Annotated in this window: 55 protein-coding genes, 1 tRNA gene and 1 pseudogene (2 of these 57 running past the window's edge); 24 read left to right on the top strand and 33 right to left on the bottom strand. The window is 70.8% G+C overall.

Annotated features, from left to right (window positions below; genetic code table 11):
* From CP976_RS14000 to CP976_RS13990, 3 genes are all read right to left on the bottom strand, one after another.
* A protein-coding gene (locus tag CP976_RS14000; protein WP_150480658.1) for a glycosyltransferase family protein crosses the window boundary here: on the bottom strand, positions 1–788 show its 5' portion. The gene continues 181 nt to the left of window position 1, outside the view; 788 of the gene's 969 nt are visible here — the first part of the coding sequence; the start codon lies at positions 786–788; its stop codon lies off the left edge, out of view.
* A 129-nt stretch (positions 789–917) separates the two neighbouring features.
* Complete coding sequence (locus tag CP976_RS13995; protein ID WP_150480657.1) at positions 918–1,922, bottom strand: zinc-dependent alcohol dehydrogenase; 1,005 nt, start codon at positions 1,920–1,922, stop codon at positions 918–920.
* A 61-nt stretch (positions 1,923–1,983) separates the two neighbouring features.
* Entirely contained in the window at positions 1,984–3,147 is a 1,164-nt protein-coding gene (locus CP976_RS13990) for a mandelate racemase/muconate lactonizing enzyme family protein (RefSeq protein ID WP_150480656.1), read from the bottom strand.
* Positions 3,148–3,391: 244 nt separating this feature from the next.
* Here CP976_RS13990 and CP976_RS42895 point away from each other — a divergent pair, with 244 nt between their 5' ends.
* The gene (locus CP976_RS42895) at positions 3,392–4,174 is read left to right on the top strand and encodes an SCO2400 family protein (protein WP_167537227.1); all 783 of its coding nucleotides are present in this window, start codon (positions 3,392–3,394) and stop codon (positions 4,172–4,174) included.
* 139 nt (positions 4,175–4,313) lie between these two features.
* Here the strand turns inward: CP976_RS42895 and CP976_RS13980 are convergent, their stop codons facing one another.
* On the bottom strand, positions 4,314–4,760 hold the full coding sequence (locus CP976_RS13980) for a MarR family winged helix-turn-helix transcriptional regulator (protein WP_150480654.1): 447 nt from the start codon (positions 4,758–4,760) through the stop codon (positions 4,314–4,316).
* Positions 4,761–4,875: 115 nt separating this feature from the next.
* Here CP976_RS13980 and CP976_RS13975 point away from each other — a divergent pair, with 115 nt between their 5' ends.
* Both CP976_RS13975 and CP976_RS13970 read left to right on the top strand, forming a co-directional pair.
* Positions 4,876–5,898, top strand: a complete 1,023-nt coding sequence (locus CP976_RS13975; RefSeq protein ID WP_150480653.1) for an NADP-dependent oxidoreductase — start codon at positions 4,876–4,878, stop codon at positions 5,896–5,898.
* Positions 5,899–5,992: 94 nt separating this feature from the next.
* Positions 5,993–6,412 (top strand): organic hydroperoxide resistance protein, encoded by a 420-nt coding sequence (locus tag CP976_RS13970; RefSeq protein ID WP_150480652.1) that lies wholly within the window; start codon positions 5,993–5,995, stop codon positions 6,410–6,412.
* Between the two features lie 85 nt (positions 6,413–6,497).
* Here the strand turns inward: CP976_RS13970 and CP976_RS13965 are convergent, their stop codons facing one another.
* Positions 6,498–7,643, bottom strand: coding sequence for a serine hydrolase domain-containing protein (locus CP976_RS13965; RefSeq protein WP_150480651.1), 1,146 nt, complete (start codon positions 7,641–7,643; stop codon positions 6,498–6,500).
* Positions 7,640–7,873: pseudogene (locus CP976_RS43690) on the bottom strand (hypothetical protein); the annotation flags it as partial. The pseudogene CP976_RS43690 and the gene CP976_RS13965, both read right to left, overlap by 4 nt.
* Before the next feature lie 253 nt (positions 7,874–8,126).
* Between CP976_RS43690 and CP976_RS13955 the strand changes: the two are divergent.
* Positions 8,127–8,951, top strand: coding sequence for an EI24 domain-containing protein (locus CP976_RS13955; protein ID WP_150480650.1), 825 nt, complete (start codon positions 8,127–8,129; stop codon positions 8,949–8,951).
* Here the strand turns inward: CP976_RS13955 and CP976_RS13950 are convergent.
* On the bottom strand, positions 8,905–10,137 hold the full coding sequence (locus tag CP976_RS13950; protein ID WP_150480649.1) for a pyroglutamyl-peptidase I: 1,233 nt from the start codon (positions 10,135–10,137) through the stop codon (positions 8,905–8,907). The genes CP976_RS13955 and CP976_RS13950 overlap by 47 nt on opposite strands.
* Before the next feature lie 152 nt (positions 10,138–10,289).
* Between CP976_RS13950 and CP976_RS13945 the strand changes: the two genes are divergently transcribed.
* Positions 10,290–10,955 (top strand): LysE family translocator, encoded by a 666-nt coding sequence (locus CP976_RS13945; RefSeq protein WP_150480648.1) that lies wholly within the window; start codon positions 10,290–10,292, stop codon positions 10,953–10,955.
* A gap of 89 nt (positions 10,956–11,044) precedes the next feature.
* On the opposite strand, the gene CP976_RS13940 is transcribed toward CP976_RS13945, so the two are convergent.
* Positions 11,045–11,629 (bottom strand): TetR/AcrR family transcriptional regulator, encoded by a 585-nt coding sequence (locus tag CP976_RS13940; RefSeq protein ID WP_150480647.1) that lies wholly within the window; start codon positions 11,627–11,629, stop codon positions 11,045–11,047.
* Between the two features lie 64 nt (positions 11,630–11,693).
* Here CP976_RS13940 and CP976_RS13935 point away from each other — a divergent pair, with 64 nt between their 5' ends.
* Positions 11,694–14,174 (top strand): beta-glucosidase H, encoded by a 2,481-nt coding sequence (locus CP976_RS13935; protein WP_150480646.1) that lies wholly within the window; start codon positions 11,694–11,696, stop codon positions 14,172–14,174.
* 85 nt (positions 14,175–14,259) lie between these two features.
* Here the strand turns inward: CP976_RS13935 and CP976_RS13930 are convergent, their stop codons facing one another.
* On the bottom strand, positions 14,260–15,147 hold the full coding sequence (locus CP976_RS13930; protein ID WP_150480645.1) for an SGNH/GDSL hydrolase family protein: 888 nt from the start codon (positions 15,145–15,147) through the stop codon (positions 14,260–14,262).
* 259 nt (positions 15,148–15,406) lie between these two features.
* Between CP976_RS13930 and CP976_RS13925 the strand changes: the two genes are divergently transcribed.
* A complete protein-coding gene (locus CP976_RS13925) occupies positions 15,407–15,901 on the top strand; it encodes a DUF3145 domain-containing protein (RefSeq protein ID WP_059420918.1) in 495 nt (164 codons plus the stop codon).
* Positions 15,902–16,042: 141 nt separating this feature from the next.
* Here the strand turns inward: CP976_RS13925 and fabF are convergent, their stop codons facing one another.
* The 5 genes from fabF to fasR all read right to left on the bottom strand — a co-directional run bounded on the left by fabF (position 16,043) and on the right by fasR (position 20,976).
* Complete coding sequence (fabF, locus tag CP976_RS13920; protein ID WP_150480644.1) at positions 16,043–17,314, bottom strand: beta-ketoacyl-ACP synthase II; 1,272 nt, start codon at positions 17,312–17,314, stop codon at positions 16,043–16,045.
* A gap of 86 nt (positions 17,315–17,400) precedes the next feature.
* Positions 17,401–17,649 (bottom strand): acyl carrier protein, encoded by a 249-nt coding sequence (locus tag CP976_RS13915; RefSeq protein WP_003989952.1) that lies wholly within the window; start codon positions 17,647–17,649, stop codon positions 17,401–17,403.
* 81 nt (positions 17,650–17,730) lie between these two features.
* A complete protein-coding gene (locus CP976_RS13910; RefSeq protein WP_086839224.1) occupies positions 17,731–18,732 on the bottom strand; it encodes a ketoacyl-ACP synthase III in 1,002 nt (333 codons plus the stop codon).
* A gap of 16 nt (positions 18,733–18,748) precedes the next feature.
* Positions 18,749–19,681, bottom strand: a complete 933-nt coding sequence (locus tag CP976_RS13905) for an ACP S-malonyltransferase (RefSeq protein ID WP_086839222.1) — start codon at positions 19,679–19,681, stop codon at positions 18,749–18,751.
* A gap of 89 nt (positions 19,682–19,770) precedes the next feature.
* Positions 19,771–20,976, bottom strand: coding sequence for a fatty acid biosynthesis transcriptional regulator FasR (gene fasR / locus CP976_RS13900; protein WP_150480643.1), 1,206 nt, complete (start codon positions 20,974–20,976; stop codon positions 19,771–19,773).
* Positions 20,977–21,038: 62 nt separating this feature from the next.
* Between fasR and CP976_RS13895 the strand changes: the two genes are divergently transcribed.
* The gene (locus CP976_RS13895; protein ID WP_150485341.1) at positions 21,039–21,695 is read left to right on the top strand and encodes a pirin family protein; all 657 of its coding nucleotides are present in this window, start codon (positions 21,039–21,041) and stop codon (positions 21,693–21,695) included.
* Between the two features lie 173 nt (positions 21,696–21,868).
* Here the strand turns inward: CP976_RS13895 and CP976_RS13885 are convergent, their stop codons facing one another.
* Together CP976_RS13885 and CP976_RS13880 are read right to left on the bottom strand one after the other, a co-directional pair.
* Positions 21,869–22,684 (bottom strand): serine hydrolase domain-containing protein, encoded by an 816-nt coding sequence (locus CP976_RS13885; protein WP_150480642.1) that lies wholly within the window; start codon positions 22,682–22,684, stop codon positions 21,869–21,871.
* Positions 22,685–22,702: 18 nt separating this feature from the next.
* A complete protein-coding gene (locus CP976_RS13880) occupies positions 22,703–23,170 on the bottom strand; it encodes a GNAT family N-acetyltransferase (RefSeq protein WP_150480641.1) in 468 nt (155 codons plus the stop codon).
* A gap of 98 nt (positions 23,171–23,268) precedes the next feature.
* Between CP976_RS13880 and CP976_RS13875 the strand changes: the two genes are divergently transcribed.
* Both CP976_RS13875 and CP976_RS13870 read left to right on the top strand, forming a co-directional pair.
* Positions 23,269–23,733 carry a MerR family transcriptional regulator gene (locus tag CP976_RS13875; protein WP_150480640.1) on the top strand — a complete coding sequence of 155 codons (465 nt, stop codon included), beginning with the start codon at positions 23,269–23,271 and terminating at the stop codon, positions 23,731–23,733.
* The gene (locus CP976_RS13870; RefSeq protein WP_150480639.1) at positions 23,730–24,743 is read left to right on the top strand and encodes an aldo/keto reductase; all 1,014 of its coding nucleotides are present in this window, start codon (positions 23,730–23,732) and stop codon (positions 24,741–24,743) included. The genes CP976_RS13875 and CP976_RS13870 overlap by 4 nt, the downstream gene beginning before the upstream one ends.
* 82 nt (positions 24,744–24,825) lie before the next feature.
* On the opposite strand, the gene CP976_RS13865 is transcribed toward CP976_RS13870, so the two are convergent.
* The 3 genes from CP976_RS13865 to CP976_RS13855 all read right to left on the bottom strand — a co-directional run bounded on the left by CP976_RS13865 (position 24,826) and on the right by CP976_RS13855 (position 27,670).
* Complete coding sequence (locus CP976_RS13865; protein ID WP_150485340.1) at positions 24,826–25,689, bottom strand: DUF4429 domain-containing protein; 864 nt, start codon at positions 25,687–25,689, stop codon at positions 24,826–24,828.
* A gap of 66 nt (positions 25,690–25,755) precedes the next feature.
* Positions 25,756–26,964 carry an alpha/beta hydrolase gene (locus CP976_RS13860; RefSeq protein ID WP_150480638.1) on the bottom strand — a complete coding sequence of 403 codons (1,209 nt, stop codon included), beginning with the start codon at positions 26,962–26,964 and terminating at the stop codon, positions 25,756–25,758.
* 73 nt (positions 26,965–27,037) lie between these two features.
* Positions 27,038–27,670 carry a TetR family transcriptional regulator gene (locus CP976_RS13855; protein WP_229875226.1) on the bottom strand — a complete coding sequence of 211 codons (633 nt, stop codon included), beginning with the start codon at positions 27,668–27,670 and terminating at the stop codon, positions 27,038–27,040.
* A gap of 113 nt (positions 27,671–27,783) precedes the next feature.
* Here CP976_RS13855 and CP976_RS13850 point away from each other — a divergent pair, with 113 nt between their 5' ends.
* Complete coding sequence (locus CP976_RS13850; protein ID WP_150480636.1) at positions 27,784–29,403, top strand: MFS transporter; 1,620 nt, start codon at positions 27,784–27,786, stop codon at positions 29,401–29,403.
* Positions 29,404–29,638: 235 nt separating this feature from the next.
* Entirely contained in the window at positions 29,639–29,950 is a 312-nt protein-coding gene (locus tag CP976_RS13845) for a hypothetical protein (RefSeq protein WP_059415361.1), read from the top strand.
* A gap of 80 nt (positions 29,951–30,030) precedes the next feature.
* On the opposite strand, the gene CP976_RS13840 is transcribed toward CP976_RS13845, so the two are convergent.
* Positions 30,031–30,765, bottom strand: coding sequence for a potassium channel family protein (locus CP976_RS13840; RefSeq protein ID WP_150480635.1), 735 nt, complete (start codon positions 30,763–30,765; stop codon positions 30,031–30,033).
* Between the two features lie 83 nt (positions 30,766–30,848).
* Positions 30,849–33,596 (bottom strand): pyruvate dehydrogenase (acetyl-transferring), homodimeric type, encoded by a 2,748-nt coding sequence (gene aceE / locus CP976_RS13835; RefSeq protein WP_150480634.1) that lies wholly within the window; start codon positions 33,594–33,596, stop codon positions 30,849–30,851.
* A gap of 416 nt (positions 33,597–34,012) precedes the next feature.
* On the opposite strand from aceE, the gene CP976_RS13830 reads away from it, so the two are divergent.
* From CP976_RS13830 to CP976_RS13805, 6 genes are all read left to right on the top strand, one after another.
* On the top strand, positions 34,013–34,450 hold the full coding sequence (locus CP976_RS13830) for a DUF3052 domain-containing protein (RefSeq protein ID WP_010048512.1): 438 nt from the start codon (positions 34,013–34,015) through the stop codon (positions 34,448–34,450).
* A 132-nt stretch (positions 34,451–34,582) separates the two neighbouring features.
* Positions 34,583–35,041: a peroxiredoxin gene (locus CP976_RS13825; RefSeq protein WP_010048511.1), complete on the top strand. Its 459-nt coding sequence runs from the start codon at positions 34,583–34,585 to the stop codon at positions 35,039–35,041.
* A 147-nt stretch (positions 35,042–35,188) separates the two neighbouring features.
* Positions 35,189–35,764 carry a calcium homeostasis/redox stress adaptation protein gene (locus CP976_RS13820; RefSeq protein WP_150480633.1) on the top strand — a complete coding sequence of 192 codons (576 nt, stop codon included), beginning with the start codon at positions 35,189–35,191 and terminating at the stop codon, positions 35,762–35,764.
* A gap of 94 nt (positions 35,765–35,858) precedes the next feature.
* The gene (locus tag CP976_RS13815; RefSeq protein ID WP_150480632.1) at positions 35,859–36,434 is read left to right on the top strand and encodes a TerD family protein; all 576 of its coding nucleotides are present in this window, start codon (positions 35,859–35,861) and stop codon (positions 36,432–36,434) included.
* 125 nt (positions 36,435–36,559) lie between these two features.
* The gene (locus tag CP976_RS13810; RefSeq protein WP_150480631.1) at positions 36,560–37,708 is read left to right on the top strand and encodes a DUF475 domain-containing protein; all 1,149 of its coding nucleotides are present in this window, start codon (positions 36,560–36,562) and stop codon (positions 37,706–37,708) included.
* Between the two features lie 130 nt (positions 37,709–37,838).
* The gene (locus tag CP976_RS13805) at positions 37,839–38,576 is read left to right on the top strand and encodes a TerD family protein (protein WP_150480630.1); all 738 of its coding nucleotides are present in this window, start codon (positions 37,839–37,841) and stop codon (positions 38,574–38,576) included.
* Positions 38,577–38,649: 73 nt separating this feature from the next.
* Here CP976_RS13805 and CP976_RS13800 read toward each other — a convergent pair whose 3' ends face one another.
* Positions 38,650–39,573 carry a TerD family protein gene (locus CP976_RS13800; RefSeq protein ID WP_150480629.1) on the bottom strand — a complete coding sequence of 308 codons (924 nt, stop codon included), beginning with the start codon at positions 39,571–39,573 and terminating at the stop codon, positions 38,650–38,652.
* A 230-nt stretch (positions 39,574–39,803) separates the two neighbouring features.
* On the opposite strand from CP976_RS13800, the gene CP976_RS13795 reads away from it, so the two are divergent.
* From CP976_RS13795 to CP976_RS13785, 3 genes are all read left to right on the top strand, one after another.
* On the top strand, positions 39,804–40,970 hold the full coding sequence (locus CP976_RS13795; RefSeq protein WP_150480628.1) for an HpcH/HpaI aldolase/citrate lyase family protein: 1,167 nt from the start codon (positions 39,804–39,806) through the stop codon (positions 40,968–40,970).
* Positions 40,971–41,032: 62 nt separating this feature from the next.
* Positions 41,033–43,690 (top strand): phosphoribosyltransferase, encoded by a 2,658-nt coding sequence (locus tag CP976_RS13790; RefSeq protein ID WP_229875227.1) that lies wholly within the window; start codon positions 41,033–41,035, stop codon positions 43,688–43,690.
* Complete coding sequence (locus CP976_RS13785; protein ID WP_150480627.1) at positions 43,690–44,499, top strand: HAD family hydrolase; 810 nt, start codon at positions 43,690–43,692, stop codon at positions 44,497–44,499. The genes CP976_RS13790 and CP976_RS13785 overlap by 1 nt, the downstream gene beginning before the upstream one ends.
* Here CP976_RS13785 and CP976_RS13780 read toward each other — a convergent pair.
* The 4 genes from CP976_RS13780 to CP976_RS13765 all read right to left on the bottom strand — a co-directional run bounded on the left by CP976_RS13780 (position 44,420) and on the right by CP976_RS13765 (position 47,883).
* Positions 44,420–45,211 (bottom strand): DedA family protein, encoded by a 792-nt coding sequence (locus CP976_RS13780; protein WP_150480626.1) that lies wholly within the window; start codon positions 45,209–45,211, stop codon positions 44,420–44,422. The two genes, CP976_RS13785 and CP976_RS13780, sit on opposite strands and share 80 nt — an antisense overlap.
* A 68-nt stretch (positions 45,212–45,279) precedes the next feature.
* Positions 45,280–45,501, bottom strand: a complete 222-nt coding sequence (locus tag CP976_RS13775) for an FmdB family zinc ribbon protein (protein ID WP_150480625.1) — start codon at positions 45,499–45,501, stop codon at positions 45,280–45,282.
* Positions 45,502–45,523: 22 nt separating this feature from the next.
* Positions 45,524–46,924, bottom strand: coding sequence for a hypothetical protein (locus tag CP976_RS13770; protein WP_150480624.1), 1,401 nt, complete (start codon positions 46,922–46,924; stop codon positions 45,524–45,526).
* 74 nt (positions 46,925–46,998) lie between these two features.
* Positions 46,999–47,883, bottom strand: a complete 885-nt coding sequence (locus tag CP976_RS13765) for a DUF4097 family beta strand repeat-containing protein (protein WP_150480623.1) — start codon at positions 47,881–47,883, stop codon at positions 46,999–47,001.
* A gap of 200 nt (positions 47,884–48,083) precedes the next feature.
* On the opposite strand from CP976_RS13765, the gene CP976_RS13760 reads away from it, so the two are divergent.
* Positions 48,084–48,155, top strand: a tRNA-Val gene (locus CP976_RS13760).
* A gap of 73 nt (positions 48,156–48,228) precedes the next feature.
* Here CP976_RS13760 and CP976_RS13755 read toward each other — a convergent pair.
* Positions 48,229–48,579: a hypothetical protein gene (locus tag CP976_RS13755; protein ID WP_150480622.1), complete on the bottom strand. Its 351-nt coding sequence runs from the start codon at positions 48,577–48,579 to the stop codon at positions 48,229–48,231.
* A 107-nt stretch (positions 48,580–48,686) separates the two neighbouring features.
* Positions 48,687–49,274, bottom strand: coding sequence for a TetR/AcrR family transcriptional regulator (locus tag CP976_RS13750; RefSeq protein WP_150480621.1), 588 nt, complete (start codon positions 49,272–49,274; stop codon positions 48,687–48,689).
* A gap of 95 nt (positions 49,275–49,369) precedes the next feature.
* Here CP976_RS13750 and CP976_RS13745 point away from each other — a divergent pair, with 95 nt between their 5' ends.
* Positions 49,370–50,413, top strand: a complete 1,044-nt coding sequence (locus tag CP976_RS13745; protein WP_150480620.1) for an NAD(P)-dependent alcohol dehydrogenase — start codon at positions 49,370–49,372, stop codon at positions 50,411–50,413.
* A 254-nt stretch (positions 50,414–50,667) separates the two neighbouring features.
* Here CP976_RS13745 and CP976_RS13740 read toward each other — a convergent pair whose 3' ends face one another.
* On the bottom strand, positions 50,668–51,588 hold the full coding sequence (locus tag CP976_RS13740; RefSeq protein ID WP_150480619.1) for a ketopantoate reductase family protein: 921 nt from the start codon (positions 51,586–51,588) through the stop codon (positions 50,668–50,670).
* A gap of 102 nt (positions 51,589–51,690) precedes the next feature.
* On the opposite strand from CP976_RS13740, the gene CP976_RS13735 reads away from it, so the two are divergent.
* The gene (locus CP976_RS13735; RefSeq protein WP_150480618.1) at positions 51,691–51,921 is read left to right on the top strand and encodes a DUF2277 domain-containing protein; all 231 of its coding nucleotides are present in this window, start codon (positions 51,691–51,693) and stop codon (positions 51,919–51,921) included.
* 29 nt (positions 51,922–51,950) lie between these two features.
* Here the strand turns inward: CP976_RS13735 and CP976_RS13730 are convergent, their stop codons facing one another.
* From CP976_RS13730 to CP976_RS13715, 4 genes are all read right to left on the bottom strand, one after another.
* Positions 51,951–52,538 carry a DedA family protein gene (locus CP976_RS13730; protein ID WP_150480617.1) on the bottom strand — a complete coding sequence of 196 codons (588 nt, stop codon included), beginning with the start codon at positions 52,536–52,538 and terminating at the stop codon, positions 51,951–51,953.
* Between the two features lie 257 nt (positions 52,539–52,795).
* A complete protein-coding gene (locus tag CP976_RS13725) occupies positions 52,796–53,248 on the bottom strand; it encodes a DoxX family protein (RefSeq protein ID WP_150480616.1) in 453 nt (150 codons plus the stop codon).
* Between the two features lie 80 nt (positions 53,249–53,328).
* A complete protein-coding gene (locus CP976_RS13720) occupies positions 53,329–55,212 on the bottom strand; it encodes an FAD/NAD(P)-binding protein (RefSeq protein WP_150480615.1) in 1,884 nt (627 codons plus the stop codon).
* A gap of 315 nt (positions 55,213–55,527) precedes the next feature.
* On the bottom strand, positions 55,528–55,658 hold the 3' portion of the coding sequence (locus CP976_RS13715) for an alkaline phosphatase D family protein (protein WP_150480614.1). It continues 1,507 nt past the right edge of the window; 131 of the gene's 1,638 nt are visible here — the last part of the coding sequence; its start codon lies beyond the right edge, outside the window; its stop codon occupies positions 55,528–55,530.

Raw genomic sequence — 55,658 nt, 5'->3', positions numbered from 1 at the left:
GCCTTGGACAGGCCGAACTTCAGGTAGAGCGGTGCGCCGCGCCGGATGAGTTCGGCGACCTCGTACATCCGGACGTAGCCGCCGAGGTCGTCGGGTGCCTCGATGTACATGTCCATCGGAGCGCCGGAAACCCGGCGGATCTCGGTGAGGTGATCGAGCGTCAGGTCGCTGGGCACGTTGACCGAGTCGGCGCCGAGCCGCTCGTACACCGCGTACGCCGCCGGGTTGACCGGCCCGATGAGCGCGCTCACCTTGAGGGTCGTGTCGGCCGGGATGATGCCGGCGGCTCTCGCCCGGTGCAGCGTCCACAGCACGCCCTCGTCGGCGACGAGCAGGCACTTGACGCCCAACTCGGTTGCCCGGACGGCGTCTTCGACACATCCGGCGACGGCGTCGTGGCCGCGGGCGCGCAGCCCGGCCCCCCGTGAGTCGGTGCGCGTCGAGCCGCCGATGTCCCAGGTGCCGCGCGGGCCGGTGAACAGGCAGAGCTCGATGTCGCGCTCGCCGGTCGCCTCGACCATCTCGGTGATCTCGGCGTCGGTCAGCATCCACACGCCGCTGCCCTGGCTGATCCGGTGGATCGGCACGTCCAGCCGCGAGGCCTCCTTCAGGACCACCGCCAGCGCCTCGGGACCCTCGCACGAGGGGATCTCGGTGCGCCAGCGGCCGCCGCCGGGGAAGGAGTGCGGCGAGGCGTCGGCGGGGTCGAGGGCGGGCGCATTCAGGCCCAGTGCGGTGAGCACCTGCTCACCGGGCCTGCGGGCTGCCGTGGCGGAAGCGTCGGTCACAGGAATGTCCTTCGGTTCGATATTTCGGACGAGGTTCGCGGCTCTGGGTATGGCACGGCTCTGGGTACGGCAAGGCTGGGTGTACGCCGGTACGGGGAGCCGTCAGGTTGCCCCCGTACCGGCGTACGTCTAGGGGCGGATCAATACCTTGCCCACCTTCGGATCACCGGCTCCCACCAGCTCGATGGCCTGCGGGAACTCGGCGAGCGGCAGCTCGTGCGTCACCAGCGGCAGCGGGTCGAGCAGACCGGCGGCGAACACCCGCACCGTGTGCGCCCAGGCGTCCGGCGGAGCACCGAAGACGGTGTGCACCTCCAGCTGCCGTACGACGAGGTCGGTCGGGTCGAGACCGTCGGCCCCCGGCGCCGGGATACCGGTCAGGACCAGCCGGCCGCCGCGCCGGAGCAGGGCGGCGGAGATCCGGGCCGCGTCCGCGGACCCGGCCGTCTCGATCACCACGTCGAAGTCGTCCGGGAGCTCCTGGTCCTTCGTCCGGAAGTCCGTCGCGCCGTACTGCCGCGACAGCGCCTCCCGGTCCCGGCGGGTGCCGACGACCAGCAGCTCACCCGGCGAGTTCGCCTTCAGGAACTGCACGGCGAACATGCCGAGCGTGCCGGTGCCGACCACGGCGACGCGCTCGCCGGGCTGTGCGTTCCCCTTCAGCGCGGCCGCCGCGATGCACGCTGCCGGCTCCAGGAGGGCCGCGGCCGTGAGGTCGCAGTCGTCCGGAAGGGCGTGCAGGAGACGGGCGGGGAGCGTCAGCGTGGCCGCCATCGCGCCCGGCTGGGTGAACCCGGTCTCCTCGTAACCGGCCGTGCACAGGGTCGTGTCGCCCGCGTGGCAGCGGTCGCAGACCTGGCAGTTGCGGAAGCCCTCACCGACGACCTTGCGGCCGACGAGGGACCCGGGGACACCGGCGCCCACGGCCTCGACCGTCCCGGACCACTCGTGGCCCGGGGTGAGCGGGTAGCGCACGTAGCCCTCGGGGCGGTTGCCCTGGTAGACCTCGCGGTCGCTGCCGCAGATGCCGGAGGCGTGGACACGGACGAGCGCCTCGCCGGCCTCGGGCTGCCGGGGCTCGTGCGGGACGAGACGGTGCTCGCCCGGGGCGTCGATCACTACGGCGGTGCTCACGTCGCTCCTGGGAGTTTCGAAGCTTTCGGTTGCCGGGTCAGGGTTTCCGGGGGCCGGACGGTCACTGGGCGCCCTTGGGCTTGCGCTGCTCCCAGCCCTCCGCCCACAGGTCGAAGCGGGCCTGCTGCTGCGGGAACTCGGCGGCGGCGTCGACGTCCAGCTCCACGCCGAGACCCGGGGCGTCGGAGAGGTGGAAGCAGCCGTCCTCCGGGTTGACCTGCGGCGCGCCCTTCACGACCTTCTTGATCTCCGCGTCCGCGAAGTCGTTGAAGTGCTCAAGGATCTTGAAGTTCGGGGAGGTGAAGCCGACCTGGAGCGAGGCGGCGGTCAGGACCGGGCCGCCGACGTTGTGCGGGGCCACCAGCATGTAGTGGGTCTCGGCCGTCGCCGCGAGCTTCCTGGTCTCCCAGATTCCACCGATATGGCCGACGTCCGGCTGGATGATGTCCACGGCCTGGCTCTCGAACAGCTCGCGGAACTCGATCCGGTCGTGGATGCGCTCGCCGGTGGCGACCGGCATGTCGACCTTGGCGGCGACCTTCTCCAGGGCCTTGAGGTTCTCCGGCGGGACCGGCTCCTCCAGCCACGCCGGCTTGAACGGCGCGAGCTCCTTGGCCAGGCGCACGGCCGTGGCGGGGGAGAAGCGGCCGTGCATCTCCAGCATCAGCTCGGCCTCGGGGCCGATGGCGTCCCGGACCGCCTCGATCAGGGAGACGGCGTACAGGGTGTCCTTGTGGTCCAGCTCGAAGTGGCCGGTGCCGAACGGGTCGATCTTGAGCGCCCGGTAACCGCGCTCCATGACCCCCTGGGCCGCCTTGTGGTACGCCTCCGGGGTGCGCTCCGTGGTGTACCAGCCGTTGGCGTACGCCTTGACCTTGTCGGTGACCTTGCCGCCCAGGAGCTGCCAGACGGGGACGCCGAGGGCCTTGCCCTTGATGTCCCAGCAGGCCATCTCGATCACGGCGATGCCGGACATCACGATCTCGCCCGCGCGGCCGTAGTCGCCGTACTTCATCCGCTTGACGAGGTCCTCGACAGCGAAGGGGTCGGAGCCGAGAATGTGATTGGCCTCGGCCTCCTTCAGGTAACCGAGAAGGGCGTCGGTGTGTCCCAGCATCCGGGTCTCGCCGACTCCGGTGATGCCCTCGTCGGTGTGCACCTGGACGTACGTCAGGTTGCGCCACGGCGTCCCGACCACGTGTGTGCTGATTCCGGTGATGCGCACGGCGGTTGTCCCTCGCAGCTTCGTCGGCTCAGTTCCGTCAGTTCATTCAGTTCGACGTGTTCGAGATTTCGGCACACGTTCGAAATGCTGGCGTGACAGTAAGGACGGGGCGGTGTGAGTGTCAATGGGTCGCGCGCATAACGGTTTCGACAGTTTCGAAACCATGGAGGGTGGCGTGTCCCTACAGAACCTTCACAGCTGGATCTAGGAACGTGACCGGCGCGGAACTTAATCTTCCCGCGTCATGGACTACTGCGACCCGTGCCGACGGCACCTCAACGGCGCGCTCGCCTGCCCCGGGTGTGGCACCTCAGCCGATGCGCTGCGCCGGCGCGAGCCGAAGTACGGCGGATACGAGGCCGTTCCCGAGGGCCCGGAGGGCGTTCACGACGACTCGGACGGGTCGGACGGACCGGACGGGCCGGACAGTGAACACGAAGATGACGGTGAGCCGTCGGGGCGGGCCGCTCGACGGCGTGGGCGCGGGCACGGGCCGGTCGCCGATGGCCCGGGTGGCGGGACGAGCCGGCGGGACCGGAAGGCCGCGGCGCACCGCCGTCGGCGGCGCCGGACACTCTTCGTCGCGGCGGGGTTCGTGCTGGCGGCCGGCGGGCTGAGCCTCGCGGAGCTCGGCATGGACTCGCCCAAGCCGGCACCGAAGCCGGCGGCGGCCGCGGGCGAGTCGGCGGACGGCGACGCGTCGGTGGAGGCGGGCGAGACGGGCGGACCGGGCGAGGGTGCCCGGGCTGAGAGGGCGTCAGCAACTCCTTCCCCCAAGGGATCTGGCTCCCCGTCGCCTTCCAAGTCCCCGAAGGCCGACAAGTCCGAGGACGCGAAGGACGCCGAGACACCGAAGGACTCCGACCCGGCCTCGGCGGACCCGCCCCCCGCCCGCCCGACCTCGGCCCCGACGGCCGCCCAGCCGGCCCCGGCACCCACCCGATCCCAGGACCCGACGCCCCCGCCCCCTGCCCCGGAACCGTCCCCCTCGGAGACCTGCAACCGCTTCCTGTGGTGGTGCACGTAGCGCCTGCCTAGCTGCGGGCAGTCGTGCCGCTGGGGCGGCACCCGTCCCACCGAAGCGGCACCTCGCCGCGCCGAGCTGCGCAACGCCCGGCCCTAGCGCCAACCCGCTGTACCGAAAAACGCCCAGCACCACCCCGCCCTCACCCCAGCATCCCCCGCAGCGCATCCCGCAGCGCCACCCTCTCCCCCTCGGAGAGCCCGGCCAACGGCTCCCGGGCGAACCGCAGCGAGTCCCGCAGACTCCGGGCCACCTGCCGCCCCTCACTCGTCGCCGCCGCCACCTTCACCCTCCGGTCCGTGGGATCCGGCCGCCGCTCCACCAGCCCCCGCGCCTCCAGCCGGTCCACGATCCCCGTGACGTTCGACGGCTCGCACTTCAACCGCTGGGCAAGTCTCCGCATCGGCAGCGGCTCGAGACACAGCAGACTCAGCAGCCGCGCCTGCGCCCCGGTCAGGGCATGCTCCGCCGCCGCCTCCTCGTAGTCCTGGTGGAACCGCGCCACGACCTCCCCGATGAGCTCCATGACCTCAAGGGTCAGCGGGTCGGGACGGTGGCTGTTCTGGGGGGTGGATGTGGTGGAGGCCATGGAATCGAGGGTACCCGGTTATTTGACAACCTGAAATTTTCAGGAGCATGGTTGTTTCAGGTACTGAAACATTTGCATCGATCCGAGCCCATCAAGTCAGTGGAAAGGCGCCATCATGACCGACACCCCCGCCCTCCCCGCCGTCAGCCGCGAGTGGCACCTGGCCGGCCGTCCCGTCGGCTGGCCGAAGCCCGAGGACTTCGCCTTCGTCGAGGCGGAGCTTCCGCAGCCGGGTGAGGGGCAGGTCCTCGTGCGGAACAAGTACCTCTCCGTGGACCCGTACATGCGCGGCCGGATGAGCGACGCGAAGTCCTACATCGCCCCGTTCGAGCTCGGCAAGGCCATGCAGGGCGGTGCCGTCGGCGAGGTCGTGGCCTCCAACGCCGAGGGGCTGGCCGTGGGCGACCACGTGCTGCACTTCCTCGGGTGGCGCGAGTACGCCGCCGTGGCCGCGAAGAACGCCGTCAAGGTGGACCCGGACGCCGCGCCGCTGTCGACGTACCTCGGTGTGCTGGGCATGACCGGCCTCACCGCCTACGCGGGACTGCTGCGCACCGCCGCCTTCAAGGAGGGCGACACCGTCTTCGTGTCCGGTGCCGCCGGCGCCGTGGGCGGCCAGGTCGGGCAGATCGCCAAGCTGAAGGGTGCCTCGCGGGTCATCGGGTCCGCCGGGTCGGCCGAGAAGGTGAAGCTGCTCGTCGACGAGTACGGCTTCGACGCCGCGTTCAACTACAAGGACGGTCCCGTGAGCGAGCAGCTGCGGGCCGCGGCTCCCGACGGGATCGACGTCTACTTCGACAATGTCGGTGGCGATCACCTGGAGGCGGCCATCGGGTCCCTCAACGAGGGCGGCCGGATCGCCGTCTGCGGGATGATCTCCGTCTACAACAACACCGAGCCCGCCCCGGGCCCGAGGAACCTCGCCCGCCTGATCCAGACCCGCGGCCGCATCGAGGGCTTCCTGGTCGGGGACCACTACGACCTCCAGCCGGAGTTCGTGCGCGAGGTCGCCCCCTGGGTCGCCTCCGGCGAGCTGAAGTACCGGGAGACCGTCGTCGAGGGCATCGAGAACAACCTCGAGGCGTTCCTGGGCGTGCTGCGCGGTGACAACACCGGGAAGATGATCGTCAAGCTCTGACGCCTTCTGCTGCTTTCCGGCATGCGGTAAGTTTTTTCCGAATCCGCTCGGCCCGGGCGCGAGCCGCGGCGGACGACAGAAGGAACACCACCGCATGCCCATCCAGCATTCCGACGTCCTGTACACCGCCGTCGCCACCGCCGAGGGCGGGCGCGACGGGCGGGTCGCCACCGATGACGGCAAGCTCGACGTCGTCGTCAACCCGCCGAAGGAGATGGGCGGCAGCGGCGCCGGGACCAACCCGGAGCAGCTGTTCGCCGCCGGCTACAGCGCCTGCTTCCAGGGCGCTCTCGGCGTCGTCGCACGTCAGGAGGGGGCCGACCTCACCGGGGCGACCGTCACCGCGAAGGTCGGCCTCGGGAAGAACGGGGACGGGTTCGGGATCACCGTCGAGATCTCCGCCGACATTCCCAAGGTGGACCGGGGGACCGCGCGGTCGCTCGTCGAGAAGGCCCATGACGTGTGTCCCTACTCGAAGGCGACCCGCGGGAACATCACCGTGACGCTGGTCTGACCGTCGTCGTTGCGTACGCGGAGGCCGCACCCTTGGACGTGGGGTGCGGCCTTCGCCTGTGCCGGGCATCTGCCCGTGCCGGGCGTCAGAGGGCGAGCGCCGCCCTGTGGACCGCCTGCGCCAGGCGGTCGTTCTCCGGAGCCGCGCCGCCCGGGAAGGCGAAGCGGCGGCGCGTGTAGCCGTACGCGAGGCCGCTCCACGGGTCCGCGAAGGCCTGTGAGCCGCTCGCGCCGCTGTGCCCGATCGTCCCGGCACCGAGGAACGGGTGCGCCATGTCGGCCGTGATCTGGAAGCCGAGTCCGAACGACCGGTGGGCGCGTGACACCAGGTCGTAGCCGACCGAGTGGAACTGGCCGAACTCCGCCACCGTGTCCGGCTTCAGCAGCGGCGCCTGCCCGCCCACCTCGCTGATCGCCGCCGCGTACATCCCGGCCAGGCCCCGCGCGGACGCCACCCCGCCCACCGAAGCCGGGCCCTTGGCGCGGATCAGCGGCATGTTGGGGAGCGAGGCGAGGTCGGTCGGCTCCGCGGCGTTGCGGTTGAAGGCGATCGAGGCGAGCGTGTGCGGACCCGTGGGCGTGGCGTCGAGGATGGCCTGCTGGGCCGGCGTCGGCGCCATCGGCTGGGTGGTGCGGAAACGGGGCTCCTGGGGCGCGGGCAGGCCCAGGTGGAAGTCCAGGGCGTACGGGGTGCGGATCCGCTCCTGGTAGACCTCCTGGAGCGGGCGGCCCGTGGCGCGGCGTACGACCTCGCCGGCCAGCGCCCCGCTGACCATCGCGTGATAGCCGAACGCCGTGCCGGGACGCCAGAACGGCCGCTGGTCGGCGAGGCGTTCGGCGAGCTGGCGGTCGTCGGCCAGCTCCGCGAGGGTGAAGCCGCTGTCCGTGCCGACCACGCCCGCCCGGTGCGCGAGCAGATCGCGCAGGGTCAGGGTGCCCTTGCCCTCGGCCGCGAACTCCGGCCAGTAGTACGTCACTTTGCGGTCCAGTTCGAGCGTGCCGTCCTGGACGAGGAGGGCGACGACCAGGTAGGCGGCTCCCTTGGTCGACGAGAACACGCCGTAGAGGGCGTCCGCTTCCGTCCCCGCCCACAGGTCGACCACCTTGCGGCCGTGAACGTAGGCGCACAGCTGGCCCTCGTAGTCGGGGCGCTCCCCGGCCACGAACGCGGCGAACTCCTCGCGCACCGCCTCGAAGCCGTCGGCTACGGTGCCGTGGATCTCCTGCGTCATCCGCTCTCCTCAACTGAACCGCTGTGTGCCACTGTGAACAATGCCCTCGCCACCTGCGGGAATTCCCCCTCGGGGTGGTCCCGGAAAAGTGGTTCGGTGCCGAACAGGACCGTCCGGGCGCCGCTGACCACCGAGGCCTGTCCCGCTGCCGCCGCGGGGCCGCCGGTGCCGTCCCGGAGCGGACGCCGGTGCCCGGAGACGAGCGGATTCCCGATCGCGTACGACTGAGTACACGTCCAAGTGGGGCGCAACACCGTTCGGGGCGTCCGGCTGAGCACGGGTTCTGGCAACAGGACTCACTCCCGCTCTGTCTTTAGGAACGGTTCCTGAGATCGGTACGGCGAGGTGTACCGGTTCGACTCAACGGCAACAAGGCCGCCTTGGTGTCACCTGTGACCCGGATGGCCCTCCCCGGGCGACCTGTGACATCGGTGTGACCGGAGCGCGTCAAGGGCGCGACACCAGCACCGATAGGGTTTTCCCATGCGCGAACTCGGGGTTGGTTTCCGGTACCTGCTGAAGGGCCAGCGATGGGTGGCCCGGCACGGCAAGCAGTACGGCTTCGGGCTGCTCCCGGGCCTGATCACCCTCCTGCTGTACGCGGCGGCGCTCGTCGCGCTGGCGCTGTGGGGCGAGGACGCCGTCACCTGGGCCACTCCGTTCGCCGACGACTGGTCGAGCCCGTGGCTCGGGATCTTCCGCGGCTTCCTGACCGCCGTGCTGTTCGCCCTCGCCCTGCTCCTCTCCGTCGTGACGTTCACCGCGGTGACGCTGCTGGTCGGGCAGCCCTTCTACGAGAACCTCTCCGAGAAGGTCGACCGGGACGTGTCCCCGGACGGCCACGCTCCCGAGTCGGGCCTGCCGCTCTGGCGCGAGCTGTGGATCTCCGCCCGGGACAGCCTCCGGATCGTCCTGCGGGCCGCCCTGTGGGGCGTGCTGCTGTTCGCATGCGGGTTCATCCCCGTCGTCGGCCAGACGGCCGTACCGGTGATCGGGTTCTTCGTCACCGGGTTCTTCCTCACCGAGGAACTGACCGCCGTCGCCCTCCAGCGCCGCAGCGTCGAACTGCGCACCCGCCTCGGCCTGCTCCGCTCCCGCAAGACCCTGGTCTGGGGCTTCGGCACGCCGCTGGCCGTGGCATTCCTGATCCCGTTCGTCGCCGTGTTCCTGATGCCGGGCGCGGTCGCCGGCGCCACCCTCATGGCGCGGGAACTGCTGGGCGAGGAGACCCAGGAGGACGGCGCGGAGGGCGACGAGGCCGTCACGACTCTTCCGCAGCCACCCTCAGGATCGTCCTCACCTGCGTGATGATGTCCAGCCGGTTCCGCACGAACTCCGGGTCGGTCACCTCGGTGGTGTTCCCGGCGCCGAACTGGAGCACAGGGGTGTGCACATGCCCGCCCGGCAGGACGTCGTGCAGCCCCAGCCGGTCCCGCAGCAGCGTCGCCCGGTAGGCGATCTCGTTGGAGAGGTAGTCACCGCCGCCGCCCGCGCGAGCGGTCGAGCCGGGAGTCGGACCCTCCGGGCGTACGACGGGCTCGGTGCCGCCCGCCGGGATCTCGGTGACACCGGTGTTGTCGTACACCGGGAAACGGCCGGTGTCCGCGGCGACGATCGCCCGGTACGGCAGCGTGGTCGTCGTCCACTGCGGCTGCGAGGCCGGGTCGGTGACGGGGACCGTCTCCGTGCGGCCGATGTTGTCGTTGTCCGCGAAGCCGCCCCGCCAGGCCCCGTTGGTCCGCTCCACGTCGAACCGCCCGACCCGGCCCTGGCTCACTGTCGTGAACAGGTCGACCTTCGGCAGGTACGGCCGCAGCGTGCGCTCCACCGTCCCCTCCGTGAAGTCCCGCCAGCGCACCGGGAACACGGCCGTCTCGATCCGGGCCGGGCCGTCCGCCGTCTCGATCACCGTGCCGTCGAGGGCGAGCGCCGTGGCTCCGGACGGGTTCGAGATACGGATGTCCCGGTCCAGGGTGAACGGGTCGAAGCCGGTGACCAGGATCCGCTTCACGCCCTTGCCGTGCGGGTAGTCAAGGGCCGTCTGGCCGCGCGAGGTGCGCTCCAACTCGTCCAGCAGCGTGGCCCGCTGTCCGTCCGTCAGGCCGAAGTCCGGCTCCCAGGCGCGCACTTCACGCGTCATGCCGAGCCGCGCCCAGTACAGCGGCCGGTCGTCGTCCCGGCTGAGGTCCCCGCCCGATGGGCCACGCCCCTGCGCCCGGTCGACGGCCCGCCGCCACAACCGCGCACCCTCGTGCGCGACGGCCCGGCGGGCCTGCGCGTAGGAGCGGGCCTCGCCGAGCGCCCGGGCCAGCCGCGGAGCCACGGTGCCGAATCCGGAACGGCGCAGGATCTCCCGCGGGGCGGCTCTGTCGAGCCGCTGCTCCTCGACGGTGGGGGAGGGGGCCGCCTCGGCGGCGCTCGCGGCCGTCGGGACGGTGAAGCCGGTCAGCAGGGCGAGACCGAGGACGCCGAGGCGAACACGTAGGGAGTTCAAGGGAGTTCATGTCCTTCCGTCGTGAGCGTGCGGGACTGTCGCAGTATCACGTGACGGAAGTGGCGTACGCCATGGCGCATGACCCGCAGCTCGCGTGGGACCCGCACCCGCACGGTGCGTCCGGCGGCCGGGCGCGGGGAGGGGGCGGGACGATGCCGGATCTTGTGGGCTTCCTGGGGGTGGTCCTGCTCGCCTACCTCGTGCCCGGCCCCGACTTCCTGGTGATCGTACGGGCCGCGGCCCGGCGTCCCGCGCTGGGCAGGGCAGCCGCCTACGGCGCCCAGACGGGACTGTGCGTGCACATGTGCGCCGCGGCACTGGGCCTTTCGGTGATCGCCGCCCGGTCGGCCCAGACCTTCACCGTGATCAAGCTGGCGGGCGCCGCCTATTTGGTCTGCCTGGGTGTGAAGGCCCTGCTGGACGCCCGCAAGGGCACCGGCCGCCGGCACCCGCCGGTCGTGGGGGAGGAGCCGTCGCCTGACGGCACGCCGGGCACCGGCGGTGAGACGGTCACGTCCACCGGCCGCCGGGACAGCTTCGTGCAAGGGTTCCTCACCAACGTCCTCAACCCCAAGGCGGCCCTGTTCTTCCTCAGCGTCCTGCCCCAGTTCGCGGACCGAGGGGGCCTGCTGACCGAGCAGATCTTCCTGCTCGGCGTGCTCGACATCGTGATCGGCGTCGGCTACTGGCTCGTCCTGGTGCGCGTGGCGGCCCGCCTACGGTGGGTGCTGGGCCGTCCGGCCTGGCGCCGCCGTTGGGAACGGATCACCGGCTGCCTCTTCATCGCCGTCGGGGCCGGGGTGGCGGCGGCCGAGTGACACCCCCTAGGGGGTGTCCGTAAAGTCCCGTCGTCCGCCCGGAGGGCGTGCCGGGCGTCGCGAGGCAGGCGGGACTTTGCGGACACGCCCTAAAGGGTGTCCGCCTCGCCCAGCAGCGTCAGGAAGTCGCGGAAGGCCGAGGCCATGTCCACCGAATCCGGGTCCAGCAGCCACTGGTACTGGAGGCCGTCCAGCACCGCCACGAGGAGGGGCGCGGCGCGCTCGGGGGTGAGGCCGCTCGGCAGGCGCTCGCCGTACTCGGCGCGCAGCACCTCGGCCAGGGCGGCGCGGACCCCGGTGTAGCGCTCCGTGAAGTACGCGCGCGCCGGATGGCCCTCCGTGACGCTCTCGCCGAGCAGCGCCGAGAAGGTCTGGATGATGGCGGGCCGCATCGCGTTGTACTCGACGAGCGAGGCCAGCAGGTCCAGCCGCAGCCGGCCGGCGGGCATCGCGTCCCAGCGGTCCCGGTCCCGGAGCACCGCGACCAGCAGCGCCTCCTTGGTCGGGAAGTGGTGCAGCAGCCCCTGCTGGGTGAGCCCGACCCGCTCGGCGACCGCGGCCAGGCTCGCTCCCCGGTAACCGCGCTCGGCGATCACCTCCAGAGCGGCCCGCACGATCCCGGCGCGCCGTTCCTCGCTTCTGGTCCTGGCCGTCATGGCGTCACCGTACGACATGATGAACAGCAAATTGTTGCGAGAAGATAACGAAACCTACCGCATTACAGGTAACGCGGGCACGATGTCGGCATCCAGCGACTCTCGACGTGGAGGTGGCGACGTGGCGGACACAGCAGAAGCACGACGTGAGGCGGCGGTCGAGGCAGCCCTCGGCACACTCGACCTGGACGCCAAGGCACGGCTCCTGGCCGGCCAGGACATGTGGAGCCTGCCCGCCCTGCCGGAGGCCGGACTGGCCTCCCTGGTCATGTCCGACGGCCCGATCGGCGTCCGCGGGGTGCACTGGAGCGCCGACGACCCGTCCGTCGCCCTGCCCTCACCGACCGCGCTCGCCGCCACCTGGGACCCGGGGCTCGCCCACCGGGCCGGCGTGCTGCTGGCCCAGGAGGCCCGCCGCAAGGGCGTCCACGTCCTGCTCGCCCCCACGGTCAACCTGCACCGCTCCCCGCTCGGCGGCCGCCACTTCGAGGCCTACAGTGAGGACCCGTACCTCACGGGGCGGATCGGCACCGAGTACGTCCGGGGCGTCCAGTCCGGCGGCGTCGGCACCACCGTCAAGCACTTCGTCGCCAACGACGCCGAGACCGACCGCCTCACGGTGAACAACCTCGTCGGCGAACGCGCCCTGCGCGAGCTCTACCTGGCCCCCTTCGAGGCGATCGTCGAGAACGCCCACCCCTGGGGCATCATGACCGCCTACAACACGGTCAACGGCACGACGATGACCGAGCACCACTACCTGGTCAACGAGGTCCTGCGCGGCGAGTGGGGCTTCGACGGCATCAACGTCTCCGACTGGACCGCCGCCCGCTCCACCACCGGCGCCCTCGCCGGCGGACTCGACATCGCCATGCCCGGCCCTCGGACCGTCTACGGCGAGGCCCTCGCGCAAGCCGTACGGGACGGCCGGGCCGACGAGGCCCAGGTCGACGAGGCGGTCCGCCGGGTCCTGCGCCTGGCCGCCCGGGTCGGCATCCTGGAGGGCGCCGAACCGGCCGTCACCGACCTGCCCGAGCCCGTCCACGGCGAGGCGCTCGCCCGCGAGATCGCCCGCCGCTCCTTCGTCCTCGTCCGCAACGAGAACGCCGCGCTGCCGCTGAAGCCCGGCAGGATCGCGCTGATCGGCGCCGCCGCCCGCGACGCCCGCGTCCTCGGTGGTGGCTCCGCCACCGTCTTCCCCGCCCGGACCGTCTCCCCGCTCGACGGCCTCACCGCCGCCCTCCCCGACGGCAGCCTCACCTACGCCCTCGGCGCCGACCCGAACACCGAACTCCCCGTCGCCGGCCAGGGCTTCGAACTGCGCACCGTCTGCCGCGACAGTGAGGGCACCGTCATCGGCACCCGCTCGACCGCCGACGGCCACATCCAGTGGATGGGCGACGACCTCCCGGACGGCGTCACCCACGAAACCCTGGCGACCGTCGAGCTGACGGGCACCTTCACCCCGCGCGAGACCGGCACGCACACCTTCGGCTTCAAGGGCCTCGGCCCCTTCAGGCTGACCGTCGCGGGCACCACGTACTTCGACGACGTGCAGCGCCCCGCCGAGGACGGCGACCCCTTCGCGGCGTTCTTCGGCTCCCCGGTGCCCCACGCCCGGGTCGAACTGACCACGGGCGAAACGGTCGAGGTCTCCCTGACCTACACCGTCCCGCCGTCCAGCGACCACCCCATGCGGACCATCGGCTTCACCCTCGCCCACCAGGACCCGCAGCGCGACCCCGACGAACTGATCGCCGAGGCCGCCGAGGCCGCCCGGGCCGCCGACACGGCCATCGTTGTGGTCGCCACCACCGACCGCGTCGAGTCGGAGGGCTTCGACCGCACGGACCTGCGCCTCCCCGGCCGCCAGGACGACCTGGTCCGCGCCGTCGCCGCCGCCAACCCCGACACCGTCGTGGTCGTCAACGCCGGCTCCCCGGTGGAAATGCCGTGGCGCGACGACGTCGCCGCCGTGCTCCTCACCTGGTTCCCCGGCCAGGAGGGCGGCGCGGCCCTCGCGGACGTGCTCACCGGCGCCCACGAGCCCGGCGGCCGCCTGCCCACCACCTGGGGCTCCCTCACCGACGCCCCGGTCACCCAGGTCGTCCCGGAGGGCGGCGAACTCCCCTACGACGAGGACGTCTTCATCGGCTACCGCGCCTGGGAGAAGCAGGGCCGCACCCCCGCCTACCCCTTCGGCCACGGCCTCGGCTACACCGACTGGACCTACGAGTCGGTCGAGGTCGAGGGCGCCGCCGACGCGACCACCGCCAAGGTCCGCCTCCGCAACACCGGCGACCGCCCCGGCCACGAGGTCGTCCAGGTCTACCTCGCCCCGAGCGAGCCCGACCCCACCCGCCCGGCCCGCTGGCTGGCCGGCTTCGCGGGCGTGGACGCCGGACCCGGCCAGAGCGTCGAGGCGACCGTCGAACTGCCGCGCCGGGCCTTCGAGGTCTGGGACGAGACGACCATGTCGTGGTCGTTTGTGAAGGGTTCGTACGAGATCCAGGTGGGGCGCTCGATCACGGACCGCAGGATCACCGCCACGATTAACGTCTGATCCGGGACGAGTTCCCCACCGAGCAGCCCCGGTCCGGGACCTGACCCCTGGACCGGGGCTCGTCGTCCGCGACGGACCGCACGGGTCAGGGCCGCTCCGCCGTGACGGTCCGGTACGCGATCTCCGCCAGCCGGGCCTGTCCGTTCACGCTCGGGTGGAAGTAGTCCCAGCGGCTCAACTGGGTGGTGCCGAAGCGGTAGTCGTACACCGCGCCCCCGTCGTAGCGGCACCGCTCGTCCTTGGCGCAGACCTCCTTCAGGACCTTGTTGTAGTCCTCCACCCGCTTCTGCACCGTGCTCCGCCGCAGGTTCGCCGCCGAGTCCAGGGCGTCCGCGTCACCCAGCATCGACGGGCAGATGCCCAGTTGCCAGATCTGCTTGCCCATCGGGCTGGTGCGGCCCTCGGACCACAGCCGCTTCAAATTCGGCACGCTCGCCACGAACACCTGCGCCTTGGGCAGCGCCTTGCGCAGGGAGCGCAGGGAGTCCTCGAAGTCGGCGCGGAACTCGGGGACCGGAGTCATCGCCGCGGGGGTGGCCCGGCAGGCGTCGTTCGCCCCGACCATCACCGTCACGAGCTGCGGCTTGCGCCGCACCGCCTGGGCGATCTGCCCGGGCAGGTCCGCCATCCGCGCCCCGGTCACGGCGTAGTTCCAGCTCCGCTCCGCGGCCCCGGCCCGCCCCAGCAGCCGTACGGCGAGGGAGTCCACCTCGGGGCTCGCACCGGTCGCCCAGGACGCCTCCGGGCAGTCCGACAGCACCTCACAGGCGTCGAAACCCCGCGTGATGGAGTCGCCCACGGCCGCGACGGAACTCGGGCTGCGGTCCCACAGGGGCGTGGGCTTCGGGGACGGCCTGGCGGTAGCGGACGGGGCGGGGGAGTCGCCCCCGACGGCATCACATCCGGCGACACCCAGGGCGGCCGCCACGGCCAGGGCGAGAACGACCCGTGGGCGGTGGCTTCGCTTCCGCATCCCTGGTCCTTCCCCTCGCCGCGCCGTGCCTGTCTCCCCAACCAATAACAACGCACGAGGGTTCCCGACCGATCAGGTGCAACGGCTCACACCCGTACAAGCGTCCCCCTGGGTGAATGGCGGGCGTTTCCCGGCCCCGGGACCGACCGTACGTCACACTCCTTGCGTCACCGCACGGTAGCCTCGCCATCAACGTGACCCGCCCGGTCACAGCCGTTCCGCCCGTTTCCAAGATGTCCCGCTCTGCCCGGAGGTTCCGGTGACGACACGTGGAGTTCTGTACGTGCACTCGGCGCCGCGCGCGCTGTGCCCGCACGTCGAGTGGGCCGTCGCCGGGGTGCTCGGTACGCGCGTCAGCCTGGACTGGATCCGTCAGCCCGCCGCCCCGGGCACCTGGCGCTCGGAGTTCTCCTGGCAGGGCCAGGTGGGCACGGCGTCGAAGCTGGCGTCGGCGCTGCGCGGCTGGCACCTCCTCCGCTTCGAGGTCACCGCGGAACCCTGCCCCACCGCCGAGGGCGAGCGCTACAGCTGCACTCCCGACCTGGGCATCTTCCACGCCGTCACCGGCATCCACGGCGACATCCTCATCCCCGAGGACCGCCTGCGCGCGGCCCTGCAACGAAGCCAGCGCGGCGAAACGGACCTGGAGGCCGAGCTCAACAAGCTGCTCGGCAAGCCCTGGGACGACGAACTGGAGCCGTTCAGATACGCAGGCGAAGGCGCCCCGGTCCGCTGGCTCCACCAGGTGGTGTAAACGCACCTCAGGGGCACGCCCTCAGGGGCGCGGGGAACTGCGCGAACAACCCCCACCGACCCGCACCCGGCACACAACGCGAACAAAACGGCGAGTGGCCCGAACTCACCAAGAGTCCGGGCCACTCGCCGTAAGGCAGGATCAAACCGTCCGGAACGCCAGCACCACGTTGTGCCCACCGAACCCGAACGAGTCGTTCAACGCGGCGATACGCCCGTCGACCGGCAGCTTGCGAGCCTCACCCCGGACGACATCGGCATGCGCCTCGGCCTCCGGGTCGAGGTTCTCCACGTTGATCGTGGGCGGAGCCACCCGGTGGTACAGCGCGAGCACGGTCGCCACCGTCTCGACACCACCCGCACCACCCAGCAGATGCCCGGTCATCGACTTCGTCGCGGACACCGCGAAGTGGTCGGTGTCGTCACCGAACACCTTCCGCAGCGCCTTCAACTCGGCGATGTCACCGGCCGGCGTCGACGTCGCGTGCGCGTTGACGTGCACGATCTCCGCCGGGTCCAGGTCGGTCCGCTCCAGCAGGTTCTGGAGGGCCTGCGAGATGCCCCGCCCCTCCGGCTCCGGCTGCACGATGTCGTGGCTGTCGGCGGAGATGCCCTGCCCGACGGCCTCGGCGTACACGCGGGCACCGCGCTTGGCGGCGTGCTCGGCGGACTCCAGGACGACGACACCGGCGCCCTCGCCGAGGACGAAGCCGTCGCGGGCCACGTCGTAGGGACGCGACGCACCCTGCGGGTCGTCGTTGTTCTTGGACATCGCCATCATGTTGCCGAACGCGGCGATGGGCAGCGGGTGGATCGCCGCCTCCGTGCCACCGGCGACGACGACGTCGGCACGGCCGGTGCGGATCATCTCGATGGCGTAGCCGATGGCCTCGGCGCCCGAGGCGCAGGCGGAGACCGGGGTGTGCACGCCCGCCCGGGCACCCACGGCCAACCCCACGTTGGCCGACGGGCTGTTGGGCATCAGCATGGGCACGGTGTGCGGGGAGACGCGGCGGACGCCCTTCTCCTTGAGCACGTCGTACTGGTCGAGCAGCGTGGTCACGCCGCCGATGCCGGAGGCGATGACGGCGCCGAGCCGGTCCGGGTCGACGGCGGGGTCCTCGCCGGCCTTCGCCTCGAAACCGGCGTCCGCCCATGCCTCCTTGGCCGCGATCAGCGCGAACTGCGCCGAGCGGTCGAGTCGGCGGGCCTGCGGCCGGGGAATGACCTCGGTCGGTTCCACGGCGACGGGGGCGGCGATCTTGACCGCCTGCTCGGCGGCCCATTCCTGCTCCAGGGGCTTGACACCGGAACGTCCGGCGACGAGGCCCTCCCAGGTAGAGGCTACGTCGCCACCCAGCGGTGTGGTTGCGCCGATACCGGTGACGACCACGGTGCGATTGGTCGAGCTCACGGGAATTCTTTCTCCAACGGATCCGAGGATTAAGCGGCGCCACCGCCGGGTGGCGGGGCAGTCAGCCCGAAGGCCTGATCGATCGATCAGCCCTGGTGCTTGAGGATGTAGTCGGTCGCGTCGCCGACGGTCTTGAGGTTCTTGACGTCCTCGTCCGGGATCTTGACGTCGAAGCGCTCTTCGGCGGCGACGACGACCTCGACCATGGACAGCGAGTCGACGTCCAGGTCGTCGGTGAAGGACTTGTCCAGCTGGACGTCCTCAACCGGGATGCCGGCGATCTCGTTCACGATCTCGGCGAGACCGGCGACGATCTCTTCCTGAGTGGCGGCCATGTCGGCGCTCCTTCGTAGATGTTCCAGAGGGTGTGGCAGGTGTTTCTCCGGTGCCGGACCGCATGATCCGGCACGGAGTGCCTAGGGGAGGGTAACGACAGTCGCGGCGTACACGAGACCCGCCCCGAAGCCGATGACGAGCGCGGTGTCGCCGCTCTTCGCCTCGCCGGTCGCCAGGAGCCGCTCCATCGCGAGCGGGATCGAGGCGGCCGAGGTGTTGCCGGTGGTTCGGATGTCACGCGCGACCGTGACGTGCTCCGGCAGTTTCAGCGTCTTCACCATCGAGTCGATGATCCGCACGTTGGCCTGGTGCGGGATGAAGACATCCAGATCGTCCACGGTGATCCCGGCCGCGTCCAGCGCCTGCTGGGCGACCTTCGCCATCTCGAACACGGCCCAGCGGAACACCGCCTGGCCTTCCTGGGTGATCGCGGGGAACTTCTCGACCGTCCCGTCCCGGTAGTCCGTCCACGGCACGGTCTGCTTGATGGTCTCGGACTTGTCGCCCTCCGAGCCCCACACGGTCGGGCCGATCTCGGGCTCCTGGGACGGGCCGACCACGACCGCGCCGGCACCGTCGCCGAACAGGAAGGCCGTCGCCCGGTCCTCCAGGTCGGTGAGGTCGCTCAGCCGCTCCACGCCGATCACCAGGACGTACTCCGCCGAGCCCTCGACGATCATGCCCTTGGCGAGCGTGAGGCCGTAGCCGAAGCCCGCGCAGCCCGCCGAGATGTCGAAGGCGGCGGCCTTGTCGGTGCCCAGCTTGTCGGCGATCTCGGTGGCGACGGCCGGGGTCTGCTTGAAGTGCGAGACGGTGGAGACGATGACGCCGCCGATCTGCTCGACGGAGATGCCCGCGTCCGCGATGGCCTTGCCGGAGGCCTCCAGCGACATCGCGGCGACGGTCTCCTCGTCCGAGGCCCAGTGCCGCGTCTCGATGCCGGAGCGCGAGCGGATCCACTCGTCGGACGACTCGATCGTCTCCAGGATCACCTCGTTCGGCACGACCCGGGTCGGACGGTAGCCGCCGACGCCGAGGATGCGCGCGTACGGGGCGCCCTTGCTGGGCTTGATCTTCGCCATGCTCTCCGGCTCCTTGTCAGGCACTGTGCTCGGCGATGAGCTCGCGAGCCGCGTCGAGGTCGGCGGGGGACTTCAGGGCCAGCGTCTTCACACCGGGCAGGGCACGCTTGGCCAGCCCGGTGAGGGTCCCGCCGGGGCACACCTCGATCAGGGCGGTGACGCCGAGCTCCTTGAAGGTTTCCATGCACAGGTCCCAGCGGACCGGGTTGGCGACCTGGCCGACCAGACGGTCCAGCACCTCGGTGCCGGCGGCGACCGCCTGCCCGTCCTTGTTGGAGACGTAGGTGACCTTCGGGTCGCCGGGCGTCAGGGCCTCGGCGGCCTTCGCCAGCGTGTCGACCGCGGGGGCCATGTGGTGGGTGTGGAACGCGCCGGCCACCTTCAGCGCGACGACCTTGCGCACACCCTCGGGCTTGTCCGCCTCCAGCGCGGCGAGCTGCTCCTTGGTGCCGGCCGCGACGATCTGGCCCGCGCCGTTGATGTTCGCCGGGGTCAGGCCGAGCTTCTCCAGGTGCGGAACCGTCACTTCGGGGTCGCCGCCGAGGAGAGCGGCCATGCCGGTCTCGGTGACGGCGGCGGCCTCGGCCATGGCGAGTCCACGGGTGCGGACGAGGCGGAGCGCCTCCTCGTGGGGGAGCACTCCGGCGAGCGAGGCCGCGGTGATCTCCCCGACGCTGTGCCCGGCGATGGCGCCGACCTTGCCCGGCAGCTCGGCCGGGTCGTCGAAGAGCATGTACGCGGACGCCAGTCCGGCCGCGACCAGCAGCGGCTGCGCCACCGCGGTGTCGCGGATCTCTTCCGCGTCGGCCTCGGTGCCGTAACGGATCAGGTCGAGTCCCACGGCGTCCGACCAGGCCTCGAGGGCACCGCGGACACCGGGGAAGTCGAGCCATGCAGTCAGGAAGCCGGGCGTCTGGGCGCCCTGGCCGGGAGCGACGAGTACGAGCACTCTCACACTCTCTCTTGAGGACGGGCGCGGCCGCCCGTGGGGACAGGGACGAAGAACACGAGGGGGTTTTGTCGAGCTCCGACAAAACCTTAGGGCTGCGGATCTCCATCGACCAGACGCCCCAGGATCAATGCGATCCGAAGTGTGAACGCAGAGCGTACATCGGAGGGTGACCAGCCGGTGACGTCAGTCACACGTCGAAGCCGGTAGCGGACGGTGTTGGGATGGACGAAGAGCATCCGGGCGGCGCCCTCCAGACTGCTCGCCTGTTCGAGATAGACGCTGAGGGTCTCCAGGAGCGCGGCCCCGGCCTCCTCCAGCGGTCTGTAGATCTCCTCCACCAGTTGCTCGCGGGCCGAGGGGTCGCCGGCCATCGCCCGCTCCGGCAGCAGGTCGTCCGCCAGCACCGGGCGCGGGGCGTCCTGCCAGGCGGAACACGCCTTGAGGCCCGCCGCCGCGGCCTGCGCGGACCGGGTCGCGGCCTGCAGATCCGGCACCACCGGGCCCGCCACGACCGGCCCGGCGGCGAACGGGCCGATGAGCGACTTGGCGACGGCCAGCGGATTGTCGCTGCCGCCGGCGATGACGACCAGCCGGTCGCCGAGCACCCCGGTGAGCACTTGGAGCTTGGCGTGCCGGGCCGCGCGCCGTATGGCCTCGACGGTCAGTTCGCTGTCCCCGTCGGGCGCCGTCCCGAGCACGACACACACGTGCTCGGGCGAGTTCCACCCGAGGGCGGCGGCCCGCGACACGGCTCCCTCGTCGGCCTCACCGCTGAGCACGGCGTTGACCACCAGGGACTCGAGCCGGGCGTCCCAGGCACCGCGCGCCTCGGCGGCCTGCGCGTACACCTGGGCGGTCGCGAAGGCGATCTCCCGGGCGTACACGAGCAGGGCCTCGCGCAGCACGTTCTCGTCGCCCGGGGCCGCGACCTCGTCGATCGCGCTCTCCATGACCTCGATGGTGGTGCGCACCATCTCCACGGTCTGCCGCAGCGTGATCGCCCGGGTCAGCTCGCGGGGCGCGGTTCCGAACACGTCGGTGGAGATGGCCTGCGGGGCGTCCGGACGCCGGAACCACTCGGTGAAGGCGGCGATACCCGCCTGCGCGACCAGACCGATCCAGGAACGGTTCTCCGGGGGCATGGCCCGGTACCAGGGCAGCGTGTCGTCCATCCGCGCGATGGCCTGCGCGGCGAGCGATCCGGACGATTTCTCCAGCCGCTTCAGCGTCGCGGCATGCGGGTGGACGTCGTGTGCTGCGGCTTCGTTCTTGCTGGTTTCGGGTTCGGGCACGGGGACAAGACTGCCTTATCCGGACGGGAAGGTGCGTCGCCGGGTCTACGGTGGACTCCGTGATGGACGTACGGCGCGCTGACGAGCGCTACCGAGGTGGCGACCCGGCGGCCGGAATCGAGAGCAGGCACGCCTTCTCCTTCGGCCCCCACTACGACCCGGACAACCTCCGTTTCGGCGCGGTGATCGCCTGCAACGAGGAGCACCTGGCGCCCGGCGCCGGCTTCGACGAGCATCCGCACAGCCACACCGAGATCGTGACGTGGGTGGTCGAGGGGGAGCTGACGCACCGGGACTCCACCGGCCACGAGTCGGTGGTGCGCCACGGCGACGTGCAGCGGCTCAGCTCGGCGGGCGGGGTGCGCCATGTGGAGCGCAACGACGGCCCCGGCCCCCTCACCTTCGTCCAGATGTGGCTGGCCCCGCTCCGGCCCGGCGGCGACCCGTACTACGAGGTCGTCCACGGCATCGCCGACTCGACGCCCTACGCCGTCCCGGAGGCCGCCGCGATGCTGCACGTACGGCGGCTGGGGGCGGGGGAGCGGACGGCGGTACCGGACGCGGCGTACGCGTACGTGCACGTCGTACGCGGTGAGGTACGCCTGGACGGCGAGACGCTGGGCACCGGCGACGCGGCGCGGATCACCGGCGCCAAGGGCCTGGACGCCGAGGGCGTGACACAGGCGGAGCTGCTCGTCTGGGAGATGACCACGCCCTAGGGCGTGTCCGCAAAGTCCCGCCTGCCCCGCGACGCCCGGCACGCACTCTCGCCGCACCGGTCGAACACCCGCGTACAACCAGTACGAGGGCGTCCGCCCGGCACGCCGAGAGCACGCACCGGACGCCGCGGGGCCCGCCCTCCGGGCGGACGACGGGACTTTACGGACACGCCCTAGAGGTCGGCCAGCACCGCGTCCGTGAAGACCGGCCACGCCTCGATCGCCCACGGTCCGAACGCCCGGTCCGTCAGCGCGACGCACGCGGCCCGCGCGTCGGGGTCGATCCACAGGAACGTCCCGGACTGCCCGAAGTGACCGAACGTGCGCGGCGAGGACGAAGAGCCCGTCCAGTGCGGCGACTTGGAGTCGCGGATCTCGAAGCCGAGCCCCCAGTCGTTGGGGTTCTGGTGCCCGTACCCCGGCAGGACGCCCTTCGTGCCCGGGTAGTGCACGGTCATCGCCTCGGCGACCGTGCGCGGGTCCAGCAGGCGCGGGGCCTGCACCTCGGCCGCGAACCGCAGCAGGTCCTCGACCGTGGACACGCCGTCCTTGGCCGGAGAGCCGTCCAGGGTCGTCGAGGCCATCCCCAGCGGCTCCAGCACGGCCTGCCGCAGGTACTCCCCGAACGGGATGTCGGTCGCCTTCGCGACATGGTCGCCGAGCTGCTCGAAGCCGGCGTTCGAGTACAGCCGCCGTTCCCCGGGCGCGGCCGTGACCTTGTGCTCGTCGAAGGCGAGGCCCGAGGTGTGGGCGAGCAGGTGCCGGACCGTCGAGCCTGCCGGACCGGCGGGCTCGTCGAGTTCGACGGCCCCCTCCTCGTACGCGACGAGGAACGCGTAGGCGGCGAGCGGCTTGGTCACCGACGCGAGCGGGAACCGCTGTCCGGCCGGTCCGTGGGTGCCCAGGACGGTGCCGTCCGCTCGTACGACACCCGCAGCGGCGGTGGGAACCGGCCAGTTCTCGATCAACGCGAGGCTCTTCAGCGACATGCGTTCGAGCCTATGCGCTCAGAGCGTCAGCTCCAGCAAGGGGTCGGGCTTGGGCCGGAAACCCAGGGAGACGTACAGCGGCTGGGCCTCCGGGGAGGCGGTGAGCTGCACGCGCCGGGCGCCGCGCTCGCGGAACCACTCCAGCAGCGTGGTCATGCACGCGCGCGCGTACCCACGGCGCCGGGCGGACGGGTCGGTGGCGACACTGAAGACGAAGCCCACCATGCCCTGCGGGTCGCCCGACTTGCCGATGCGGTAGTCGATCGTCCCGGCCACCAGGGAGGCCAGCGTCCCCGGCCGTTCGGGGTGGTCCACCACGAACGCCGTGAAGTCCCCGTCCGAGGCGCCCAGTTTGGCCTTCAGTGTGGGCAGCGACTCCCCGTGCCAGGCGGTGGCGGGGTCGCCGAACAACGAGTCGATCATGATCTGGCGCAGACGCAGGACTTCCTCGGCGTCCTCGGGCAGGGCGCGGCGTACGACACTCATGACGCCCTACGCTAACCAGCCCGATCAAGAAGTGTCCTGCCGATTTCTTACCGTCGGAGCTTGCTTGGAGTGCACTCCAAGGTTCTAGCGTTGGGGGCATGACGGTGATGGAGACCACGGGTACCAGGACCGACACCTGCGCCGGCCCGCCGCAGCAGAACCGGCGTCCGGACGGCCAGGACCGCTACACGATCAGCGAGGTCGTCGCCCTGACGGGCCTGACGGCGCACACCCTGCGCTGGTACGAGCGCATCGGCCTGATGCCGCACATCGACCGGTCCCACACCGGCCAGCGCCGCTACACCAACCGCGACCTCGACTGGCTCGACCTCGTGGGCAAGCTCCGCCTGACGGGCATGCCGGTCGCGGACATGGTCCGGTACGCGGAACTCGTGCGTGAGGGCGACCACACCTACGGCGAGCGCTTCGACCTGCTGAAGACGACCCGCGAGGACGTGCTGGCCAGGATCGACGAACTCCGGGGCACGCTCGCCGTGCTCGACCGGAAGATCAGTTTCTACGCGGACGCCGGGCGGGCCCTGGCGTCGGAGAGGTCCCGATGACGGACGGCAGGATCACGACGGCGAAGCTCGGCGACCACGGCCCCGAGGTGAGTGTCCAGGGCCTCGGCTGCATGGGCATGAGCTTCGCCTACGGCCCCGTGGACGCCGAAGCGTCCCGGGCCACCCTCGAACGGGCGCTCGAACTGGGCGTCACCTTCTACGACACGGCCGACGCATACGGCGCCGGCGAGAACGAGCGGTTCCTCTCGCCGTTCTTCAAGGCCCACCGCGACGAGGTCGTCATCGCGACCAAGTTCGCCCTGTCGATTCCCCCGGACGACCCGACGCGACGCGTCATCCGCAACGACCCGCCCTACATCCGCCAGGCCGTGGAAGCGAGCCTGAAGCGCCTCGACGTCGACGTCATCGACCTCTACTACATGCACCGGCGCGATGTGAACGTGCCGATCGAGGAGAGCGTCGGCACCATGGCCGACCTGGTCCGCGAGGGCAAGGTCAAGCACCTGGGCCTGAGCGAGGTGACGGCGGACGAACTCCGCGCCGCCCACGCGGTGCACCCGATCGCGGCCGTGCAGTCGGAGTGGTCGCTGTTCAGCCGTGACATCGAGCCGAAGGTCGTCCCCGCGGCCCGCGACCTGGGCGTGGCCCTGGTCCCCTACTCCCCGCTCGGCCGCGGCTTCCTCACGGGTTCCTTCGCCAAGGCCGAGGACCTGACCCCCGACGACTTCCGCCGCCAGCAGCCCCGTTTCACGGGCGACAACGCGGCGACCAACGCCTCCCTGCTGAAGTTGATCCGCTCGGTGGCCGACTCCCACGGCGCGTCCCTCGGCCAGATCGCCCTGGCCTGGGTCCAGCAGCAGGCGACGATCCACAACCTCCCGGTGATCCCGATCCCCGGCACCCGCAAGCCGTCCAGGGTGGAGGAGAACACGGCAGCGACCAGGATCGTCCTGACGGACGAACAACTGGACCTGCTGAACGGCATAGCGGCCCAGGTGGCAGGCAACCGCTACGCGGACATGGCCTTTACCTCTGCAGGCAGGGAGTAGGGGGTTGCCCTAGGGGCGCGGGGAACTGCGCGAACAACCACGCACGAACCCGCGCCCGCACACGGCGAGATCCAGGCAGACGCTAAAGCTCCGCCAACAACTCAGCCTTTTTGACCGAAAACTCCTCATCGGTCACCAAACCGGCCTGATGCAACTCCCCGAGATGCCGGATCCGCTCGGCGATGTCCGCGGGATCACGCCGCGGCCCCGCCGCGGACACAGCCGCCACCGGACTGGACGCCCGCACCGCCGCCAACACCGCCGCAGCGAACGGCAGTGACTCGTGCACAGGCCCGTACCCCAGCCCGAACACCACCGCGGCAGGATCCTGGTCGGCCTGCGCGGCAGCCCCCGCCCCCGCCTCATCACGCCGCAGCAACCGCAGATGCCCCTCGAAGACCTCGGGCGACCGCCACTCCACCCCGTTCAGCTCCCCGACGGAGAAGCTCTGGTCCCCGGCCTTCCACTTCGCCGACGACGCCCCCGTCCAGAACCACCGGAAGTTCACGGTCCGCCCGTCGAACGAGGCCTTCCCGTCGTACGCCTTGAACGACAACGGCCCCTTGGGCGGCTCCACGAGGAACCGCTCCGCCGGCCCGGACTCCGTCAGCAGCCCTTGCAGTTCCTCGGCGTAGTACTCCGCGAGGACCTCCCGCTCGGCGGGCAGCACCAGCCGGTAGGGGTCGCCGCCGTCCTTGAGCTGCCCGGCGGCCGCCTCCATCAACGGGTCGGCACCGGGCCGCGGCTCGACGCGGAGCACCACCGTGCCGCGCTTCCCGCGTGTCAGTGTCACCCCGGCGATCGCCTCCAGGGGCACACGACGTTCCCCCAGTGCCTGGAAGAGCTTGGGTGTTCGAATTCCCCGCTCGTAACGGATGAGCACGGAGTCGGACTCGAACTCCCAGGCGGCATGCAATCCGGCCAGTACGTCACCCATGCGGCTCATCGTATGCGGCACGCGCTCCTCCGTCCCCCTCCCGAGCAGACCGCAATTCCTTCGCTTCTACGCGCGTCAGGCCGCCGCCGTGCCGGACAAACCGGTCCGACAGACGCCGTCTTCGTGCGCGCAGTGCACCGAGCGGTATGCGCCAACGCCGATCTCTGCGAAATTCATCAGACTTGCCGTGCCCGGCTCGAAGTAGCCGGCGTGACCCTTCGCGCCTTGCGCCGACAGCACCCGCGCGCCGAACCCGCTGGACACCGGGTCGGCCCCGTGGCCCAGCCCGCCGACCTCCAGGTACGGCACGTCCTGGATCCAGTCGTCGGCGTCCCGCATCGCCCACACCCGGGCGGTGGTCTGCAGTTGGGCCGCCTTCTCCACGCGCATGCCGGGGCTGCCGGCCACCGCGATGTCGGACACCCGGCCCGGCAGCGAGTGCGCGGCGACCCCGCACACCACGGAGCCGTAGCTGTGGCAGAACAGCGAGACCGGCGAGCCGCCCGGCAGCGCCCGCACGAGCGAGTTCAGCCGTACGGCCCCCTCCTTGGCGCGCATCGCCGTGGCCGAGTCGATGCCGAGTCCGCTGGGTGCCGTGTAGTCGGCCCAGGCGATCACGGCCGTACGGGTCGAGGGGCGCGCCGCCCGCTCGGCCGCGTACAGGGACTCGGCCATGCCGACGGGCGCCGAGTACTTGCGGCGGGTGCGCTGGAAGGTGAGCAGGTCGGTGTCCACGCCGGGGACGACGACCGAGACCCGGTCCGCCTCGCGCAGGTCGCCGAAGACCTCCGCCACCCGCCCCGAACCCTCGGGGTCGAAGGCGAGGATGCGGCGGTCCTTCTCCATGAGGTCTTCGAAGCGGTGCATCCGGCGGCTCGCCTCATGTTTCCCGGACGGGGTGAGACGGTTGTCGTGGATGCGCTCCCGCTCGACCTCGCGTGCCTGACCGAGCGCGATGCGATTGGCGCGATAGCGCAGTTCGACCGGGGCGCCGTTCATGTTGCCGACCGCGAGCGGGTACTTGCGGACCAGGCTCGCGCGGTCCCGCTCGGTGAGCGAGGAGAAGAAGCGGGCCAGCTTCGCCGGCTGGGACTGCGGGTCCGGCAGCCGGTAGCCGCCGATGCGGCCGTCCTCCCAGGCGGAGAGCGAGGCTTGGAGCGGCGTGTCGCCCCGCTGGTTGCGCAGGGCGGTCCAGCCGGTGGTCGCCAGCATCACGAACACGACGGCCAGAGCGAGCAGTGCGCGCCAGACGTTCAGTTGCGGGGTGGTGTCGAAGGAAGTCACTGAAAGGACACACTAGGAGAACGAAGGGGTCTCGCGTTAACCAAGTGACCGGGATCACGTTTCGGTGAATGCGCTAAGGGGACTGTCCCGTACGCCAGTTCCCGGCCAGTGCGGGACCCACCTGATCGAGGTAGGTGGCGGTCAGTTGGCGCATTCCCTCGAGGCTGAGGTCGTCCCCCGCGGACCACAGTCGCTCGGTGACGCGAATCACCCCGCCGAAGAGCGCCACGACGATCCTGGGCCGCGGATCCGCGTCCACGTCGAGCCCCTCGCGCTCGGCGATGATGCGCGCGAGCTCCTCCTCCAGTTCCGTCGCCCGCCGCAGATGGGCGGCGAGCAGTGCGGGCGTCGACTCGATCACCCGGTAGACGCGCATATGGAGGTCGACCGGCACGATCTCCTCGATCGTCTCGTTGATCGTGTCCCAGCTCTCCAGCAGGGCCCGGCGCAGCGCCTCCAGCGGGGCCTCGCCCGGCGGGCGGGCCCGTACGGCCTCGACGACCTGCGTCTCCGCGAGCCGTGTCACGTAGAACGCCGTCTCCTCCTTGCCGGCGAAGTAGCGGAAGAAGGTGCGCTGCGAGACGTCGACGGCGGCGGCGATGTCGTCGACGGTCGTCTCCTCGTACCCGCGCGTGGCGAACAGTTCCAGGGCGGCCCGCAGCAGCGCGTCCCGGGTGCGCTGTTTCTTGCGTTCGCGCAGGTTCAAGAGGTGCCTTTCTCTGAAGTTTGCCCAGTTCAGGCTATAGGGAGGGTGTCGTGTCAGTTACCGACTTGTGAATTGGTTTGTCAATTGTCAGTGACTGTCATTAGCCTCGAAGCATGACTAGTCAGACCACCATCGACACGACGGGGTCGGGGGGCAAGGCACCGGCGACGCCGTCGGGCGCGACGCCGGGCAAGGGGCTGCGAGGGCACCCCTGGCTCACCCTCATCACCGTCGCTGTGGGGGTCATGATGGTGGCCCTCGACGGCACCATCGTGGCGATAGCCAACCCCGCCATACAGAAGGACCTCGGCGCCACCTTCGCCCAGGTCCAGTGGATCACCAACGGATACTTCCTCGCCCTCGCGGTCTCCCTGATCACCGCGGGCAAGCTCGGCGACCGCTTCGGTCACCGGCAGACCTTCCTCATCGGCGTCGTCGGCTTCGCCGCCGCCTCGGGGGCCATCGGCCTGTCCGACAGCATCGCGCTGGTCGTCACCTTCCGCGTCCTCCAGGGTCTCTTCGGCGCGCTGCTGATGCCGGCCGCGCTCGGCCTGCTGCGCGCCACCTTCCCGGCCGAGAAGCTCAACATGGCGATCGGCATCTGGGGCATGGTCATCGGCGCGTCCACCGCGGGCGGTCCGATCCTCGGCGGCGTGCTCGTCGAGCACGTCAACTGGCAGTCGGTGTTCTTCATCAACGTGCCGGTCGGTGTCCTCGCCGTCGTCCTCGGCGTCTGGATCCTCCTCGACCACCGTGCCGAGAACGCCCCGCGCTCCTTCGACATCCTGGGCATCGCCCTGCTGTCCGCCGCGATGTTCTGCCTGGTCTGGGCCTTGATCAAGGCTCCGGAGTGGGGCTGGGGCGACGGCAGGACGTGGGCGTTCATCATCGCGTCGGTCGTGGGCTTCGCGCTGTTCGCCTTCTGGGAGACGAAGGTCAGGGAGCCGCTGATCCCGCTGGCGCTGTTCCGCTCCGTCCCGCTGTCCGCGGGTGTCGTGCTGATGATCCTGATGGCCATCGCCTTCATGGGCGGGCTGTTCTTCGTGACGTTCTACCTCCAGAACGTGCACGGCATGAGCCCGATCGACGCCGGACTGCATCTGCTCCCGCTCACCGGCATGATGATCGTCGGCTCGCCGCTCGCCGGCGCGATGATCACCAAGGTCGGCCCGCGGATCCCGCTCGCGGGCGGCATGGCGCTCACCGCGATCGCCATGTACGGGATGTCGACGCTGGAGACGGACACCGGCAGCGGCATCATGTCGGTCTGGTTCGCCCTGCTCGGCCTCGGCCTCGCGCCGGTCATGGTCGGCGCGACCGAGGTCATCGTCGGCAACGCCCCGATGGAGCTGTCGGGCGTGGCGGGTGGTCTCCAGCAGGCCGCCATGCAGATCGGCGGCAGCCTCGGCACGGCCGTGCTGGGCGCCGTGATGGCCTCCAAGGTCGACAGCGACCTCGCGGACAACTGGACGAAGGCGGGGCTCCCGCCCCTGACGCCGGAGCAGGAGCACCAGGCGTCCGAGGCCGTCCAGGTCGGTGTCCCGCCGGTGGCGCCGGGGACGCCGGACGCGATCGCCGCGAAGATCACGGGCGTCGCGCACGACACGTTCATCTCCGGCATGAGCGCGGCGTCCCTCGTCGCCGCCGGTGTCGCCGTCGTGGCGGTGCTGGTGGCGTTCCTCACCAAGCGCGGTGAGAACGCGGGCGCAGGCGCGGGCGCCGCGCACATCTGACGGTCTTTTCCGGGTGTTCGCCTATCAGGGTGAACAAGACCGCCGAACACTCCCCTCCGGCGGGCATCGCAGGTCACAGTGGGTCAAGTCCTCCGCAGGGCATGGAGGACGGACGCTGCGGCGCGCTGCTGGAGGGGGGCAGCGCGCAAGCAGCGGGATTGAGGCCCGTTTCGGGGGTACTCGCCATGTCGTACCCGAACACGAACCCCAACCGACCGAGGGTTTACGGGAGTTGATGATGGCGAGCTTCGGACACGGTACGCGCAGGCACCCCCGCTCACGTGGCCGGACGTGGTCACGGACCGGGCCGGATCGCGCGACGCTCGGAATCATCGGTGTCATCTGCGCGGTTGCCGGATTCTTCGTGCTGGGGATCATCCTCGGCCCCGTGGCGATCGTCTGCGGCTGGCTCGCCATGGGCCGCACCTGGTCGGGCTCCCGCCCGGCCACGGCCGTGGTCGCCCTCGTACTGGGCGCCATCGACACGCTCCTGGCCATCATCTGGCTGGCCGGAGCGACCACCCCGGGCAACGGCATGCTGTTCTGACCCCATGCCGTCCCGACCCGGGGAAGTGAGGGAAGGGCCCCTGGCCACCAGGCCGGGGGCCCACCTCTGTGCGCCGAGCACTACTCGACGGACGTCCCCTTCAACGCCGCCACTTCCCCCCGCAGCCGCCGCACCTCCTCCGTCAACTCCCGTATCGCCTCCGTCTGCCGCCGCTCCTCGACATCGTCCTTCTCGAACCGCGAGATGAACCACGCCGCGATGTTCGCCGTCACCACACCCAGCAGGGCGATCCCGGACAGCATCAACCCCACCGCGAGCATCCGCCCCAGCCCGGTGGTCGGCGAATGATCCCCGTACCCCACGGTCGTCATCGTCGTGAACGACCACCACACCGCGTCACCCAGCGTCCGGATGTTCCCGTCCGGCGAGTCCCGCTCCACCGACAGCACCGCCAGCGACCCGAACATCAGCAGCCCGACCACCGCACCGCCGACATAGGTCGTCAGCCTTATCTGCGAGGCCATCCGGGCCCGCTGCCCGACCAGCAACAGCGTCGACACCAGCCGCAGCAGCCGCATCGGCTGAAGCATCGGCAGCAACACCGCGCCCAGGTCGAGCCAGTGCGTCCGTACGAACACCCTGCGCTGCTCGGCGAGCGCGAGCCGTACGACGTAGTCGAGTGCGAACGCGCCCCACACCACCCACTCGACGGCCGTGCACACCTCCACCACGTCCCGGCTCGCGTCGGGCCGGACGATCGGCACGGCGTAGGCGACGGCGAACGCCAGGGCCAGGCCGAAGAGGGGCCGCTGCGTTTGTTGTTCCCAACGGAGTTGGGCCGACTGCTGCTGCATGGCCGAATCGTAGGAAAGGTGAAGGGGTGGTGTGCCCACGGTGTACCCGTGAGGCTCACCACCCCTTGACAGGGCCTGGCGTCTTACGCGTCGCCGCCTGCGGCGCCCGGGTCGGCCGCCGACACGTCGAGCAGCTGGTACCGGTCGATGGCCTGCTTGAGCACCGACCGGTCGACCTTGCCCTCACGGGCCAGCTCGGTCAGCACCGCCACCACGATCGACTGCGCGTCGATGTGGAAGAAGCGGCGGGCCGCACCCCGGGTGTCGGCGAAGCCGAAGCCGTCCGCGCCGAGCGACTGGTACGTCTGCGGCACCCAGCGCGCGATCTGGTCCGGAACCGCTCGCATCCAGTCGGACACGGCCACGACCGGACCCTGCGCGTCGGCCAGCTTCCGCGTCACGTACGGCACCCGCTGCTCCTCCTCGGGGTGCAGCAGGTTGTGCTCCTCACAGGCCACGGCCTCGCGCCGCAGCTCGTTCCAGGAGGTCGCCGACCAGACGTCGGCCTTGACGTTCCAGTCCTCCGCGAGGATCTTCTGCGCCTCGACCGCCCACGGCACCGCGACACCCGACGCCATGATCTGCGCCGGGATCGAGCCGCCGGTGCCCTCGCTGAAGCGGTACACGCCCTTGAGGATGCCGTCGACGTCCACGTTCTCCGGCTCGGCCGGGTGCTGGATCGGCTCGTTGTAGACGGTCAGGTAGTAGAAGACGTCCTCGCCGTGCGGGTGCTCCTCGGAGCTGCCGTACATCCGGCGCAGGCCGTCCCTGACGATGTGCGCGATCTCGAAGCCGAACGCCGGGTCGTACGACACGCAGCCGGGGTTCGTGGAGGCGAGCAGCTGCGAGTGGCCGTCGGCGTGCTGGAGGCCCTCACCGGTCAGGGTCGTACGGCCGGCGGTCGCGCCCAGGACGAAGCCGCGGGCCAGCTGGTCGGCCATCTGCCAGAACTGGTCGCCGGTGCGCTGGAAGCCGAACATCGAGTAGAAGACGTAGACCGGGATCAGCGGCTCGCCGTGGGTCGCGTAGGCCGAGCCGGCGGCGATCAGGGACGCCGTGCAGCCCGCCTCCGAGATGCCGTCGTGCAGCATCTGGCCGTTCGGCGCCTCCTTGTAGGCGAGCAGCAGGTCACGGTCGACCGACTCGTACTGCTGGCCGAGCGGGTTGTAGATCTTCGCGCTCGGGAAGAACGAGTCCATGCCGAACGTGCGGTACTCGTCCGGCGCGATCAGCACGAACCGCTTGCCGATCTCCTTGTCCCGCATGAGGTCCTTGAGCAGGCGTACGAAGGCCATCGTCGTGGCGATCGACTGCTGGCCCGAGCCCTTCTTCACGGTCGCGTACGTCTTGTCCTCGGGCAGCGGCAGCGGCTCGGACCGGACGACGCGCGTGGGGACGTAACCGCCGAGCGACCTGCGGCGGTCATGCATGTACTGGAGCTCCTCCGAGTCCGGACCCGGGTGGTAGTACGGCGGCACGCCGGACTCCAGCTCCTTGTCCGAGATCGGCAGGTGGAGACGGTCGCGGAAGCGCTTCAGGTCGTCGACCGTCAGCTTCTTCATCTGGTGCGTGGCGTTGCGGCCCTCGAAGTTCGGGCCCAGCGTCCAGCCCTTGATCGTCTTGGCGAGGATCACCGTCGGCTGGCCCTTGTGCTCCACGGCCGCCTTGTACGCCGCGAAGATCTTCTTGTGGTCGTGACCGCCACGTCCCAGGTGCAGGATCTGGTCGTCGGTCATGCCCTCGACCATCGCGCGCAGGCGGTGGTCGTCACCGAAGAAGTGGTCGCGGATGTACGCGCCGGTCTCCGTGGCGTACGTCTGGAACTGCCCGTCCGGCGTGGTGTTCATCTTGTTGACCAGCACGCCGTCGCGGTCCTGGGCGAGCAGCGGGTCCCAGGTGCGGTCCCAGACCAGCTTGATCACGTTCCAGCCGGCGCCGCGGAAGATCGACTCCAGCTCCTGGATGATCTTGCCGTTGCCGCGCACCGGCCCGTCGAGGCGCTGGAGGTTGCAGTTGACCACGAAGGTGAGGTTGTCCAGGCCCTCGCGGGCGGCGATGGACAGCTGGCCCAGCGACTCCGGCTCGTCCATCTCGCCGTCGCCGAGGAACGCCCAGACGTGCGACTTGGAGGTGTCGGCGATGCCGCGCGCCTCCATGTAGCGGTTCATGCGCGCCTGGTAGATCGCGCCGATCGGGCCGAGCCCCATCGACACCGTCGGGAACTCCCAGAAGTCCGGCATCGACCGCGGGTGCGGGTACGACGACAGCGCGTACGGCGCCTTGGACTTCTCCTGGCGGAAGCCGTCGAGATGCTGCTCGCTCAGCCGGTCCAGCAGGAAGGCGCGGGCGTAGATGCCCGGCGAGGCGTGCCCCTGGAAGAAGACCTGGTCGCCGCCGTCACCCTCGTCCTTGCCGCGGAAGAAGTGGTTGAAGCCGACGTCGTAGAGGGAGGCGGAGGACGCGAACGTGGCGATGTGGCCGCCGACGCCGATGCCGGGGCGCTGGGCCCGGGACACCATCACCGCCGCGTTCCACCGGGTCGCGTTGAGGATCTTCCGCTCGATCTCCTCGTTGCCCGGGAAGAACGGCTCGCTCTTGGTGGGGATGGTGTTGACGTAGTCCGTGCTGCGCATCTCCGGCACGGCCACGCGCTTCTCGCGGGCCCGCTCGATCAGCCGCAGCATCAGGTAGCGGGCGCGTTCCCGGCCACGCTCGTCGACGGCGGCGTCGAGGGAGTCGAGCCACTCCTGCGTCTCTTCGGGATCGAAGTCAGGAACCTGACTCGGAAGGCCGCCAATGATGATCGGGTTGCGATCGGATGCGGAAGCCACGCTGTTCCTTACCTGTCAGAGGGCCTGCGAGGGCCGCTGTTTCGCTGGGGTCGCCGGTCGTTGTCGCTCTGGCCGCGCCGCTCCCCATGGTCCACCTCGGGGCCGTAAACGTCATCTCTACCCAGCGGTAACCCGGGCGCGGGAACGGCTCCGTGACGTATGGGGCGAATACCTTCGAGTCTCGTACCCACGGACGATTCCCAAACGCCCAAACAGGGCAGAAAGGTGTGGTGTGCGTCACCTTGGACCATGATGGTGTGCCTGGTGTTGCGGTGACACCGCCAGGATCGTCACCGTTTCGGCGGTCTGAACGGCCGGGTACTTGCGCGATCCGTCCCGCCCGTGTGGACTACGGCCAATGCTTCGCGCACGCGCGTGGCTGAGATATTTCCCAAGACATGATCAGGAGGCACCCCGTGAGCGCGACCGCGGACCACGCGGAGGAGCGGACGAACCCTGCCGCCAGGCTGGGGTTCCAGCCCGGGCAGGTGGTCCAGGAGATCGGCTACGACGACGACGTGGACCAGGAACTCCGCGAGGCCATTGAGGGCATCGTCGAGGGCGACCTGGTGGACGAGGACTACGACGACGTGGCCGACGCCGTTGTGCTGTGGTTCCGTGACGACGACGGCGACCTGACGGATGCGCTGGTCGATGCCACCACGTACATCGAAGAGGGCGGCGCGATCCTGCTCCTCACGCCGAAGACGGGCCGTTCGGGCTACGTCGAGCCGAGTGACATCTCGGAAGCCGCCACCACGGCGGGCCTGACGGCGTCGAAGAGCGTCAGCGTCGGCAAGGACTGGAGCGGCAGCCGGCTGGCGACACCCAAAGCCGCCAAGTCGAAGCGTTAGCCGTACGGCGCGTTCACGCGCCGGTCGTACGGAAGGGGCGGGCCGGCATCGTCGGCCCGCCCACCGGTCTGCGCCGGTCCCTGCGTAGGGTGTGTCCCATTCGAGAAGCCCCATGAAGGGACACCCACAACGATGGCGATCCAGGTCGGCGAGAAGGCCCCCGACTTCGAGCTCAAGGACAACCACGGCGCGAGCGTGAAGCTGTCCGACTTCCGCGGTCGGAAGAACGTGGTGCTGCTCTTCTACCCCTTCGCCTTCACCGGCGTGTGCACCGGTGAGCTGTGCGAGCTGCGGGACAACCTGCCGCAGTTCTCGGACCGCGACACCCAGCTGCTCGCCGTCTCCAACGACTCCATCCACACGCTGCGCGTCTTCGCCGAGCAGGAGGGCCTGGAGTACCCGCTGCTGTCGGACTTCTGGCCGCACGGCAACGTCTCGCGCGCCTACGGCGTCTTCGACGAGGACAAGGGCTGCGCCGTGCGCGGCACCTTCGTCATCGACAAGGAGGGCGTCGTGCGCTGGACCGTCGTCAACGGCCTGCCGGACGCGCGCGATCTCAACGACTACGTGAAGGCGCTCGACACCCTGTGACGCCGGTCGGGCGTCATGCGCTCGACACCCGCCGATTTGTCGGCTCCAGGGCCTGCGAGGGGCGGGAACCCGTCACTAGGATCGACTCGTTGATCCGACATCCGAGCACTACGGGGCATCCCGCCCCTGAACACCTATGGAGGACTCGTGGGAGTCAGCCTCAGCAAGGGCGGCAACGTATCGCTGACCAAGGAGGCCCCGGGCCTGACCGCGGTCATCGTGGGTCTGGGGTGGGACATCCGCACCACGACCGGCACCGACTTCGACCTGGACGCCAGCGCGCTGCTGCTGAACCCGTCCGGCAAGGTCGCCAGTGACGCGCACTTCATCTTCTTCAACAACCTCAAGAGCCCCGACGGCTCGGTCGAGCACACCGGTGACAACCTCACCGGTGAGGGCGAGGGCGACGACGAGCAGATCAAGATCGACCTCGCCGGTGTCCCGGCCGACGTCGAGAAGATCGTCTTCCCGGTCTCGATCTACGACGCCGAGACCCGCCAGCAGTCCTTCGGCCAGGTGCGCAACGCGTTCATCCGCGTCGTGAACCAGGCCGGCGGCGCGGAGATCGCCCGCTACGACCTGAGCGAGGACGCCTCCACCGAGACCGCCATGGTCTTCGGTGAGCTCTACCGGCACGGCGCGGAGTGGAAGTTCCGCGCCATCGGCCAGGGCTACGCCTCGGGCCTGCGCGGCATCGCGCAGGACTTCGGCGTGAACGTCTGAGCCACTCGAAGGTCCCTCTGTCCGGCGCCGCACGGTTTATGTGCGGCGCCGGACGTGCAGGACCCACCTGAGAAACACACCCGGGGAGGGAACCATGGGCGTCACACTCGCCAAGGGAGGCAACGTCTCCCTGTCCAAGGCCGCACCGAACCTCACTCAGGTGGTGATCGGGCTCGGCTGGGACGCACGCTCGACCACCGGAGCCCCGTTCGACCTCGACGCCAGCGCGCTGATGTGCAGCGGCGGGCGGGTGCTCGGGGACGAGTGGTTCGTGTTCTACAACCAGCTCAAGAGCCCGGACGGTTCCGTGGAGCACACCGGTGACAACCTCACCGGCGAGGGCGACGGCGACGACGAGTCGCTCCTGATCGACCTCTCCAAGGTGCCGCCCCACTGCGACAAGATCGTCTTTCCCGTCTCCATCCACATGGCCGACGAACGCGGCCAGACCTTCGGCCAGGTCAGCAATGCCTTCATCCGCGTGGTGAACCAGGCGGACGGCCAGGAACTCGCCCGCTACGACCTCAGCGAGGACGCCTCCACGGAGACCGCGATGATCTTCGGCGAGGTCTATCGCTACCAGACCGAATGGAAGTTCAGGGCCGTCGGGCAGGGGTACGCGTCGGGGCTGCGGGGCATCGCACTGGACTTCGGGGTCAACGTCTCATAACGCGATATGAGCAAAACCCGGGGCCCCGTGGGGTGCGAAGGAGGGCCGACTAGACTTCGGCTTCAAAAGTTCGTAAAGCCGGGTACGGCACGGGAGAGACCCGTACACACACGATTGGGTAGCCAGTGCTTCTGAAAACCTTCGGGTGGTCGTTCGCGGTCACCGCGCTCGGCCTGGTCGCAGCGGTCTTCTACGGAGGATGGGCCGCCCTCGGGCTCGTAGCGATCCTGTCCGTCCTCGAGATCTCGCTGTCCTTCGACAACGCGGTGGTCAACGCCGGAATCCTGAAGAAGATGAGTGCCTTCTGGCAGAAGATCTTCCTCACGATCGGCATCCTGATCGCCGTGTTCGGCATGCGGCTGGTCTTCCCCGTCGTGATCGTCGCTCTCAGCGCACAGCTCGGGCCGATCGAGGCCGTCGACCTCGCGCTCACCGACAAGGACCAGTACCAGCAGCTCGTGACGGACGCCCACCCGGCGATCGCCGCCTTCGGCGGTATGTTCCTGCTGATGATCTTCCTGGACTTCATCTTCGAGGACCGGGACATCAAGTGGCTCGGGTGGCTGGAGCGCCCGCTGGCCAAGCTCGGCAAGGTCGACATGCTGTCGGTCTGCATCGCGCTGATCGTCCTGCTGATCTCGGCGATGACCTTCGCGACCCACGCCCACCAGCACGGCGGCACGCACGTCGACAAGGCGGAGACGGTTCTGCTCTCCGGTATCGGCGGCCTGATCACCTACATGATCGTCGGCGGTCTCTCCGGCTACTTCGAGGACAAGCTCGAAGAGGAGGAGGAACGCGAACACGAGCAGGAGGAAGAGGCCGTCCGCTCCGGCAAGCCGCGCTCAGCGGTCGTCGTCGCCGGTAAAGCCGCGTTCTTCATGTTCCTCTACCTGGAGGTCCTGGACGCGTCCTTCTCCTTCGACGGCGTCATCGGCGCCTTCGCCATCACCAACGACATCGTCCTGATGGCCCTCGGCCTCGGCATCGGCGCCATGTACGTCCGGTCGCTCACGGTCTACCTCGTCCGCGAGGGCACCCTCGACGACTACGTCTACCTGGAGCACGGCGCGCACTACGCGATCGGCGCGCTCGCCATGATCCTGCTCGTCACCATCCGGTACGAGATCAACGAGTTCATCACCGGCTCGGTCGGCGTCATCCTGATCGCCTGGTCCTTCTGGTCCTCCGTCCGCCGCAACCGCGCCCTGGCCGCGGCAGAGGGAAAAGCGGCGGGCTCGGACGACAAGACTGAGGTGTCGTCCGGGGTGTGACGCCCCTCCGGGTGAGGAACGCTCTGTGCGGGGCGGCCACCGAGGCGAGTCCTCGGCGGCCGCCCCGTCGGTCGTCAAGGGCCGCGGGTACGGCGAGGACCCGCGGTCTCCAAGTCAAGGTGGGGGCGGAATGGGCCTGTTCGACGGACTCCGGCGTGGGCGCGATGTGCAGTTCGACTCGGGTCACGCGGCAACCAACGCGATCGAACTGACCAAGCGGCGCGCGCAGATATCACTCACCAAACAGAGCGCGGCCACCGGCCATCTCCGGGTCAACCTGAGCTGGCGGATGCGCACCTCCGACATCGGCGGCCCGCAGCGCGAGAGCCTGCTGCGGCACCCCTTCAGGGCCCTCAAACCGCCGGAGGTCATCGGCCACAGCCAGAGCGTGGTCAACGTCGACCTCGACCTGGGCTGTCTGTACGAACTCCAGGACGGCACCAAGGGCGTCGTCCAGCCCCTCGGCGGCTACTTCGGCGACGTCAACGCCGCGCCGTACGTCAAGCTCAGCGGCGACGACCGCTTCGGCTCCGCGTCCGGCGAGACGATGTACATCAACCTCGACCACCGCGACAGCATCAAGCGGCTCCTGGTCTTCGTCTACATCTACGACGCGACACCCGCCTTCGACCGCGCCCACGCCATCGTCACGCTCTACCCGAGCAACGGCCCCCGCATCGAGATCCACCTCGACGAACGCCAGCCGCAGGCCCGCTCCTGCGCCGTCGTCATGATCGAAAAGGTCAAGGACGAGATCATCGTGCGCCGCGAGGCGAAGTTCGTCTACGGCTTCCAGGCCGAGCTGGACCGGTTGTACGGGTGGGGGCTCCAGTGGGGCCGTGGCTACAAGACGAAGGTCGAGCGCTGACGGCCGGGCTGAGGGCCGGTCCCTCGCGGGTCCCGGCCCTCCCTGGTTCCGTTCCGTCTAGCGTCCGTTCCGTCTAGCGTCCGATGAACTGCGGGCCCTGCGGAGGCAGGCGGAAGTCCGGGTCGGGGGCCGCGGCGGCGACCGGCTCCGGGTAGCCGTAGCCGGACTGCGCCCCCGTGACGCCCGCCGTCGCCGGTGCCTGCGGGTAGCCGTAGGCGGGCTGGCTGGTGGGATGCGGGTAGCCGTACGCCGGCTGGGTCGCCGGGGGCTGCTGGGGCGGGTATCCGTACCCGGGCTGTGCGGGCACCACGGTCGGCTGCTCCGGCGGCAGCGGCCGGGACACCTCGGGGGCGGGCTGGGCAGGGGCCGAGGTCGTGGGCTGGGCCGGGTCGGCGGTCGCGGGCCGGTCCGCGCCGACCGTGGCCGGTTGCCCGGACGTCTCCTCCATCGCCTCCGACTCGTCCACCGAGATGCCGTAGTCGGTCGCGAGCCCCTGAAGCCCGTTCGAATAGCCCTCGCCCAGCGCGCGGAACTTCCAGGCCTCGCCACGCCGGTACAGCTCGCCGCAGATCAGCGCGGTCTCCTCGCCCGTCTCCGGCTTGACGTCGAAGTACGCCAGCGCCTCCGCGCCGGAGCCCGCCGCGTCGTACAGCAGAATGCGCAGTGCCCGTACGTGGTCGAACGTGACGCCGTCCGCCGAAGCGACCAGCAGGATTCGGCTGACTCCCGACTCGACACCGGCGAGATCTGTCTGGATCGTGTCGGTCAGGCCCTCGGCGACCCGCTTCTTGCCGAGCCGCCACACCTTCCCGGAAGGGTGCCGGGGCTGGTTGTAGAAGACGAAGTCCTCGTCGGAGCGCACACGACCGTCGGGGCCGAGGAGCAGCGCGGAGGCGTCGACGTCCGGAACCCCCTGCCCGGACGTCCAGCGCAGCACGGCGCGTACCGTGGTGACTTCCAGCGGGACGTTCGACCCCTTCAGCATCGCGTGCGTCATGCGGTCATCCTGCCCTCTCGGTCCTGCTCACGACAACGCGGGGGCCCGTGGTGCCACGAGCGGCGCCGACGGCCCTCGCCGACTACCGTCGACATGACCGGGCCCGGCTGTGCTTGCCCGCGTTACCTGAAATTCATGCCCGACGGGAACCTCTGCCATGGACATCTACGTACTATTACCGGCCAGCTTTCGACGATTCGCAGGTCGCACAACCAGCACGGGGGAGTTCCATGCGTCATTTCGGGCACATCGCCCCTGAGGTGCGGAAGCGTCTCTTCTACCGCGAGCCGTGCACGTTCACCGCGGATTCGCCGGCCTGGCTGCTCTCGGCCGCCCTGGGCGCCACGCTCTACAGCCCGGCCACCCGGGAACGCCTCGCCGACGACATCCTCAAGCAGGCCGGTCGCGGCGTGGTCTCCATGGTCCTGTGCCTGGAGGACTCGATCGACGACGCGGACGTCGGCCCGGGCGAGGAGAATCTCGTCCGCCAGCTCACGGCCCTCGCCGACCTCCCGGGCGCGGACCTGCCGCTGCTCTTCATCCGGGTCCGCGCCCCCGAGCAGATCCCCGACCTGGTACGACGCCTCGGGCCCGCCGTCCGGCTGCTGTCCGGATTCGTCCTGCCGAAGTTCACCGAGGAACGCGGCATGCCGTTCCTCGAGGCGCTGGCGACCGGCGAGGCCGAAAGCGGCAGGCGCCTTTTCGCCATGCCGGTGCTGGAGTCGCCCGAGCTGCTCTACCGCGAGTCGCGCGTGCCGACCCTGGAGGGCATCTCCCGGGCCGTCGACAAGTACCGCGACCGCGTGCTCGCCCTGCGCCTCGGCGTGACGGACTTCTGCTCCTCGTACGGACTGCGCAGAGGCCCCGACATGACGGCCTACGACGTGCAGATCGTCGCCTCCGTGATCGCCGACGTGGTGAACATGCTGGGCCGCGCCGACGGGACCGGCTTCACCGTGACCGGGCCGGTGTGGGAGTACTTCCGGGTCCAGGAGCGCATGTTCAAGCCGCAGCTGCGGCAGAGCCCCTTCCTGGAGGTGCAGGCCGCGGAGCTGCGCGAGAAGCTGATTGAGCACGCCATGGACGGCCTGCTCAGGGAGATCTCCCTGGACCAGGCCAACGGACTGCTGGGCAAGACCTGCATCCATCCCTCGCACGTGCTGCCCGTGCACGCCCTGTCGGTCGTCAGCCACGAGGAGTTCTCGGACGCCCAGGACATCCTGCGCCCCGAGCGCGGCGGCGGGGGTGTACTGAGGTCGGCGTACACGAACAAGATGAACGAGGTGAAGCCGCATCGGGCCTGGGCCGAGCGGACGCTGCTGCGTGCCGAGGTTTTCGGCGTGGCGAATGAGGACATCGGCTTCGTGGAGCTGCTCGCGGCCGGCCTGGGCGACTGAACGCACGGCATCCGAGGACGCAGACCCGCCGGGGAGACCGGCGACTTCGACGCAGGGAATTCATGGAGAAGGCAGTGAACGAGGGGGTGCGCCGGCAGGTGCGCGACGGCGACGGCGACGGCGACGAGGTGCGGCGGTCCGGGACGGCCGGAGGTGCCGAAGGCGTCTGGTCGGGGAGCTGGGTCGCCGAGCGGCTCGGCGTCGAGCTCGTCGGCGACGACCGGCTGACCGACCTGCTGGGACTGGCGCTGCGCCGCAACCCCAAGCGGGCCCACCTGCTCGTGTCGAACGTGCTGGGCAAGCACGTCCCGCAGTCCCCGTCCGTGGTCTACGGCTACGGCTTCGAGCTGGGCCGCCGCGTTCGTGACCTGCTGGGCGCCGACGAGGAGCGGCGCGCGGTCGTCCTCGGCTACGCGGAGACCGCGACGGGCCTCGGCCACTCCGTCGCCGACGGTCTGGGCCTCGCCCCCTACCTGCACTCCACCCGCCGCCCCGTCGTCGGTCTCGCCCCGGCCGGCGGCTTCGAGGAGGCGCACTCGCACGCGACCTCACATCTGCTGCTGCCGGAGGACCCCGCGCTGCTCACCGGTGACGGGCCGCTGGTCCTGGTCGACGACGAGTTCTCCACGGGGAACACGGTGCTCAACACCGTCCGGGATCTTCATGGGCGGTATCCGCGGCGGAGGTATGTCGTGGTGGCGCTGGTGGACATGCGGTCGCCAGCCGATGCCGGTCGGCTGGAGGAGTTCGCCCGCGAGATCGGCGCCCGCGTGGACCTGGTCACGGCGGCCTCGGGGACCGTGCGGCTGCCGGAGGGGGTGTTGGAGAAGGGGCAGGAGTTGGTGGCGCGGTACGAGGCAGAGAGTGCCGCGACGGGTGATCGGTCGTCTGCGGCAGCGTCGTGGCCGGTCGCGCAGTTCCCCGCGCCCCTTGAGGGCGTTGCAGCCAACCCGCTAGGGGCGCGGGGAACCGCGCGAACAGCCCCCACCGGCCCGCACCCGGACGACAACCGTGCCCACCCTCACGTCACCCGCATAGACCTGCGCTGGCCCGAGGGCCTGCCCGACGGGGGGCGACACGGTTTCACCCCCACGCACCGGAAGCGCCTGGAGGACGCGCTGCCCGACATGGCCGCCCGGCTCGCCGACGCACTTCCCGCCGATGCCCGCCGCGTGCTCGTCCTCGGGTTCGAGGAGCTGATGTACGCGCCGCTGAGGCTGGGCCGAGAGCTGGAGCGGGTGACGGACGCCGAGGTCCGCTACTCCACCACCACCCGCTCGCCCGTCCTCGCCGTCGACGACCCCGGCTACGCGATACGCACCCGCCTGCGCTTCCCCGCCCACGACAACCCCGCGGACGGTCCCGGCGAGCGGTACGCCTACAACGTCGCGGGCGCCGGGTTCGACGCCGTCGTCGCGGTCGTGGACTCGGCCGCGGACACGCCCTCGCTGCACGCGTCCGACGGCCTGCTGGCCCAGCTCGCCGCGCACACGCCGCAGGTCCTCCTCGCCGTCGTACCGTCGTACGCCCCCGAGCCCCCGCACGCCTCCGAAAGGCCCTCGATGCTGCCAGAGCCCCTCCGCGGCCCCGCCTTCTCCTCGTACGCGCCCGAGGAGGTCGGCTGGCTGCTCCAGGACCTCTCGGACGTGACGCTGGAGGCGCCGACCGAGGAGCGCGAGGAGGCGATCCAGAGCGGCGGCGCGCACTACGCCGAGTCGCTGCCCGTGGAGTACCAGCCGACCGAGCAGTACCAGGAGCTGTTCCACGCGGCGCTGGCGGACTCGGCGGCCCGCATCGCGCAGGCGGTCGGCGTCGTCACCGAGACGGTCCTCGCGGAGCGGTCCCCGCGCCCCGTCCTGGTCTCCCTGGCCCGCGCCGGCACCCCCGTCGGCATCCTGATGCGCCGCTGGGCCCAGCACCGGCACGGGCTCGACCTGCCGCACTACGCCGTGTCGATCGTCCGCGGCCGCGGCATCGACGCCAACGCGCTGCGCTGGCTCGCCGAGCACCACGACCCCCGGGACGTCGTCTTCGTCGACGGCTGGACCGGCAAGGGCGCCATCACCCGCGAACTCGCCCAGGCCCTGGAGGAGTTCGAGAAGTCCGACGGCATCACCGGCTTCGACCCCGAGATCGCGGTCCTGGCCGACCCGGGCTCCTGCGTACGCACCTACGGCACCCGCGAGGACTTCCTGATCCCCTCCGCCTGCCTCAACTCGACCGTGTCCGGCCTGATCTCGCGGACCGTCCTGCGGGCGGACCTGGTCGGACCGCACGACTTCCACGGCGCCAAGTTCTACCGCGAACTCGCCGGCACGGACGTCTCGGTGACCTTCCTGGACGCCGTCTCCGCCCGCTTCCCCGAGGTCGCCGACGCGGCCTGCGCCCAGGCCAAGGAACTGCTCGCCGCCGACCGCTCGCCCACCTGGGAGGGCTGGGCCGCCGTCGAGCGCATCAGTGAGGAGTACGGCATCCACGACGTGAACCTCGTCAAGCCCGGCGTCGGCGAGACCACCCGGGTGATGCTGCGCCGCGTCCCCTGGAAGGTCCTGGCACGCGCCGGGGCGGGCAGCGACCTCGACCACGTACGCCTGCTGGCCGAGCAACGCGGCGTACCCGTCGAGGAGGTGGCCGACCTGCCCTACACCTGCGTCGGGCTGATCCACCCCAAGTACACCCGGGGCGCGACCGGCGCCGACGGCAAGGCGGTGACGGTCTGATGCCCGCACTCGTCGCGAGCGACCTCGATCGCACCCTGATCTACTCCGCCGCGGCTCTGGCGCTGACCATGCCGGACGCCCGGGCGCCCCGGCTGCTGTGCGTGGAGGTGCACGAGAGCAGACCGCTGTCGTACATGACGGAGACGGCGGCCCGGCTCCTCACGGACCTGGGCGACACGGCCGTGTTCGTGCCGACGACGACCCGCACGCGCAAGCAGTACCTGCGCATCAACCTGCCGGGCCCCGCGCCCACGTATGCGATCTGCGCGAACGGCGGCCACATCCTGGTGGACGGCGTGTCCGACCCCGACTGGCACGCGACTGTGACCGCGCGGCTGGCCGAGCGGTGTGCGCCCCTGGCCGAGGTGCAGGAGCACCTGCTGAGGGCCGCCGACCCGGTCTGGGTGCGCAAGCACCGCGTCGCCGACGACCTCTTCGCCTACCTCGTCGTCGAGCGCGAACTGCTCGACGAGGACTGGGTGAAGGAACTGGCGGTCTGGGCGGAGAACCGCGGCTGGACCGTGTCCCTCCAGGGCCGCAAGATCTACGCCGTGCCCAAGCCGCTCACCAAGAGCGCGGCGATGCGCGAGGTCGCCCGCCGGACCGGCGCCGATCTCACCCTCGCCGCGGGTGACTCCCTGCTCGATACCGACCTGCTCCTCGCGGCGGACCAGGGCTGGCGGCCCGGCCACGGGGAGCTGGCCGACACCGGCTTCGCGGCTCCCTCGATCAGGGTGCTTCCCGACCGGGGTGTCCTCGCCGGGGAGCGGATCCTGCGGGAGTTTCTGGAGGCAGTACGGGGCGCCTGAGAACTCGGGTGTCCTGGTCGTCGTGCGGGTGCGGCGTCGCGGTGGCTTGTCGCGCCCCGCGGCGGAGCCGCACATCGTCACAGCCCCGCGCCCCTTTGGGGCGTCGTAGCAGCCGTACTCCGATGAACACCGCCACCGCCACGGCAGACACCGCCAAGACCACCTTCGAGTAGGTGGAGACCATGTCCGTCACCTGGTGCCAGTTCGCGCCGAGCAGGTAGCCCGCGAGGACGAACGCCGTGTTCCAGATCGCGCTGCCCAGCGTCGTCAGCCCCAGGAACAGCGGCAGGCGCATGCGCTCCACGCCCGCCGGCACGGATATCAGGCTGCGGAAGATCGGGATCATCCGGCCGAAGAACACCGCCTTGGTGCCGTGCCGCAGGAACCACGTCTCCGTCCGCTCGATGTCGGAGACCTTCACCAACGGCAGCCGGGCCGCCATCGCCACCGTCCGGTCACGGCCGAGCAGCGCACCGATGCCGTACAACGCGAGCGCGCCGATCACCGAGCCGGCCGTCGTCCACAGCAGGACCGCGAGCAGGCCCATCCGCCCGCTGGACGCGGCGAACCCGGCGAGCGGCAGGATCACCTCGCTGGGCAGCGGCGGGAACAGGTTCTCCAGCGCGATGGCGAGACCGGCACCCGGCGCGCCCAGCGCGTCCATGAGGTCGTTGACCCACTGCGGACCGGCGTCCGCTGCGATGGCTGTCATGCGGCCACGCTAGAAAACCGGACCTGAAGGGTCCCTGAGGAAATGGGCAGGAGGCCTCGCGGCTCGGGTCAGCCGCAGCAGCCGCCACCGCAGCAGCCGCCCCCACCGCCTCCGCCACCCGCGCCGGGTGCCGGGGCGGAGGCCGAGCCGCCCACCGCGACGGTGGAGAGGAGTTTCACCGTGTCGTCGTGACCGGAGGGGCATGCCGCGGGAGCGGAGGACTCCGCCATGGGACGGCTGAGTTCGAAGGTGTCGCCGCAGGTCCGGCAGCGGTACTCGTAGCGAGGCATGCGCACAGGTTAACCGGCCCGGTCAATGCCCGGCGGCCCCGCGTTCGTCGCGGATCAGGGACACCACGCGGGACACGGCCCGGCGTACGGCTTCCGTTTCCGTGAGGAAGTGCCAGTAGTCGGGGTGGCGGCCGTCGAGGGTGGCGATGGCGCGCTCCAGGCGGGACACCGCGTCGTCCAGAGGGCGGGCGTGGCGCGGGTCGGGGGTGTTGCGGCCGGCCATGGCGAGGCGCTGGGCGTCGCGGATGGCGAAGCGGGTGCGGTCGATCTCCTGCTGGGGGTCCTTCTGCACGGCGTTCAGGCGGTGCAGGCGGTCGCCGGCGGCCGAGACGGCCTCGTCGGTGGTGTTCAGGAGGGCTCGTACGGTCGACAGCAGGGCCGTGGCGTCGGCCCAGCGCTGTTCGTCGCGCGCGGCGTGGGCCTCGGCCAGTTTCGTCTCGGCCCGGCGTACGTTCTCGGAGGCGACGTCGGGGACGCGTTGCAGGTCCTGCCAGCAGGCCACGGTGAAGCGGCGGCGCAGCTCGCTCAGGATCGGATCGACCTGCTCGGAGCGGGTGGTGAGGGCCTGGGCGCGGGTGCGCAGGGAGACGAGCCGGTGATCGATCTCGGCGGCGCGCTCCGGCAGCCGCTCGGCCTCCACGCGGACCGCCTCGGCCTCGCGTGTGACCCGCTCGGCCCGCTCCAGGGTCTGCGGTACACCGTGCTGCCCGGCACCCTGGTTCAGCTTGGTGAGCTCAGGGGAGAGAGCGGCGAGACGGGCGGCGAGGTCGTCGGCCTTCAGCCCTGTCGCCCGTACTGTGTCGAGGGCGTTGGAGGCGGCGAGGAGGGCCTGGCGGGCGCGCTCGACCGCGGGGGCCAGGCGGGCAAGCTGGGTCTCGGCCTTGCCGAGCAGCGGGCCGAGGCCGTCGGTGAACCGGTCCAGCTCCTGCTTGACCCGGCCGAGTTCCTCCTTGGCGGCGGTCAGCTCGGTGCGGGCGCGGGCGGCGGCCGAGGCCTCCAGGTCGTCGCGGTCGAGGTCATGGGCGTCGACGGCGTTGATGTACTGGTGGCTGGCCTCGTCGATGCGCCGGCCGAGCGCGTCGAAGTCGGCGACGGCGCGCCGGGCGGCCGGGGAGTCGTCGACGGCGGTGATCGTCTCGATCGAGATGCGCAGGTCGCGCTGCGCGGTGTCGAGCTCGTAGAAGGCGGCCGCGGCGGCGTCCTTCGCGGCCTGTGCCTCGGCCCGCTGGCTCTCGGCCCGGCCGCCGAACCAGCGCCGGGTGCCCCCGCCCGCGAAGGCGGCGGGCAGCGCCAGAGCGGCCAGCAGGGGCAGTGCCATGAGGGTGAGCGCGTCCCCGAGCGGGCCGGGAGGACGGGGAAGGCGGCGGCGCGGGCGAGCGCGCGGCACCGACGGCGAGTACGGCTGCGCTGGAGTCGCCGTCACATCCCTCTCCCGTGCTGTGGTCCACCCTGCCCGGTGTCATTCTCCCACCGGTTAAGGACGAACACACGGGCCGGTTAGTTCGCCGTTCGGACCGTCACTTTGCCGTCGCCGGTGTGGGCGGACACCACGTGGGAGCTGCTCTCGTCGCGGGGGACGGACACATTCACGCCGCCGTCCCCGGTCTCGGTGGTCACGCGGTAGGTGGCCTTGGGCAGTGCGATGGTCACGGAACCGTCGCCGCTGCGGGAGTCCACACGGTCCGGTACGGAGCCGAGCTCCAGGCGGACCGAACCGTCGCCGGTGCGGGTGCGTACGTCGCGGGAGGAGACGTTCGCCCGGATGGAGCCGTCGTCGGTGCGCATCCGCAGAGGGCCGGTGGTGTCGCTGACGCGAATGGATCCGTCGCCGGTGCGCAGCTCCAGGGGGCCGGTGGTGTCGGTGACGCGGACGGAGCCGTCGCCCGTGCGGATGCTCAGGGGGTCCCGGAAGCCGCGGGCGCGCACGCTGCCGTCGTCGTCCTGGACCTTCACGGTGACGCCCCGGGGCACCTCGATCCGGTGCTTGGCCGAGCAGTCGACGACGATGCCGGAGCACTTCAGCCGCAGCACCAGCCGGTCGTCCCGCATGGACCAGGTGGCCCTGGGCTCCTTGCCGACGACGACCGAGCCCTGGAACCACCGGGTGACCTCGATCCTGCCCGCCGGGTTCTTGTCGGCGGCGACGATCTCGAGGGCCGAGTCGTCGGAGTCGACGGTGAGCGTGCGGCTCCCGAGGTCGAAGGACCGGCGATCGGGTTCCTTGTCGTCCCCGGCGGACGCGCCACCGCAGGCGCTGAGACCGGCGACGAGCACCACGACGGCACCGGCGACGGCGACCGCGCGGGCAGGGACTGGGCGGGTGGTGCCGGTGGTCCTGTTGCTGGCGCCGGCGGTGCCTGTGGTGCGGGTGCTGCGGGCCATGACGGTCTCCCCCTGGACGGACGACGAGCGCTCTCGGGCGCTCTACGACCGTATGGATCCAGGGCCCGCCGGGGGATCCGGGCCACTCCCGGATCGAGGGTGGGGCTAGCCCCCGGACCGACCCACGGATACGGGTTTGCGGGACCGCGCCCCAGGCAATGTAGGCTGTCGACTCGTCCTGGGCGCATGGCCCGGGAGCCGGGTGCGTAGCTCAGGGGTAGAGCGCCTGCCTTACAAGCAGGATGTCGGCGGTTCGAAACCGTCCGCGCCCACCGGATCTTTCCGCCGTCGGATCGTGAGAAGCGCCCCGGGCCCACATCGGCCCGGGGCGCTTCTCGATCTCCGTCAGTCTCCCTCGGTCTCCTCCGGCGGAGACTCGTGTGCGTGTTTCAGTGCCGAGCGGGCCCACACCCGCTCGGGACCGGTGAGTTCGGACCAGTAGCGGTGCGTGCTGACGAACACCGCGAGCTCGTGTTCACGCTGCCGGAGCTTCTCCACTTCGGCCTGTTCGTCGGCTGTCCAGCCGGGGGAGGCGGGGCGCTCCACCTTGCGCCAGCCGTTGTCGTCGCTGAAGCCGTCCAGGGGTTCGACCGACCAGGGGAGGCGCTTCAGCAGGGCCGACAGTTCGGCCCGGACCTGATGGAGTTCCTCCTGACCGGCGAGGAGGTCACTCGGAAAGTCATAGGTCGTTGCCACGGCCCAATGATACGCCTGTTCGAATTGGCCGGGCGAGTTCCTTCCCGTGGTTCATGTGAACGGGCGTGACTGAGCGCTCCAGTTGGCGGGCTGCCGCCCGACTGGCCTCAGTCGGCTGTCATGGCGCGGCGGACGCTTTCGCGGAGCAGGGCGCGACGCCGCTCGTGCCGTTCGGGGGGCTCCTGTGCGGTCGCGGCGTAGACGTTGCTGACCGGTGACCAGGCCATGGACATGGCGATGACGACGGCCATGAGGTCGAACGGGTCTCCCTGGCGCACCAGGCCGGCGGCTTGGGCCTCGGCGATGGCGCGCAGCTTGTGGTCGTCGAGGCGGTCGGGGTCGTCGACCAGGTGGCCGGCCGGGCGTCGCTCCAGGCGTGCCCAGGTGGCCAGTCTGATGAGGTCGGGGCGGCGGAGGTACTCGTCGTAGAGGCGTACGGCCCAGTCCGCGAGGTCGGCGGCGTCGATTGGGACGACGTTGATGATCCGCTCGAGCGAGCCGAAGAAGATGGCGTCGAAGAGCCCTTCCTTGCTGCCGAAGTAGGCGTAGAGCTGAGCCTTGTTGGTGCGGGCGGCGGCCACGATCCGCTCGACGCGCGCGCCGGCGATTCCGTGCTCGGCGAACTCCTGGGTCGCCACATCGATGATGCGTTGGTACGTCGCGGCTCCGCGCGGGGTCAGGGGCTGCTCTGCCATGCGCCCAAGTTACCAAACAGAACAGTTGGTTTGCTCGGCTGCCCCGATGGCCCTAACCTCAAATAGACCGACCAGTCTGTCTATGAGGAGGCGCCGTGAGGAACACCACTGGCTGGCAAGCGGACGGTCCGTCGAGGACGCTGCGGCGGACGCCACTGGAAAGGCGCGACCTGCGCCCCGACGACCTCGCGGTCCGGGTGGACTACTGCGGTGTCTGCCACTCCGATCTGCACGCCGTCAACGCCCGGGACGGCGAGGGAGGCCGGCCCCTGGTGCCGGGGCACGAGTTCACGGGTGTGGTGACCGAGACCGGACCCGCGGTCACCCGCTTCACCGTCGGCGACCCGGTCGCGGTGGGCAACATCGTCGATTCGTGCGGCGAGTGCGCCATGTGCCGGACCGGCCAGGAGAACTTCTGCCACGCTTTCCCGACCCTGACCTATGACGGCGTCGACCGGCACGACGGATCGGCCACACTGGGGGGCTACTCCCGCGAGTACGTCGTCCGCGACCGTTTGGCCCATCCCCTGCCCGCCGGTCTCGATCCGGCCGCCGCCGCTCCTCTGCTCTGTGCCGGGGTCACTGTCTGGGAGCCGCTGCACGCCCTCGGCGTGGGGCCGGGAAGCCGCGTCGCGGTGGCGGGACTGGGCGGCCTGGGCCACCTCGCGGTCAAGATGGCCGTGGCGCTCGGCGCCGACACCTCGGTCATCAGCCGCTCAGCGGACAAGGCTGCCGACGCCCGTCGTCTCGGCGCCCACGGTCTCATCGTCTCCACCGACCCCGAACAGATGGCTGACGCCCGCGACCGGTTCGACGTCGTCATCGACACCATCTCCGCCCCGCACGACCTCGGTCCTTACCTGCGCCTGGTCGCCTTGGACGGGACGCTCAGCCAACTCGGGTACCTGGGACCCGTCACCGTGGAGACCACCGACCTGCTCATAGGACGCAAGAAGCTCAGCTCGGCAGGCAGCGGCGGCAGGCCCGCGACCGCCGCCATGCTGGACTTCTGCGGCGAGCACGGCATCACCGCCGACATCGAACTGCTCCCCTCGGCGCGAGTGAACGAGGCCCTCGACCGTCTCCGGCGCAACGACGTCCGCTACCGCTTCGTGCTCGACATGTCAGACCTGGGCTGAACGGCGAAGGCCAGGAACGGCGGCCCCGCCCTGGAACCGGGCGTTCACGCAATGGGCGGAGACTGCGCCTGACCGGCGGCGCTCGTCGTGCCCCGGGCGCTCCTGACCACTGCCTTCATGTCCTGGCGACGTAGATACCGGCGCCGAGCATGACGATGCCGATCACGGCGCCCACGTCGGCAGCACTGTCAGTCAGGCAAGAAGGCTGCTCGTGATCGTGGTCGCGGTCGCCGTTCGCGGCGCCACCCGCCGGATCAGCTGCTGCCCGAGATCTGCGCGCCCGGGCCGGCGGACAGCTCGCCCACCACCCCGGCCGTCACCGGAGCCGGTATGCCGTGCCGCTTGGCCGCGCGGAGCAACGCGCCGCCGATGGCGTCCAGTTCGAGCGGCCGGCCCGCCTCGGCGTCGCGCTGCATCGAGGATCTCATCGACGGCGGGAAGGCGTCGTAGCGGGCGAGGGTCTGCGCCGGGTCTCCCGGGCCGCCGCACGCGCGGCTGATCGCGGCCGTCTCCTCGACCAGTGCGGTCAGTTCGTCGCGGTGACGCGTGCGGACGTCTCCGAGAGGGACGCCGTATCGCGTGGTCAGCAGGGCCATGGGGGCCAGGAACGACATCTTCGCCCACAGGGCCGCCGTCTCGTCGTCCTGGACCCGGGTGGCCGGTCCGGCGGCGGTGAGCGTCTCGGCGAGGGTGTCGAGGCGGGTCCGGGGTACCTCGGCTCCGGTCAGGTCGATCTCCGCGAAGGGGCTGCCGTGTTCGATGACGCCCGGGGCGACGCGGGTCGACTCGACGCGGATGACGGCGGGGGCGACACGGTCGGGGCGGTAGCGGGCGCGCAGGGCCGCCGGGTGTTCGACGCCGTTCAGGAACGGCACGAGGAGTCCGTCGGCCAGTGCGGGTGCGGGGACGCGCGCCAGGGCGGCGTCGAGGGCGGTGTGTTTGACGGCCACCAGGCACGCCTCGACAGGTTCGCGCAGGTGTGTGTCCGCCTCGACCCGGGCCGTGAAGTCGCCGAAGTGCCCGCTGCGGACCCGGATGCCGTCCGTGCGCAGCGTACGGGCCGTCTCCTCGCCGGACAGGCAGATCACTCGGTGGCCGGCGCGGGAGAGCAGGGCGGCGAGCAGACCGCCCACGCCGCCGGGACCCAGGACGGCCACGGTGAGTTCGTTCCCCATGTCGGGTTCCTCTCGTCGGTCGGCCCCACGGTGGTGGCCGCCTCGTGGAGATCATCGCAGCCGTCGCTGTCGTACGGGGGCCGGAAGGGCCAGACTGGGGGCATGTGCCGGAGTATCAAGACCCTTCGTCCGCCCGCGATGCCCGAAGAGGCCACGGACGCGGACATTCGGGCTGCCGCGTTGCAGTACGTGCGGAAGGTGTCGGGCTTCCGCGCCCCCGCCGCTCACAACCAGGAGGTGTTCGAACGCGCCGTCGAGGCCGTCGCGCAGGCCACGGCCGAGTTGCTGGACGGGCTGGAGATCCGGGGCGCCGGGGCCCAGCGGGCGAGCTAGACCCAGGGTGCCGTCGAGCGGCCCCGGCCCTATGACGCCCGCGGCTCCCTGCGCATCAGGTACGCCGCCCCCGCCCCGGCCCCGAACAGCGCCCCCACCGACACCACCGTCCCCAGCCAGCTCGCGCCCAGCCAGTGGGCGCCGAAGTAGCCGAGGGCGACGCTGTAGATGGCCCAGGTGAGGCCCGCCAGGGCCGACCAGGGGAGGAAGTCGCGGGCGCGGTGGTGTGCGGCGCCCGCGCCGAGGGAGACGACCGAGCGGCCGGCGGGTGCCAGGACGACGAGGGCGCCGCCGCCCCGCGCGAGGGCGGCGCCGAGACGTTTCTGCGCGGTGGTCAGGCGCCGGGAGCGGGAGATCGCCCGGTCCAGACGGTCGCCCCCGCGCCAGGCGAGGCGGTAGGCGGCCAGGTCGCCCAGGACGGAGGCGGTGGCCGCGCAGAGGATCAGCGTCAGGATGTCGGGCACGTCGGCCGCCGATCCCGCGGCCGCCGCCGTCGCCGCCGTGATCACCAGGACGCCGCTGGGCAGCACCGGCAGGAACACATCGAGCAGGACCGACAGGGCCACCGCCGCGTAGATCCACGGGCTGCCGAACAGCCACCCCACGTGCTCCAGCACCGCAACTCCCCGTTGGTCCCCCGTGGGCCAGACCGTGCCGCGGTGGCGCGGCGGAGCGGCAGGAGTGGCCGATGACAGCCATACAGCGTACGCCTGGGGTGTGACGGGCGGTTCACGGGGGGCTCGTACGTTCGGTACCGAGTGTTCACCCTCGTCCCGAGTCGTCACCCGGCTGCCGTGTCCCGGCGCAGAAACGAGAACGGCGCCTCCCCTCGTGTGAGGGAAGGCGCCGTTCCGTCCAGCGCTGTCCGGGCGGGTCAGGCCGCCACCGGGGTGTGGTCCGTGGACTGCCGTCCCTGTGCCGACGTGCGCCGGGCCAGCAGCCGGTCCACGCCGAACGCACCGGAGCCCGTGAAGATCAGCAGGAACATGGACCAGCAGTACATGGCCGCGCCCTCGCCGCTGTTCTCGATCGGCCACAGGCCCTGCGGCTGGTGGACCTTGAAGTACGCGTACGCCATCGCGCCGGAGGCTATGAACGCCGCGGCGCGGGTGCCAAGGCCCAGCAGCACCAGGGTGCCGCCGACGAGTTCGATGACGGCCGCGTACCAGTTCGGCCAGGCGCCGGTCGCCGCGGTGCCGCCCTTGCCGTCCACCCCTCCGAGGACTCCGAAGAGCGCGACGGCGCCGTGGCAGGCGAAGAGCAGGCCGATGACGATCCGGAACAGTCCGAGAGCGTACGGCTGCGCGCCATTGAGGCGTGCGGTCATGTGGGGGTCTCCTTCGGTCGGCCGGCCAGGGGAGGGCCGGTCGGGGGACAGAACCGATGAGTAACCCACGTTAGGTGTGCCTAATAGATGCTTGCAAGTTCAACATTTGGCCACTGGTTTACCTCCGGTTGGGCCGCACTTTCAGTCACAACCGCACGTAGAGCCGCTCTCGCCACCGCGTCCGCGTCCGAAAGCATGACCGAATCCACACCTGGGCGGGCCCCTGTGGCCGTCACCCAGTGCACGCCTTCCGTCGGAACGCCGAAGGCGAACCGCCTGGAGTGCGGGGCTCCTTGACGGTCTATCAGATGGTAAGGGCGTGGCGTCACATCCAACCCCCCTGTCTCATAACCGTCGACGGTGTGCGGACGGCACTGCCCGGTCCGCAGCAGCCCCGCGAGGAGGCCGTCGGCTGTTTTTCGCAGGTCGGTTTCCGGCAGTCGTGCCTCTATGAGGGTTCTCACACGGACGGCCGAACCCGGCACATCGGGCGAGTGCGCCGCCCAGGCTCCGTCCGCCTCCGTCACCTTCAGGCGCGGCCCGAGCACGCGCACCACCCCCGCCTCCACCAGGGCCACCAGCTCCTCGATGCGGCGCCGGGGCGGACCGATGGACAGGAAGGCGTTGAGCGGGGTGTACCAGTGGTCCAGGTGGTCCCGGCGGGAGCCGCCGGGGAGGCCGCCGTGGTCGACGATCAGCCGGAGCTCGTTGCGCAGGTCGCGCAACACGTCCAGGGCTGCCTTCAGCGGGCCGCGCACATTGCCCAGGGCGGCCTGCGCGGCGTCCTCGCGCAGATACGACAGCAGCCAGTCACGCCACTCGCCGGGGTGCGCGAAGTCCCGTCCGGCATACGGCCGGGAGATCCGCTCCCAGGACCAGCGGTCGGCGTCCGCCACGCCGAACTCGCCCAGCAGCACCGCCTCTTCGGGATCGCCGTGCGGTACGGCCAGGAAGTGATCGGTGAACTCCTGGCACCGTCGCGCGGAGGCTCCTGCCCGCCGGAGCAGCGCGGCGCAGTACACCGTCTCCACCTCCTTCGCGACCAACGGCCATATCTCCGCCAGGAAGTCGGGCGCCTCCCCGGAGTCGGCGCGCTTGCGGAAGCCCGCGATCACGTCCGGTGTGAGGACCAGCGGGTCGTGGCGGCCGAACGCCCCCTTCGCGTTGTCACCGCGGGCCTGGTACGGGATGCCGCGCCGCGAGCCGGCGTACAGCCGCGGTTCACGGCCGGAGGGGACATAGCGCAGGCCCTGGGCGTCCCGTACGAAACGGCCGCCGCGGCCGGTCGTCAACAGGGCCGTGTGGTCGAAGAAGTTGAGGCCGAGGCCGCGCAGCAGGACGGGTTCGCCGGGCGGTACGGAGGACAGGTCGACGTCGGCAGGGTTGGCGGGCGGGACGTGGCGCAGGCCGTGCCGCGCGGCGTGGTCCGCCAGGCGCCGCCGGCCCGGGTCGGCGGTCGTCGGCAGGTGCCCCTGGGCCAGGACCACGGCGGACAGGCCGGTCAGGGTGCGGCCGTCGGAGAGGGTGAGGGCCTGGTGGCCGCCGGGGGGGTCGTCGAGCCGTACCGCGCGGGCCCGGTGCGTCTCGACGCGGACGCCCGCCGGCGCGTCCCCTGCGACCTGGGCGAACACCCACTCCAGATAACGGCCGTAGTCCGCCCGGGTCGGGTACTCGTCCGGGCCGAGCGTGCCGCGCGCCCACTCGTACAGGCTCGGACCCGGGCGGATCGGGCCCGAGCAGTCCACGCTGTCGTCGGTGAACAGGGTCACCTGGCAGGCCACGGTGTTCATCAGCAGCTCGGGCGACTGGTCGGTACGCCAGACGCGGCCCGGGCCCGGCGGGTCCGGGTCGATCACGTGGACCGTCAGCCGGGCTCCGGGCGGGAGGAGTTCCGGGGCGGAGGCGCAGAGGCGTTCCAGGACGCTGGTCCCGCGCGGCCCGGCTCCGACCAGGGCGACGGACAACGGTGCGGATTCCTCGGCCGGTAGGGACCCCTCCGGCCCTTCCCGCGGTACGGGTTCCTCCGGCCGTTCCCGCGGTACGGATCCCTCCGGGCGGGATTCCTCCGGTACGGATTCCTCGGTCGACGCAGACAAGGGTGGGGCTCCCGGGCGTGTGGGGCGCGTTCGGAGGTCCGCCGGTGGGGAAGCGGACGGTCCGCCTCATCATGCCGTCGCCGGGGACCGGAACCGAGGTCCGTGGCCAAGGATTGACGGTCGGTGTGGGATGCCTCACGAGCATCACGGTCACCGGGGCAAGAAAGGGTCGTAATAGGCCCGTTACGGGGCAAGCTCGGAGTCCAGGAGCGTCGTCAGGCGAGGGCCCTTTCCCTCCTGTGTCCGTGCCTGCTCCAGGCGCAGCCGTGCCGAACGGCCGCGCAGGGTCAGGGTCATCAGCTGGTTGCCGAACC

This window comes from Streptomyces coeruleorubidus, from assembly GCF_008705135.1.
GTDB classification, from domain to species: domain Bacteria; phylum Actinomycetota; class Actinomycetes; order Streptomycetales; family Streptomycetaceae; genus Streptomyces; species Streptomyces coeruleofuscus.
Note: the sequence above shows the minus strand (reverse complement) of the source record. Positions and strands in the feature narration are given on the sequence as shown.

What these genes read in the sequence shown, in the direction of transcription:
- CP976_RS13815 (WP_150480632.1), top strand. Translation starts at nt 35,859, where the DNA reads ATGGGCGTCACACTCGCCAAGGGAGGCAACGTCTCCCTGTCCAAGGCC.
- CP976_RS13880 (WP_150480641.1), bottom strand. Translation starts at nt 23,170, where the DNA reads ATGAGTGTCGTACGCCGCGCCCTGCCCGAGGACGCCGAGGAAGTCCTG.
- CP976_RS13895 (WP_150485341.1), top strand. Translation starts at nt 21,039, where the DNA reads ATGGACGTACGGCGCGCTGACGAGCGCTACCGAGGTGGCGACCCGGCG.
- CP976_RS13910 (WP_086839224.1), bottom strand. Translation starts at nt 18,732, where the DNA reads ATGGCGAAGATCAAGCCCAGCAAGGGCGCCCCGTACGCGCGCATCCTC.
- CP976_RS13970 (WP_150480652.1), top strand. Translation starts at nt 5,993, where the DNA reads ATGCCCATCCAGCATTCCGACGTCCTGTACACCGCCGTCGCCACCGCC.
- CP976_RS13785 (WP_150480627.1), top strand. Translation starts at nt 43,690, where the DNA reads ATGCCCGCACTCGTCGCGAGCGACCTCGATCGCACCCTGATCTACTCC.
- CP976_RS13915 (WP_003989952.1), bottom strand. Translation starts at nt 17,649, where the DNA reads ATGGCCGCCACTCAGGAAGAGATCGTCGCCGGTCTCGCCGAGATCGTG.
- CP976_RS13780 (WP_150480626.1), bottom strand. Translation starts at nt 45,211, where the DNA reads ATGACAGCCATCGCAGCGGACGCCGGTCCGCAGTGGGTCAACGACCTC.
- CP976_RS13975 (WP_150480653.1), top strand. Translation starts at nt 4,876, where the DNA reads ATGACCGACACCCCCGCCCTCCCCGCCGTCAGCCGCGAGTGGCACCTG.
- CP976_RS13870 (WP_150480639.1), top strand. Translation starts at nt 23,730, where the DNA reads ATGACGGACGGCAGGATCACGACGGCGAAGCTCGGCGACCACGGCCCC.
- CP976_RS13845 (WP_059415361.1), top strand. Translation starts at nt 29,639, where the DNA reads ATGATGGCGAGCTTCGGACACGGTACGCGCAGGCACCCCCGCTCACGT.
- CP976_RS13865 (WP_150485340.1), bottom strand. Translation starts at nt 25,689, where the DNA reads ATGAGCCGCATGGGTGACGTACTGGCCGGATTGCATGCCGCCTGGGAG.
- CP976_RS13930 (WP_150480645.1), bottom strand. Translation starts at nt 15,147, where the DNA reads ATGCGGAAGCGAAGCCACCGCCCACGGGTCGTTCTCGCCCTGGCCGTG.
- CP976_RS13850 (WP_150480636.1), top strand. Translation starts at nt 27,784, where the DNA reads ATGACTAGTCAGACCACCATCGACACGACGGGGTCGGGGGGCAAGGCA.
- CP976_RS13875 (WP_150480640.1), top strand. Translation starts at nt 23,269, where the DNA reads ATGACGGTGATGGAGACCACGGGTACCAGGACCGACACCTGCGCCGGC.
- CP976_RS13740 (WP_150480619.1), bottom strand. Translation starts at nt 51,588, where the DNA reads ATGGGGAACGAACTCACCGTGGCCGTCCTGGGTCCCGGCGGCGTGGGC.
- CP976_RS42895 (WP_167537227.1), top strand. Translation starts at nt 3,392, where the DNA reads ATGGACTACTGCGACCCGTGCCGACGGCACCTCAACGGCGCGCTCGCC.
- CP976_RS13980 (WP_150480654.1), bottom strand. Translation starts at nt 4,760, where the DNA reads ATGGCCTCCACCACATCCACCCCCCAGAACAGCCACCGTCCCGACCCG.
- CP976_RS13965 (WP_150480651.1), bottom strand. Translation starts at nt 7,643, where the DNA reads ATGACGCAGGAGATCCACGGCACCGTAGCCGACGGCTTCGAGGCGGTG.
- CP976_RS13825 (WP_010048511.1), top strand. Translation starts at nt 34,583, where the DNA reads ATGGCGATCCAGGTCGGCGAGAAGGCCCCCGACTTCGAGCTCAAGGAC.
- CP976_RS13800 (WP_150480629.1), bottom strand. Translation starts at nt 39,573, where the DNA reads ATGACGCACGCGATGCTGAAGGGGTCGAACGTCCCGCTGGAAGTCACC.
- CP976_RS13945 (WP_150480648.1), top strand. Translation starts at nt 10,290, where the DNA reads ATGCCGGATCTTGTGGGCTTCCTGGGGGTGGTCCTGCTCGCCTACCTC.
- CP976_RS13840 (WP_150480635.1), bottom strand. Translation starts at nt 30,765, where the DNA reads ATGCAGCAGCAGTCGGCCCAACTCCGTTGGGAACAACAAACGCAGCGG.
- CP976_RS13935 (WP_150480646.1), top strand. Translation starts at nt 11,694, where the DNA reads ATGTCGGCATCCAGCGACTCTCGACGTGGAGGTGGCGACGTGGCGGAC.
- CP976_RS13750 (WP_150480621.1), bottom strand. Translation starts at nt 49,274, where the DNA reads ATGGCAGAGCAGCCCCTGACCCCGCGCGGAGCCGCGACGTACCAACGC.
- CP976_RS13735 (WP_150480618.1), top strand. Translation starts at nt 51,691, where the DNA reads ATGTGCCGGAGTATCAAGACCCTTCGTCCGCCCGCGATGCCCGAAGAG.
- CP976_RS13955 (WP_150480650.1), top strand. Translation starts at nt 8,127, where the DNA reads ATGCGCGAACTCGGGGTTGGTTTCCGGTACCTGCTGAAGGGCCAGCGA.
- CP976_RS13795 (WP_150480628.1), top strand. Translation starts at nt 39,804, where the DNA reads ATGCGTCATTTCGGGCACATCGCCCCTGAGGTGCGGAAGCGTCTCTTC.
- CP976_RS13940 (WP_150480647.1), bottom strand. Translation starts at nt 11,629, where the DNA reads ATGTCGTACGGTGACGCCATGACGGCCAGGACCAGAAGCGAGGAACGG.
- CP976_RS13790 (WP_229875227.1), top strand. Translation starts at nt 41,033, where the DNA reads ATGGAGAAGGCAGTGAACGAGGGGGTGCGCCGGCAGGTGCGCGACGGC.
- CP976_RS13725 (WP_150480616.1), bottom strand. Translation starts at nt 53,248, where the DNA reads ATGACCGCACGCCTCAATGGCGCGCAGCCGTACGCTCTCGGACTGTTC.
- CP976_RS13805 (WP_150480630.1), top strand. Translation starts at nt 37,839, where the DNA reads ATGGGCCTGTTCGACGGACTCCGGCGTGGGCGCGATGTGCAGTTCGAC.
- CP976_RS13765 (WP_150480623.1), bottom strand. Translation starts at nt 47,883, where the DNA reads ATGGCCCGCAGCACCCGCACCACAGGCACCGCCGGCGCCAGCAACAGG.
- CP976_RS13885 (WP_150480642.1), bottom strand. Translation starts at nt 22,684, where the DNA reads ATGTCGCTGAAGAGCCTCGCGTTGATCGAGAACTGGCCGGTTCCCACC.
- CP976_RS13775 (WP_150480625.1), bottom strand. Translation starts at nt 45,501, where the DNA reads ATGCCTCGCTACGAGTACCGCTGCCGGACCTGCGGCGACACCTTCGAA.